28 protein-coding genes are annotated in these 41732 nt (G+C 69.2%); 17 read left to right on the top strand and 11 right to left on the bottom strand.

Going from position 1 to position 41732, the window contains the following annotated elements; genetic code table 11:
* Positions 1–290: integrase core domain-containing protein (locus YWM_RS25955; protein WP_156914872.1), on the top strand; the 290-nt coding region annotated here is incomplete at its 5' end.
* On the opposite strand, the gene hrpA is transcribed toward YWM_RS25955, so the two are convergent.
* Positions 181–4152 (bottom strand): ATP-dependent RNA helicase HrpA, encoded by a 3972-nt coding sequence (gene hrpA, locus YWM_RS24850; protein ID WP_084612575.1) that lies wholly within the window; start codon positions 4150–4152, stop codon positions 181–183. The genes YWM_RS25955 and hrpA overlap by 110 nt on opposite strands.
* A gap of 666 nt (positions 4153–4818) precedes the next feature.
* Here hrpA and YWM_RS0120585 point away from each other — a divergent pair.
* Genes YWM_RS0120585 through YWM_RS0120565 form a run of 5 tightly spaced genes read left to right on the top strand, consistent with a single transcriptional unit; the run spans position 4819 to position 9621 of the window.
* Positions 4819–5466 (top strand): ABC transporter permease, encoded by a 648-nt coding sequence (locus YWM_RS0120585; RefSeq protein WP_028852273.1) that lies wholly within the window; start codon positions 4819–4821, stop codon positions 5464–5466.
* Between the two features lies 1 nt (position 5467).
* Positions 5468–6673 (top strand): ABC transporter ATP-binding protein, encoded by a 1206-nt coding sequence (locus YWM_RS0120580; RefSeq protein WP_245566121.1) that lies wholly within the window; start codon positions 5468–5470, stop codon positions 6671–6673.
* Positions 6670–7443: an ABC transporter permease gene (locus YWM_RS0120575; protein WP_028852271.1), complete on the top strand. Its 774-nt coding sequence runs from the start codon at positions 6670–6672 to the stop codon at positions 7441–7443. Before YWM_RS0120580 ends, YWM_RS0120575 begins: the two co-directional genes overlap by 4 nt.
* On the top strand, positions 7440–8426 hold the full coding sequence (locus YWM_RS0120570; protein ID WP_043662069.1) for a glycine betaine ABC transporter substrate-binding protein: 987 nt from the start codon (positions 7440–7442) through the stop codon (positions 8424–8426). Before YWM_RS0120575 ends, YWM_RS0120570 begins: the two co-directional genes overlap by 4 nt.
* A 28-nt stretch (positions 8427–8454) precedes the next feature.
* The gene (locus tag YWM_RS0120565; RefSeq protein ID WP_028852269.1) at positions 8455–9621 is read left to right on the top strand and encodes an aldose epimerase family protein; all 1167 of its coding nucleotides are present in this window, start codon (positions 8455–8457) and stop codon (positions 9619–9621) included.
* Between the two features lie 99 nt (positions 9622–9720).
* Here YWM_RS0120565 and YWM_RS26325 read toward each other — a convergent pair whose 3' ends face one another.
* Positions 9721–11655, bottom strand: coding sequence for an Hsp70 family protein (locus YWM_RS26325; protein WP_169721021.1), 1935 nt, complete (start codon positions 11653–11655; stop codon positions 9721–9723).
* A gap of 365 nt (positions 11656–12020) precedes the next feature.
* Here YWM_RS26325 and YWM_RS0120555 point away from each other — a divergent pair, with 365 nt between their 5' ends.
* From YWM_RS0120555 to YWM_RS24840, 4 genes are all read left to right on the top strand, one after another.
* Positions 12021–12563 carry a histidine kinase gene (locus tag YWM_RS0120555; protein ID WP_028852268.1) on the top strand — a complete coding sequence of 181 codons (543 nt, stop codon included), beginning with the start codon at positions 12021–12023 and terminating at the stop codon, positions 12561–12563.
* Positions 12560–13225 carry a response regulator transcription factor gene (locus YWM_RS0120550; protein WP_028852267.1) on the top strand — a complete coding sequence of 222 codons (666 nt, stop codon included), beginning with the start codon at positions 12560–12562 and terminating at the stop codon, positions 13223–13225. The genes YWM_RS0120555 and YWM_RS0120550 overlap by 4 nt, the downstream gene beginning before the upstream one ends.
* Before the next feature lie 7 nt (positions 13226–13232).
* The gene (locus YWM_RS0120545) at positions 13233–14828 is read left to right on the top strand and encodes a hypothetical protein (protein WP_028852266.1); all 1596 of its coding nucleotides are present in this window, start codon (positions 13233–13235) and stop codon (positions 14826–14828) included.
* 126 nt (positions 14829–14954) lie between these two features.
* A complete protein-coding gene (locus tag YWM_RS24840; RefSeq protein ID WP_043662066.1) occupies positions 14955–15857 on the top strand; it encodes an alpha/beta fold hydrolase in 903 nt (300 codons plus the stop codon).
* 249 nt (positions 15858–16106) lie between these two features.
* Here the strand turns inward: YWM_RS24840 and YWM_RS0120535 are convergent, their stop codons facing one another.
* The 4 genes from YWM_RS0120535 to YWM_RS0120520 form a co-directional block, all read right to left on the bottom strand.
* Positions 16107–16766 (bottom strand): VanZ family protein, encoded by a 660-nt coding sequence (locus YWM_RS0120535; RefSeq protein WP_028852265.1) that lies wholly within the window; start codon positions 16764–16766, stop codon positions 16107–16109.
* A 345-nt stretch (positions 16767–17111) separates the two neighbouring features.
* Positions 17112–18062 carry a sensor histidine kinase gene (locus tag YWM_RS25445; protein ID WP_028852264.1) on the bottom strand — a complete coding sequence of 317 codons (951 nt, stop codon included), beginning with the start codon at positions 18060–18062 and terminating at the stop codon, positions 17112–17114.
* Positions 18063–18138: 76 nt separating this feature from the next.
* Positions 18139–20394, bottom strand: a complete 2256-nt coding sequence (locus tag YWM_RS24830; RefSeq protein ID WP_169721020.1) for an ATP-binding protein — start codon at positions 20392–20394, stop codon at positions 18139–18141.
* Positions 20395–20486: 92 nt separating this feature from the next.
* Positions 20487–22601 carry an ATP-binding protein gene (locus YWM_RS0120520; RefSeq protein ID WP_028852263.1) on the bottom strand — a complete coding sequence of 705 codons (2115 nt, stop codon included), beginning with the start codon at positions 22599–22601 and terminating at the stop codon, positions 20487–20489.
* 330 nt (positions 22602–22931) lie between these two features.
* On the opposite strand from YWM_RS0120520, the gene YWM_RS0120515 reads away from it, so the two are divergent.
* The 5 genes from YWM_RS0120515 to YWM_RS0120495 all read left to right on the top strand — a co-directional run bounded on the left by YWM_RS0120515 (position 22932) and on the right by YWM_RS0120495 (position 26801).
* The gene (locus YWM_RS0120515; protein ID WP_028852262.1) at positions 22932–23255 is read left to right on the top strand and encodes a hypothetical protein; all 324 of its coding nucleotides are present in this window, start codon (positions 22932–22934) and stop codon (positions 23253–23255) included.
* A 304-nt stretch (positions 23256–23559) separates the two neighbouring features.
* A complete protein-coding gene (locus YWM_RS26995) occupies positions 23560–24204 on the top strand; it encodes a helix-turn-helix transcriptional regulator (protein WP_043662065.1) in 645 nt (214 codons plus the stop codon).
* A 503-nt stretch (positions 24205–24707) separates the two neighbouring features.
* The gene (locus tag YWM_RS24825) at positions 24708–25220 is read left to right on the top strand and encodes a sigma-70 family RNA polymerase sigma factor (RefSeq protein WP_043662064.1); all 513 of its coding nucleotides are present in this window, start codon (positions 24708–24710) and stop codon (positions 25218–25220) included.
* Positions 25221–25626: 406 nt separating this feature from the next.
* Positions 25627–26412 (top strand): M23 family metallopeptidase, encoded by a 786-nt coding sequence (locus YWM_RS26990; RefSeq protein WP_052345339.1) that lies wholly within the window; start codon positions 25627–25629, stop codon positions 26410–26412.
* Positions 26413–26483: 71 nt separating this feature from the next.
* Positions 26484–26801 (top strand): hypothetical protein, encoded by a 318-nt coding sequence (locus YWM_RS0120495; RefSeq protein ID WP_156914871.1) that lies wholly within the window; start codon positions 26484–26486, stop codon positions 26799–26801.
* Between the two features lie 474 nt (positions 26802–27275).
* Here YWM_RS0120495 and YWM_RS0120490 read toward each other — a convergent pair whose 3' ends face one another.
* Positions 27276–27776 carry a hypothetical protein gene (locus tag YWM_RS0120490; protein ID WP_028852259.1) on the bottom strand — a complete coding sequence of 167 codons (501 nt, stop codon included), beginning with the start codon at positions 27774–27776 and terminating at the stop codon, positions 27276–27278.
* A gap of 336 nt (positions 27777–28112) precedes the next feature.
* On the opposite strand from YWM_RS0120490, the gene YWM_RS0120485 reads away from it, so the two are divergent.
* Positions 28113–28664 (top strand): histidine kinase, encoded by a 552-nt coding sequence (locus YWM_RS0120485; protein WP_028852258.1) that lies wholly within the window; start codon positions 28113–28115, stop codon positions 28662–28664.
* Between the two features lie 123 nt (positions 28665–28787).
* Positions 28788–29600 (top strand): LLM class flavin-dependent oxidoreductase, encoded by an 813-nt coding sequence (locus YWM_RS0120480; protein ID WP_028852257.1) that lies wholly within the window; start codon positions 28788–28790, stop codon positions 29598–29600.
* A gap of 10 nt (positions 29601–29610) precedes the next feature.
* On the opposite strand, the gene YWM_RS0120475 is transcribed toward YWM_RS0120480, so the two are convergent.
* The 4 genes from YWM_RS0120475 to YWM_RS26520 all read right to left on the bottom strand — a co-directional run bounded on the left by YWM_RS0120475 (position 29611) and on the right by YWM_RS26520 (position 41704).
* Positions 29611–32643, bottom strand: coding sequence for an AAA family ATPase (locus tag YWM_RS0120475; RefSeq protein WP_052345338.1), 3033 nt, complete (start codon positions 32641–32643; stop codon positions 29611–29613).
* Entirely contained in the window at positions 32640–33479 is an 840-nt protein-coding gene (locus YWM_RS25435; RefSeq protein WP_156914870.1) for a hypothetical protein, read from the bottom strand. Before YWM_RS25435 ends, YWM_RS0120475 begins: the two co-directional genes overlap by 4 nt.
* Before the next feature lie 11 nt (positions 33480–33490).
* Complete coding sequence (locus tag YWM_RS26320) at positions 33491–36619, bottom strand: hypothetical protein (protein WP_028852255.1); 3129 nt, start codon at positions 36617–36619, stop codon at positions 33491–33493.
* 108 nt (positions 36620–36727) lie between these two features.
* Complete coding sequence (locus YWM_RS26520; RefSeq protein WP_211232540.1) at positions 36728–41704, bottom strand: hypothetical protein; 4977 nt, start codon at positions 41702–41704, stop codon at positions 36728–36730.
* Positions 41705–41732 lie beyond the last annotated feature (28 nt).

The raw sequence follows: 41732 nt of genomic DNA, 5'->3' as shown, positions 1-41732 counted from the left end.
TCGCCGCGTTCATCGCCTCTCGCCCCGAGCTGCTCCACATCCGCACCCGGCGTCGCTCACCCGGCCAGAACGGCGTGCGGGAACGGGCATTCGGATCGCTGAAGTACGAGCACCTCTACCGGATGGAGATCGACGACGGGCAGACCCTCGCCGCCGAGGCCGAGCGCTACCGGCACGTGTTCAACCACATCCGCCCCCACGAGGCACTCGGCATGCAACGACCGATCGAGATCCACCAGCAAGATCAACAAGCACAACTTTCATCCAAGAAAACTGAGCCAGATTCTTGACGCGGGACACGTCCAGCGCCCGGATCACCCGCTTCTCCGACACCGGGTACGCCGTCCCCAGCGTCTGCGCGAAGAAGCTGACCCGCAGCTCCTCCAGCATCCAGCGAATGTTGTTCAGCTCGGCGGGCACGTCGTGACCCGGCGGCACCTCGGCCACCAGGGCGCGGTACTCCTCGGTCAGGTCACGCACGATGCGCATCCGCTGCGTGTCCCGCGCGCCGTCCCGCGGCAGCTTCTCCAGTCTGCGCTGCACCGCGCGCAGGTAGCGCTCGATGTCCGGCAGTCGCTCGAACCCGCTGTCCGCGATGAACCCGTCGTAGACCAGCCCACCCACCTGTTCGTCGATGTCCGCCATCGCCTCGTCGAAGCCACGCATGGCCTCGCGCCCGGTCCGCACGTCGTGCCAGGCGACGAGAACGCGGCGCACCCGCTCGACCGTCTCCAGCAGCGTCGGCCCGAGACCGGCGCGGACCGCGTCGGTGAGCTTGGCGAAGCCGTCGGCGTCCCAGGCCGGTCCCCCTGCCTCGGCCATCAAGTGATCAGCCGCGCAGGCGATGCAGTCCTCCAGCAGCCCGGCCACACTGCCGTGCGGGTTGTGCGCCAGCTGCAACTTCTCCTTGCTGGTCAACGCCTGGCGCAGCAGTTTCTTCGGCGACGGGACGTTGAGCAGGATCAGCTTGCGGGTGCCGCGCCACATCGCTGCCTTCTGCTCGCCCTCCGTGGGATAGACCCGCACGTCGACGGCCTCGCCGGCGTCGGTCAACGCCGGATACCCTTGCACGGTCGAGCCGCGAGTCCGGCTGCTGAACTCCCGCGGCAACTCGTCGAGCTCCCACGAGGTGAGCCCGCGTCGCTCGATCTTCTCGGCGGCCCGCGCGATCGCCGTCTGCACCTTGGGTGCCAGACGCTGCCGCAGCGCATCGAGATCCTTGCCTTCGCCGAGCGTGCGGCCCTTGCCGTCGACGACCCGGAAGGTCATCCGCAGGTGATCGGGCAACGCGGCCAGGTCCCACGCGTCGACCGGAACGTCGACGGCCTTCAGCCTGAGCAGTTCGTGGCTGAGCGCAGGCAGCAGCGGACCGTCGTGCTCCTCCAGGGGCCCGAGCACGGCCTTCGCGGTGTCGGGAGCGGGCACCAGTTCGCGGCGCAGCCGCTTCGGCAACGTCTTGATCAGTGCGGTGATCAGTTCCTCGCGCATGCCCGGCACCAGCCACTCGAAGCCGCGGTCCTCGACCTGGTTGAGCACCTCGAGCGGGATGTGCACCGTCACGCCGTCGGCGTCCGAACCCGGCTCGAACTGGTACGTCAGTGGCAGATCCAGCTCGCCCTGCGGCCAGTGCTGCGGGTAGTCCTCGTCGCTGATGTCCGCGGCGGCCTCGGTGACCAGCATCGTGGGGTCGAAGTCCAGCAGCGACGGACGCTTGCGACGTTCCTTCTTCCACCACGCGTCGAAGTGCCGCGCGGACACCACGTGGTCGGGGATGCGGGCGTCGTAGAACTCGAACAGCGCGTGGTCGTCGACCAGGATGTCGCGGCGACGGGCCCGGTGTTCCAGCTCCTCGACCTCACCGAGCCGTTTGCGGTTGGCGTGGAAGAACGCGTGGTGGGTGTCCCAGTCGCCCTCGACCAGCGCATGCCGGATGAACAGCTCGCGGCACAGCTCCGGTTCGATCCTGGCGTAGTCGACCTTGCGCCCGGACACCAGCGGAACGCCGTAGAGCGTCACCGTCTCGTAGGCCACGACCGCGCCCCGCTTGCGCTCCCAGTGCGGCTCGGCGTAGCGCCGTTTCACCAGGTGGCCGGCCAGCGACTCGACCCACTCCGGCTCGATCTTGGCGCAGATCCGACCCCACAACCTGGTGGTCTCCACCAGCTCGGCGGCCATCACCCAGCGCGGGGTCTTGCGGAACAAGGCCGACCCGGGAAACACGGCGAACCGGCCGTTGCGGGCGCCCAGGAAGTCTCGGGTCTCCGGATCCTTGAGCCCGACGTGGGACAGCAGGCCGGCCAGCAGGCTGGTGTGGATGCTCTGGTAGTCCGCACGCCCGGTGCGTTTGCCTGCGGTGATACCGACTTGCTTGGCGGTGTCCCGCAGCTGCGCGTACAAGTCCTGCCATTCGCGTACGCGCACGTAGTTGAGGTACTCCTGCTTGCACAGCCTGCGGAACCGGCTGGACGACAGCTCGCGCTGCTTCTCCCGCAGGTAGTCCCACAGGTTCAGGTAGCTGAGGAAGTCCGACGTCTGGTCGGCGAACCTGGCGTGCAGGGCGTCCGCCGCCTGCTGATGTTCGGCCGGTCGTTCGCGCGGATCCTGGATCGACAGCGCGGCGGCGATGACCAGGACTTCGCGCAGGCAGCCGTTGCGGTGGGCCTGCACGACCATGCGGGCCATCCGCGGGTCGACCGGGAGGCGGGCGAGCTGCCTGCCCACCGAGGTGAGTTTGTTGCCCTCGAGCGCCCCGAGCTCCCGCAGCAGGGCGAGGCCGTCGGCGACCTGCCGCCGGTCCGGCGGATCGATGAACGGGAAGTCGGCGATGTCACCCAGCTCTGCCGACGCCATCTGCAACAGGACCGACGCCAGGTTGGTGCGCAGGATCTCCGGGTCGGTGAACTCCGGCCGCGATGCGAAGTCTTCCTCGGAGTACAGCCGGATGCAGATGCCGTCCGACGTCCGGCCACAGCGGCCTTTGCGCTGGTTGGCCGACGCCTGGGAAATCGGTTCGATCGGCAGGCGCTGCACCTTGAGCCGGTGGCTGTAGCGCGAGATCCGCGCCGTGCCCGGGTCGATGACGTATTTGATGCCGGGAACGGTCAGCGACGTCTCCGCCACGTTGGTGGCGAGCACGATGCGTCGGCCGCGGTGCGGCTGGAAGACCCGATGCTGCTCGGCCGCCGCCAGCCGGGAGTACAACGGCAGCACCTCGGTGTCGCGCAACTCCATCGCGTTCAGCGCATCGGCGGTGTCCCTGATCTCCCGCTCACCGGACAGGAAGACCAGGATGTCGCCGGGCCCTTCGGCTTGCAGCTCACGCACCGCGTCGCAGATCGCCTGGATCTGGTCGCGATCCTGGGTCGCCGGGTCCTCCGGGTCGACCACCGGCCGGTAGCGGACCTCGACCGGGTACGTGCGGCCGGAGACCTCCACGATCGGCGCGGGCTTGCCGTCGGTGGCGAAATGCCGGGCGAACCGCTCCGGGTCGATCGTCGCCGAGGTGATGATCAGCTTCAGGTCCGGTCGCTTCGGCAGCAGCCGTTTGAGGTAGCCGAGCAGGAAGTCGATGTTCAGGCTGCGCTCGTGCGCCTCGTCGATGATGATCGTGTCGTACGAGCGCAGCATCCGGTCCCGCTGGATCTCGGCGAGCAGGATGCCGTCGGTCATGACCTTGACCAACGTCCGGTCGCTGACCTGGTCGGTGAACCGGACCTGCCAGCCGACCGCGTCGCCCACCTCGGTGTTCAGCTCGCTCGCGATGCGTTCGGCCACCGTGCGGGCGGCGATCCGCCGCGGCTGGGTGTGGCCGATCATGCCGTGCACGCCGCGCCCGATGTCCAGGCAGATCTTGGGCAGCTGGGTGGTCTTGCCCGAGCCGGTCTCCCCCGCGACGACCACCACCTGGTTCTCCGCGATGACCCGCGCCAGGTCGTCCACCCGCTGACTGACCGGCAGCTGCGGCGGGTAGGTCACCTTCGGCACGCTGTCCCGGCGGCTCTGCACCAGGCGTTCGGCGGCCTCCAGGTCGGCCGCGATCGCGCTCAGCGCTTGCTCGCTGCGCGCTTTGTCGAGCCGCCGGCGGAACCGAGGGCGATCGCGCAACATGAGCTCGCCGGTGCGCCGGCGCAGCGAAGAGGGGGTAAGTGACATCGAGTAACCAGCCTATCCGGCCCGGCTCGGCCGGCTCAGCCGAATATCGCGCACGCCGCATCGCGCGACCCCGGTGACTCGGCGTCGCGTCCGGCTGGATCCGGTCCGCTCGACCCCGGGACTCGGCGTCGCGTCCAGCTGGATCCGGTCCGCGGCTCGCGCGGCCGATGGCCGCTCCCACCCCACCCGGCAGCCATGACCGATCACGATACGCAACCGTTGCGCATATCGAATTCAGGAATTGCCACGGCCCGTCCCGCCGAGGGTGACCGAGCGGCCGCACACGTATTCCACCGCCTCGGGGCGCGCGTTCGTCGCACGCGCGCACATCCCGAAGATCACGTCGGCAAATCGCACAGGTTCTCACATCTCATCGGCTATGGCACACCGGGGCGACAGTTGGATCACATTCTCCGATCTTGAACCGGCTGGATCGCTCCCGCGATCACAACCCATTTCACCCACCTGGAGGCGAGCCGAATTCGAGCCCGATCAATGGTATTTCGGCTGGTCAGACGGCTACTACCGAGATTTGCCCGATTCGGGCATAACGCACACAAGTGCGCGATCTTCATCGCCGCGCCGCCGCGCCGAGAATTCCTTGAATACGTTGACCCGCTGGCTAGACTTGGCCACCACCCACCGGCTGAGAAAGGCGGAGCCGTTTTGAACCTGTGGGAATACGTCGTCGATCGCTGGGACAAACTGTCGTTGCAGGCCTGGCTGCACACCAGCGAGGTCGTCCAGGCAACGTTGTTGGCGACGCTGCTGGGTGTGGGCATCGGAATCGCGGTCTATCGCTCCCCCGCGGGGTCGGCGATCGCCACCGCGCTGGCCAGTGCGGTGCTGACGATTCCGTCGTTCGCGCTGCTCGGTCTGCTGATTCCGGTCCTCGGACTCGGCGTGGCGCCGTCGATGACCGTGCTGGTGCTGTACGGCCTGCTGCCCATCGTGCGTAACACCATCGTGGGGCTGTCCGGGGTCAATCCGGCCATCGTGGACGCCGCCCGCGGCATCGGGATGAGCCGGATCAGCGTGCTCACCAGGATCGAGCTCGCGTTGGCCTGGCCCGCGATCCTGGCGGGCATGCGGGTGGCGACCCAGATGCTGATGGGTATCGCCGTGGTGGTCGCCTACGCCAAGGGCCCGGGACTCGGCTCCGAGGTGTTCGCCGGCCTCACCCGCGCGGGCAGTGCCAACGCCACCAACCAAGCTCTGGCCGGAACCATCGGCGTGGTCATCCTCGCGCTGGTGCTGGACGGCATCTACCTGCTCATCAATCGTCTGACCACACCGAGGGGCATCCGTGACTGACGTGACCGAATCCCAGGAAAGTGTGCAGCCCGGCGGGGCCGCGGAGAGCACCACGACCGGCGCGGAGATCACCCTGACCAACGTCACCAAGCGCTACCCGGGCAGCAAGAACCCCGCGGTGGACGACGTGACGATGACGATCCCGGCGGGCAAGATCGTCATCTTGGTCGGGCCGTCCGGGTGTGGCAAGACCACCACGATGCGGATGATCAACCGGCTGATCGAGCCGACGTCGGGCACCATCCGCATCGACGGCGAGGACACCCAGTCGCTCAACCCGGACAAGCTGCGTCGCAAGATCGGCTACGCCATCCAGCAAGCCGGCCTGTTCCCGCACTTCACCGTGGCGCAGAACATCGGCGTCGTGCCCGGGCTGCTCGGCTGGGACAAGAAGAAGATCGCCGACCGGGTGGACGAACTGCTCGACCTCGTCGGCCTGGACGTCGACACGTTCCGCAACCGGTACCCGCGGCAACTGTCCGGCGGCCAGCAACAGCGCGTCGGCGTCGCGCGGGCGTTGGCGGCGGATCCGCCGGTGCTGCTGATGGACGAGCCGTTCGGCGCGGTGGACCCCATCACCAGGGGCAACCTGCAGGACGAGTTGCTGCGCCTGCAGGACGAGCTGCACAAGACGATCGTGTTCGTCACGCACGACTTCGACGAAGCGGTCAAGCTCGGCGACAAGATCGCGGTGCTGGGCAACTCGTCGAAGATCCTGCAGTACGACACCCCCGAGGCCATCCTGGCCAACCCGGCGGACGACACCGTCGCCGGCTTCGTCGGTGCGGGCGCCTCGCTCAAGCAGCTCACCCTGCTGCGCGTGCGGGACGTCGAGCTGCGCCAGGAAGCGGTGACGGTCAGCGTCGACGAGTCGCCCGCCGCGGTGCGGGAGAAGCTGGCCAATTCGCGTCACCTCTATGCGCTGGTGCTCGACCGCCGCAACCGGCCGAGCCGCTGGGTGCACGCGCGTGACCTGCCCAGGGCGACGTCGCTGGCGACGGCGGGCAAGCCGCTGCGCGACATGGTGAGCACACAGTCGACGTTGCAGGACGCCCTGGAGGCGATGCTGGCCGAGGGCGGGGCCGTACCGGTGACCGGTCCACAAGGCCAGTACGCGGGCACGATCCACCTGGAGACGGTCATCGACACCATCCAGACCTTGCGCGAAGAGCGCAACGACGACGGCGCCGCGCAGGAGGAGCAATGACCACCACCCTCGGGTTCTCCACCGAGTCGAGCTCGCGGCGGGCGGAACGGGTCCGGCTGCTTGCCCAGCCTGCGATCGTGCTCGTGCTGGTCGCCGCCGTGCTGATCTGGGCGTTCAGCCAGGACCTCGACGCCACCGACCGCGAGACACTCAACGGTCCGTCCCTGCTGACCATGCTGTACGAGCACATGCTCATCACCGTGCTGGTGTCCGCGCTGGTCGTGGTCATCGCCGTCCCGCTCGGCGTCCTGCTCACCCGGCCCGGATGGCGACGGCTGGCTCCGATCTTCATCGGATTCGCCAACATCGGCCAGGCAGCGCCGGCGCTCGGCGTGGTGGTGCTGTTCTTCCTGCTGACCGGGGCCGAAGGCGGGCTGTGGGTGGTCGTGCTGCCGCTGGCCTTCTATTCGTTGCTGCCGGTGTTGCGCAACACCATGGTCGGCCTGCAGGAGGTCGACCCGGCCCTCATCGACGCCGGGCGGGGCATCGGGATGTCCTCGGGCGCGGTGCTGGCCCGGATCGAGATGCCGCTCGCCGTGCCGTTGATCCTGGCCGGCCTGCGTACGTCGCTGGTGCTGGCCGTGGGCACCGCGACATTCGCCGCATTCGTGGACGCGGGCGGGTTCGGCGTGCTGATCGACACCGGCTACAAGCTGAACCGCCCGCCGTTGCTGATCACCGGCGCGGTGCTCGCGGTCGCGCTGGCACTGATGGTGGACTGGCTCGGCTCCGTGGCCGAGCAGTATCTCGGACCGAAAGGACTGCGATGAGGCGTGCGCGCAGGGCACTGACCGCACTGCTGGCCGCGGCGTCGGTGGTGCTGACGTCGGCAGGCTGCGGCTTGACCACCAACGCCGCCCTGCCGTTCGACGTCCAGCCGGGCAAGATCCCGCACGTTCCCGAGCTCGAAGGCGTCTCGATCACCGTCGGGTCGAAGGACTTCACCGAACAGATCCTGCTCGCCTACCTGGCGGAACTGGCGCTGTCGGCCGCAGGGGCAGACGTGCAAGACCTTTCGGACATCAAGGGTTCCAACACCTCCCGGCAGGCGTTGCTGAGCGGGCAGATTGACATCTCGTGGGAGTACACCGGCACGCTCTGGATCAACTACGAGGGCCACGAGCTTCCGGTGCCCGGCGGCGAAGAGGCCCAGTACAAGGCCAGCGCCGAGCTGGACGCCAAGAAGAACGGCGTGACGTGGTTGAAGTACTCCCCGCTGAACGACCAGTACGGTTTCGCCGTCACCGAGGAGTACGCCAAGAAGCACAATCTGCGCACCAACTCCGATCTGGCGGCGTTTCTGAAGAAGAATCCGGACGAAGCGGTCTTCTGCCTGGAGACCGAGTTCATCAGCCGGCGCGACGGATTCCCGGCGGCGGTGAAGAAGTACGGATTCTCCGACCCCGTGATCAAGCAGTTCGGCACCGGCGCGATCTATGCCGCGGTGGACAGCGGGACGTGCAACATCGGCGAGATCTTCACCACCGACGGCCGGATCGCCGGGCTCGGACTGCGCGTACTGGAGGACGACAAGAAGGCGTTCCCGCAGTACAACGCGGCGGTCACGCTGCGCACGTCGTTCTTGCGAGCTCACCCGAAGATTCGTGACGTGCTCGAGCCGATCTCCGATGCGATGACCAACGAGCAGATGATCGAGCTGTGCAAACGTGTCGACATCGACGGTGAGGATCCCGGGAAGGTGGCGCTGGACTGGTTGGTCGGCAAGGGATTCGTGACGGTGCCGGAAACCTGATAACCCGACACAAGGAAGTGAGGCGACGATGTCAGGTGTCGACCGGAGGAATGTGCTGCGCGCCGCGGGCGCGCTGGGCGTCGGGATTCCCGTGGCATCGGCGATGAGCGGCAGCGCGAGCGCCAAGCCGAGCCGAGGCAAGTTCACCATCCGCAAGGAGAAGTTCGGCACCACGCCGGACGGTGACCAGGTCGACGTGTACATCTTCAGCAACGGCCGGATGACCGTGTCGATGCTGACCTGGGGCGCCACGGTGCAGCGGCTGGAGGTACCGGACCGCCGCGGCCGGGTCACCAACATCAGCCTCGGCTTCGACAACATCGACGACTATCTCGAGCTCAGCCCGAGTTTCGGCGCGACCATCGGCCGGTATGCCAACCGGATCGCAGGTGGCACGTTCACGCTGGACGGCGAGACCTACCAGATCCCGACCAACGACGGCGACAACGCGCTGCACGGCGGCCCGGAGGGCTTCGAGAAGCGCATCTGGTCGACCAAGGTCGTGGAGAAGCCCGACGCGATCGGTGTGGAGTTCACCTACGTCAGCCCGGACGGTGAGATGGGCTTCCCCGGTGAGCTGACCACCACCGCGACATACCTGCTCAATCGCCGCGACGAGCTGCGCGTCGACTACCACGCCACGGTCTCCGGCAAGGCGACCGTGCTCAACCTGACCAACCACACCTACTTCAACCTGGCCGGGGAAGGCAGCGGCACGGTCGACGACCAGTACCTGTACCTCAACGCCGACAGGTTCACGCCGGTCGACGAGACGCTGATCCCCACCGGGGAGATCGTGCCGGTGGCCGGGACGCCGTTCGACTTCACCAAGCCGCACCGGTTCGGTGAGCGCAACCGGGACGACCACGAGCAGCTGGGCTTCGGCCGCGGCTACGACCACAACTGGGTGCTCAACGGCAAGGGTTTCCGGGTGGCCGCGAAGGCCTGGGACCCGCGCAGCGGCCGCAAGCTGACGGTGAAGACCGATCAGCCGGGCGTTCAGCTGTACCAGGGCAACTTCCTGGACGGCACGTTCACCGGCATCGGCGACCGGGCCTACCGACAGGGCGATGCGTTCTGCCTGGAGACCCAGCACTTCCCGGACTCGCCGAACCAACCGAACTTCCCGTCCACCGTGCTGCGGCCCGGTGAGGAGTTCCGCTCCACCACGGTGTTCGGCTTCTCCGCGTTCTGAGTCGGCCGACCACGAGGGCCCGGCGACTGCTCGGCCCTCGTCGAGGGTGACGAAAGCCCGGCGAGCGATTCGCCGGGCTTTCGTCGTGTCGTGCTCAGGTCACAGCAGGTCGTCGCACGAGACCGCGTCCTGACTGCCGCCTGCCTCGGCCTCCCACCGAATGTCGGAGAAGGTTGCCGACAACGCGCCCTCGGTGTAGACCAGCCACGCGGTGTTGACCCGCTTCGGGTTCCAGTCGTACTCCTGCTTGCGGGTGAAGCAGGACAACGGGATGGTGACCGTGGTCTTCTTCCCGGTGTCCAGCCGCTTGAGCACCTTGTCGATCGACACGGTGGACCGGCACGGGTGCACACAGTGCAGCTCCAGCGACGTCACCTTGGTCGGTCGCTTGTGCACCGCGACGTCGAACGTGATCGCGCCGTCGGAGCTGAAGTAGCGCGACAAGTCCCTCGCCTTGCTGGCATCCGGGGAGCTCTGGAAGTACAGCTGGGCGGGGCCACTGCCGTTCCAGCTGGCGTGCACCCCCTGGTCGTCCACCCGCGCGGTCAGCGAGCCGTCCCGGACGGTGCCGTTGGTCAGGTCGGTGCCGCTCCAGTTCGTCTCCAACGACCCGATGAAACCGGCCCACGGGGACACGGCCGCGCCGTCGAACACCTTCAGCGGGCCCGGTGAGTTGCTCGGCGCGCTGCCGGGCTTCATGTCGGCGCCGGCGGAGCCGGGAGCCGCGGCGCTGGACGGCAACGGCGCGCGCGTCTCGTCCGCGACACGTTCCGCTTCGGTGGATGCGCCTGCCGAGACCGTCCCCCCGGACGCGCCGGCCGCTTCGTTGTCGCCGTCCGGGCTCCGGGAAAGCAACACCACGGTTGTCACGAGCGCGACGACCGCCACGACCGCCGCCGCGACCAGCGCGATGCGGGTTCCGCGACGCTTCGGCTCCCCCACCCCGTTCGCCGGCTGCCCGAACGCGGCTGTGGCGGGCACTCCCGCTGGAGCAGCCCCGCCCGGAGCCGGTGCGTGCTGTGCCGCGGGCGGCACCGGCATCGGACCGGTCCCGGACGCGCGCGGCGGCTCGGACGCCATGCGGGCGGCGATCGAGGCCGCACCGAGCGCCACCGTGAACTTCGGATGCAGGCTCACCCGCACCGGCCTGCCGAACTCCTTGGAGATCAGCTGCGGAACCAGCGGGATGCGGGACGAGCCGCCTGCCAGCAGGATCCCGGACAGATCGTTCGGCTGCAGGCCCGCGTTGGTCACCGTGCGCTGCAACGTCTCGGCCGTCAGCTCCACCGACGGCCGGATCATGTCGTTGAACTCCAGCCGGGAGATGGTCAGCTCGCGCGGTCCGGACGGCAACGGCACCGACAGCGTCACGTCCGGTTCGATGGACAGGTCCTCCTTGGCCTTGACCACCATGGCGCGGATCTTGGCCAGCGCGGTGGCGTGCTCCGGATCCTCCTCGTCCAGCTCGGTGATGGCGCCGTCGAGCCGCTCGTCGATGTTGGCGAGCAGTGTCTCGTCGAAGTCGACGCCGCCCATGTGCTCGATGCCTTCCGGCGTGCCGAGGATCTCCATCCGCCCGCCACGCACGCGCAGGATCGTGGTGTCGAACGTGCCGCCGCCGAGGTCGTAGACCGCGACCACTTCACCTTCGCCGAGCCTGCGCTCGTTCGAGTAGTGGGTCGCGGCCGCTTCCGGCTCGGTCACCAGCCGGTAGCTCTTCACCCCGGCCAACTTCGGAACCTCGGCGAAATGCTCCCGCCGGTAGGGGCCCCAGATCGCCGGGCAGGTCAGCACGATTGACGTCGGCACACCGCCTTGATGGCGGTTCACCGCGGCGAGCACGTCGCGCAGCTGGGCCGCCATGAGCGCAGCCGGGGAGAACGACGCCCCACCCAGAACCAACCGGGACGGATCACCGAGCCTGCGTTTGAACCCCCTGGCCAGAGACGCGGGATCCGTCGCTGCCTGGAGGGCGTCCAGCCCGGTCAACACCGAACCGTTCGGTCCTGGACAGGCCACTGACGGCACGACCATGCTCGGCGACAGTGGCACCATCCGGGTACCGCCCGGACCTCCGACGGCAGCCGACGAGAATGAGGTCCCGAGGTCGATACCCACGCTGAACCACATGACGGCACCCTTCCAACCGCACGAAAGTGCAGACGAACGCAAGCAAACAATAAGCGTAGACCCCCATCCGGTCTACAGCACTGGACCTATCGAGTGAGCCGCACGCTCGGGCACGAAACTGGCCCCACAGAACAACACTCACGACACAACACCCACGAGGCGAATGTCGGATCACCCGACCCCCGCCACCACGCAAATGTCGGGTTATCCCCCAGGCCGGCAGGGATGGCCCCCTTGAGCCGCCCGGGGAAACTCGCCAATCTTGACCGGTGCCGGGTTACGCGCTGGTGTTCTCCGCGAGGGAAGGTCGTCTGCCGCGGCTGTTGCGCGTGCCCACATCCGAAACCACGACGTTTCGGTACGAACTCGAACGCAGGCTGCACGACGAGGTCGCGGTGGGCATGTCCGCGATCGCCGCGCAGCTCGACCTGGTCGCGGTCGCCTCGGCCGACCCGGATCTGGACGACAAGATCGGTTCGGTGCGCGCCACGTTGTGTCGCGTCGTGGAACACGTCCGCGATGTCGGCAAGAGCGTTTTTCCTCCCGTCCTGGGCGGCACGGATTTCAGCGCGGCGCTGACCGCGATCGCCGATCACCGCGACGTGAAACTCCAGCTCGATCTACCGTCGTACGAATTGCACGCGCAGGCCCGCGCCCGGGTGGGTCTGCTGGTGTGTGATCACTTGAATACGCTCAGCCCTGGCACCGTGGTGCGGGTGCGAGTCCGGGGCAGGAGGTTGGTACGGGTGCGCATCACCGAAAACCCTGATCATGTCGAGCACAAGGGCCGAGCGCGGGTGGCACGGCCATGAAGGTTGCCATCGCCGAAGACGGCGCATTGTTCCGTGAAGGACTGGTGTTGCTGCTGGAGGCCGCCGGTCACGAAGTCGTCGGGTGTGTCGGCGACGGCGATTCGTTGTTCGGCATCGTGTCGACCACCGATGTCGACGTCGCCATTCTCGACATCCGGATGCCGCCGGAGCCGGATGGTGGTCTGACCACCGCGGCCCGGATTCGCGCCGCCAAACCGGACGTCGGATTGTTGCTGCTGTCCCACTACGCCGAGACGCACTATCTGATGAAAACGCTGGAAATCGGTGCCGAGCGCATCGGATACCGGCTCAAGGAACGCGTCGCCGGTGTCCAGGTGCTGGCCGACACGCTGGACCGGATCGCCGCCGGGGAGATCGTGATCGAACCGGTGCTGGCCAAACGCCTGGTGCAGAACCCGTCCGAACGCACCGACAGCCCGCTGGCGAAACTGACCGAACGGGAACTGGACGTCCTGCGGCTCATGGCCGAAGGACGGTCGAACGCCGCGATCGCCAAAGAGCTGTTCGTCTCGGTCAAAGTGGTGGAAAAGCACATCGCGTCGGTGTTCGCCAAGCTCGGCCTGCCCGCGGATCAGACGATGCACCACCGGCGCGTGCTCGCCGTGCTGACCTACCTGCGGGCGTCGAAGATCGACGGCTGACGTCGCCATGCGTAGGTCCAGGCGCGCGGACAAGGTGTGGCCGAACGCGGCAGGCATCCTGCACCAGCTGCAGGAGCACCACCAGCGCGCCGCCGCACGGGCCCAGTTCCTGCGGTCGGAGCTGGCCGCCGCCCAGGTCCACCACGCCGAAGTCCGTGCGCTGGAGCGGCGCCGCCTCGTGCAGGCGGTGACCACGACGACCCTGCGTGACCTCGACGCGATCCGCACGCGCCTGTGGCGCCTGCGCGACCTGCTCGCCGAAGGGCTGCCACCGGAGCCGGCGATGCACGAGCTCGGCGAGGTGCGTGCTGCGCTCGACGAGATGATCGACCGGTTTCGCACCACGGTGCGGGGCGTCTATCCGGCCATGCTGCCCGATCGCGGTCCCCGGGCCGCGCTGGAGGAACTCGCCGCCACGCTGGCCAGGCCGGTGCGGTTCGACGGCGACCTGGGCAGGCGGGTCGAGTGGCAGATCGAGTCCGGCTTGTATCACGCCGTGGCGTCCGTGCTGAACCTCTACGCCGCCAAGCAGGAGACCGTGGGCAGGCACTTCATCGGCTCGCCCATCTCGGTCGTGTTCGGCCACGACGAGGCGTTGCAGGTGCGGATCAGCGCGGACAAGGAGGACATGTCGGCCGACGAGTTGCGTGCCGCGCTCGGCCACGACGCCGCCCGCCTTGCCGTGCTCGGAGGCACCATGCGGTGCTCCACCGTCGGCGGGCGCGCGGTCGTGGACATCACGCTGGCGAAGCAGGTCGTTCCGCCCGACCTGGACACCGTGCCGGCGCAGTACGCGCACAGCACGCTTTTCCATCAGGTGTGGGAGCTGGCCAGGCAGGGGCGGAGACACGTCGGCTACGGACCCGAGCGGGCGGCCTGGCTCGCGGTGGCGGAACGCATGATCAAGCCGCCCCGCATCGCGGTGGTGCACGGGCCGAACCGGGACGAGATCAACCTGCCGTCACTGTCCAACGTCAGCGTCATCCCGGTGCACGAGACGCCGGACGCCACGCTCGCCCGCGAATTCCTCGCCGACGACGGTCCGCGGGGCGCCATCGACGGCGTGGTCTGTCTTGCCGCACCGCAACAGGACTTCCGCACGACGCTGCGGTACGGGCGGCACCGGGTCATGCTGGTGGAGACGGACGACGCGTGCGCCGTCACCGAGGTCGCCGAACGCATCCGCGGGCAGGCGCCGATCATTGCCGCCCGCCGAGCACTGGTGTCGATGCGCGGGTTGATGGACGGCCTGCCGGTGGAGCACGAACTACGCCACACGATCGACCGGATCATCGCCGAGCGGCACGAGATCACCGAACTCGATCTGCTCGACGACATCGAACGTCCCGACACGCCGGTGCTGCGGATGGCCGGAGACCAGGTGCGCACCGCGGCGGCCCGGCTGCTCGGCGCGCACGGGTCGGAGCCATGGGCGCGCCTCGGGCTGAGCCCGAACGCCGATCTCGCGGTGGTGCAGGCGACCGCGCACCACTCGGCGCGCTACTGGCGTTCCCGCGCGCAACAACCGACCACCGGCGGCCGGGATCGGGAAGTGTACGAAGCACTGGCGGCCACCGCGGAACGACTCGTCGACGTCGGGTGAAGGACACGAAGTGATCAAAGTGCGGTGCCGGACCGCGGTGCGCATGAACTAGGCGACGTCAAGCGGCCGTGTGGGTGACAAGCCACTGCGTGCAGTGGGACCTCCACCCCAGAAAGGTTGAACACGTTGCGAATCGCCAAAGCCGCCGGCATCGCCGCACTCGGCTGTGTCGCCACCGCGGTCGCGCTGTCCGGTTGCAGCCCGTCCGAAGCGGATGGCGCCGACGCCGGCACGCCTGCCAAGTCCGCCGCCAAGCCCGCTGGTGCCGAGAAGATCACCGTCGACGGGCAGTCGGTGAACGTCTCGTGTGCGGGCACGTCGGATGCAGGCGAGCCGGTCGTCCTCCTGCTGGCCGGATTGGGTGACGACCTGACCAAGTTCGCGGACATCCAGAAGACGCTGAGCGAGGACCGCAAGGTGTGCTCGTTCGACCGACTCGGCCAGGGCGCCAGCGACAAGCCGAAGGGCCCGCAGGACTTCGCGGCCGTGGACAAGGTCGTCACCGGCGTCATCGACCACGTGGCCGCGGACAACCCGGTCGTGCTGGTCGGCCACTCGTTCGGCGGGCTGATCACCGGCCGGTACGCGCCGGACCACACGGACAAGGTCAAGGGCGTGATGCTGCTGGACGCCACCTCGCCGACGGTGGTCGCCGACACCCAGGCGGTGATTCCGGAGTCGGCAGAAGGGCCGGCCGCGCAGCTGCGGCAGCAGATCGTCGCCGTGGCCGAGGGGCAGAACCCGGAGATGCTGGCCACTCCGGACGGTGCGGTGAAGTCGGCGGGCGACATCCCGGTCCGGGTCATCCAGCACGGCAAGCCGTACCTGGAGCAGGCGACCCCGGAGTACGGCAAACAGCTGGAGAAGGCATGGCAGGCCGGGCAGAAGAAGTGGCTGAAGCTGTCCGGCAACAGCACGCTGCAGACGGCCGAGAACAGTGCCCACCACATCTATCTCGACGAGCCCGAGCTGGTCGTCGAGGCCATCGAGGATCTCGTCGAGGAGGTCGACGAGAAGGTGGCGGAGTAGCCGGCGGCCGTCTGCACACCGCGGCGGCGCTTCCCGGGTGGGAGGCGCCGCCGCTTGCCTGTCAGCAAGAAGTCACCAGCTTCGGCTCGGAGTGTGGCGCTCGGTTCCTTGCGAGCCGAGCGCTTTCGTTGTTCCGCTCGGGTGGCGGCCCGGCCCATGGTGTCCGTGCGTTGCCCCGCCCGGGCGAGCGCACTTTGCTGCCGCGTCCAGGCGAGCGCACTTCTCAGCAGATGGACTCGACGGTTCCGCTCAGCCGACCCTGGCCTCGGCGCGGTCGGTGATCGGACGGCGCGGGACGGGCACGTGCGGTGTGGCGACGCGCCGGGCCTGGCGCAACGCCAGCACGGCCGAGGCCACCACCCACCCCAGAAGCGCTCCGACGGTGTTGTTCATGATGTCGTCGACGTCGAAGATCCGGTAGACGAACGGCGCGGTGCCGAAGTTCGCGGTCAGCTGGGCGATCTCGATGGTCAACGAGACGACGGCTCCGATCGCGGTGGCGCCGATCGCTCCGCGCCGCCACGTGGCACGCAGGTACATGCCGAGCGGAACGAACAGCAGCACGTTCAGCGCGGCCTGCTGAAACGTCTGGGTGGCCAGCGCGTTGGCCACAGTCGGCGCCAGACCGTATTTGTGCATCTCGGCACCGATGTCGTCGATCCACTGCAGCGGCACCAACTGGACCGTTTGTTCCAGCCGCGGCGCCGACGGGTCCGGCAGCGGCAACATGACCGCCGCAACCGCGAGGCACGCATACAGGAGGAACGCGCCGAGAACGAACACCTGGCGACCGTCGATTCTTCCGTGCCGCGTGTGCTGCACGAGCGCATACGGCAGGAGAACGATCGAGCCGATGACAATGAATCCGATGAACCCGTAAATGAGGGCGATGACCTGCGCGTTCGTCATACCGGAAACGCTAGGAAATCGGCCCCGTAGACACTTCGGCCAGAAAGCCCGAGCGCCGCGTGAGCGCCTCGGTCGATCGGTCGAAACCGACCACAGTTCGCCTCGGCCGATCGGCTATCTCCGCAGGTCAGAAGCATGACCCGTATGCTTGGACACATTGTCCGAATCATCCACTCCGGCGCCGGGCTGACCGCGCGGGGAATTGCTCGAACGGCGTCAGTTGCGTCGCGAACAAATTCTTGCCCCAGGCTCGACGATTTCCTTTTTCTCGACTTTCCGTGATCGAGGGCCGCGGCCCGTCCTGGTGCGGCGGAGAAAGCCGATTCCTGGCCGAGCCGGAGCAGCTCAGAGCGGGATGCGACCGGAGATGATCGTGCCGTCCGACGACGAGTCGATCCGTACCTCGCCGCCGACCACACCGATGCGGGAACGCATGTTGTGCAGGCCGGACTTCAGCGCCGCCTCGTCGGTGAAGCCCGGACCGGTGTCGGCGACCACGAACTCCAGCGCATCGACCACGTCACGAACCGTCACCTGGATGCCGGCGCCCGGTGCGTGCTTGTGCGCGTTGTTGACCGCCTCCAGCACCGCGAAGTAGACCGCGGCTTCCACGGCCGACGAATACGTGCGACGCAACTGGCTGATGTCCAACGTGACGTCGGCGTGGTCGGCCAGTTCCGCCGTCAGCCCAGCCGCCAACCCGCCGGTGGCCAGCGCCAGCGGCAGCACCCCCGCGGCGGTGTCGACCAGGACCCGCTCGGCGGTGTCCAGCCTGGTCAACAGCGTCGGCAGGCGATCATGAATGGCGTCGTGCGAACTTTCGGCAAGCGACATCATCATGCGCAGCGCCACCAGATGATGCTGCGCCCCGTCGTGCAGATCGCGCTCGAGCGACCGACGTTCCTGCTCCATTTCCACCGTGACCCGCCACCGGTGGTCGAGCAGCTCCCGGGCCGCGGCATCGCCTTCCCGGCGCAGCCGCTCGGTCTCCAGCGACAGGCGGATCGCCAGCATCGGTGCCCCGAGCGCTTCCAGCACGGTGGGGAGCGGACCGATCGTCTCCGGGGCGACGGCGATCGACCCCTGTGGCACGCCACCGAAGTGGACCTCGTGCTGCGACCAGCGCGTCGCCCCTGCCCCCCAGTGGAACTGCTGGTCCGCGACGCTCACGACACACCCGGTCGCGCCCGTGGACGTACCGATCACCGCAGCGAGTTCCTCGGGTTTCGGCGCGCCGGACAGCTGCGACAAGTACGCGGACAGCGCTTCGAGCGCTTTCTTGTCCCGTGTCCGCATCGACCGATGGTAACCATTCGTGTGCGCCGACACACAAGCCGCGAACCACGGCGGGCCCCGCGGACGTCATCCGAGGTCAAACGCGCAATGCGCGCTGCCCCTTTGCCCGCGGCGAGCGCGTCAGCTCCGCCAGCAGCTTGCGCATGTCGGCTTGATCGACTTCGTCGGTGGCGACCTCGACCGCTCGCTCGGCCAACGCGACCGGAGTCTCGCCCAGCCACACCAGCAAACGGACCAACTCCGGCAACAGCACGGCGGTTTGCTCTCGCGTCAGAACCCCGCTGTCCGAGGCACGTCGCATCAGCGTGGCGGCGGTGACCGGGTCGCCTGCTGACAGCTCGCTGCGGTGCTCCACCAACCAGCCGACGCTCGAGGCGTCCAGGATTTCAGGCCCGTTCACCAGTTGCTGTCCCACCCGTTCGGCGGCACACCCGGCAGTGGCCAATGCCTCGGCCACCCGCCGGTGTGCCGCCGCCCGCGCCGACTCCGGGGTTCGGGCGTAGAGAGCTTCGTAGTGCAACGGATGCCGGAACGACAACGTGTCGTCCGACGCCTGCAGGATCTTCATGGCCATGGCCGCCTCGACGTGCTCGGCAACCTCCAGCGGCGGCGCATCGGCCACGGCCATCAGATGAGTCACCGCGAACTCCGGTCCGAGCAACGCGGCGGTGGACAGTACGCGCAGCGTTTCCGGCGGCACCGAACGCAAGCTGCGGTTGACCGTCGACAACAGTGTGCGCGACAGGACCGGCCCGCGCGGTTCGATGTCCGCAACGCCGTCGACGACATGGATCTCGTCGCGGCGGAGGAGGTCGTCGACCATCACGGTGGCGAACAGCGGGTTGTCCGCGGCATACCGCAGCTGGGAACGCAAGACGCCGCCCACTCGCGCCTTCAGTTTGTCCTCCACGATCCCGACGACGTCGTGTTCGGAAAGCGGGGACAACGCCACGACGGTCGCACCCCGAGCCGCGATGCACCGCTTCACCTTGGCCAGGTCCGACCGTCGAGTGCCGGAGGACACGGTGGCTACCAGCAGCAGGGGCAGCCGGCGCGTCGCGGTGGCCAGCCGCTGCCACAGCACGACGCTGGCCTCATCGGACCACTGCATGTCGTCGAGCACCACCACCAGCGGCCCAGCCGAGCACGTCTTGCCGACAAGCTCGACGAGGCGGTCCGCGGCGGCATCGACGGATTCGTCGTCACCGGAAGCCACCGTGGCCGCGGAGCCGAAACAGCGGGTCATGGAGCTGAGCGGCTCGCCCCGATCGGCCTCGCCGGCAGCGGCCCACGCGAGCTGCAGGCCACGCTGTTCGGCGTCGGCGAGCGCGGCGGCGAGCAATGCTGTCTTGCCTGACCCCGGCTCGCCTTCGACCAGCAGTGTGGCTCCCCTGCCGGCGGCGACGGCGGTCGTGAGTTCGCCGAGCAGCTCGAGTTCCTCCTCGCGCCCGCGCAGCCGCACCTGACCTCGTTCGGGCAGCGGGCCGGGAGTCACGAACAACCAGCGCTGCTCCGGCTCGGAGCCGGCAAGGATCTCCCGGTGCAGGTCGTGCAGTGCTCGCGACGGCTCGACACCAAGCTCCGTCCGCAGTAGACGCTGCGCGGTGTAGAAGACCTCGAGCGCCTCGCCGGACCGGCCCTCCCGATACAGCGCCCGCATGAGCACCGCATACAGCGATTCCCGCAGCGGATGGCGCTCGGTCAGTACGGTGAACTCGGGGATGAGTTCGCGTTGCCTGCCCAGCTGCAGCTGCACGTCGGCGCGCAGCTCGACGGCGTCGAGGCGAAGTTCTTCGAGCCGCGCGCGTTCCCGCTCGGCATACGGCCCGGGTATCCCGAGAAAAGCGTCGCCCGCCCACCGGGACAGCGCACGGTCCAGCACAGTCAGGGCCGCTTCCGGCCGTTCGGCGACGAGAGCGCGGGCCTGGGTGACCTCGCGATCGAATTCCGCCGCATCGACTTCTCCCGGCCCGAGGCGCAGCTGGTAACCGTTGCCGCTGAAGCTGAGCAGTTCCGTCGGGTTCGCCGACGTGCCGGTTGCCCGCAGGGCGCGCCGCAACCCCGAGATGTAGGTGTGCACGCTGCCGCGAGCGCTCGCCGGCGGTTCGCCGTCCCAGACACCGTCGAGCAGCTCGGTGACGGTGACGCGGTGACCGGAGTAGGTAGCTCCGCGGGTGGCGAGTATGGCGAAGACGGCCATCTGGCGCGCCTGCCCCAGGCCGATCTCGACCCCGTCCAGCCACGCTCTCGGCTGGCCGAGTAGTTGCACCCGCAGTCCGGCGCCGTCCGTGCGCACCTCGACTACCACCTCCGGACGAGCCCGGCTCGTCATGCATGCGGCCTGGACACCGCTCGTCATTCGTCAGGGCGCTCGATCCGAGACACCTCCTGACATCACGACCACGAGTGGGCGGTGGAAAAGGTTCACCGAGCGCGCATCGGAGACTCCGCGCCGTGGTCGCGGCGGCGCGAAGATCGCAGCATCGGCGGCTCCACCGATCCGTCCACTCCGACCGGACCAGGCCACGGCGGCAGCAGCAACCTGGCCAGGGCGGCGAGCATCGCGGCACGCTGAGCGGCGGTCACCAGCGGCTGTCGCACCGCTCGCCGCAACAGCTCGGTCGCCGTCGCGGGGGCCGCCTCGCTCAGCTGAGCGACCGAGGCGAGCACCCACTCCGGTACCCACTCCGCCTGCAACGCCCCGGACGTCTGCAGCAGGAGCTCACCGACCACCTCCACCGCGATGCCGGCCTCGGCGAGCCTCGCGGCCAGCTGCTGCCGCACCAGGGTGCGGATGCTCGACGGGGTCTTCTGCTCATAGGCTTCGCGAACCAGTGGGATCCGGAAGCCGATGCGCTCGCCGTCGCGGACGAGCACCCCGGACGTCGTTGCTTGGTCAATCGCCTCTCTGAGGCTGTCGCCGTGCTGGTCCATCGCAACCGCTACCGCGTCCACCGGCACCGATCCGCCGAGTAGGGCGACGGTCGTCAGCACCCGCTGAGTCCGCCGGGACAGCGACACGTGCTGGGCGGAGACCAATTCGCGCAGCTCGTCCTCCCTGAACTGGGGCAGGCAGTCCAGCAAGAAGCGGGCATAGGCCGGATTGCCACCGGATCGCTCGTCCAGCGACATCACGTGCTCACTTGTCGGTGCGTGGCCGAGCGTCGACTCCGCAAGCGCGCGCAGCTCGTCCGCGGTCAGCGGGGCGAGGGTCAGCACCTCGCCGTCGAGAGCGATGTCGTCCACCACGCGCTGAAACTCGTCACTGCGGGGGTGCGGCCGCGCGGCGACGATCAGCAACAGCGGCAGGTGTGCGGTGGCCCGGTGCAGGTCGCGCAGGATCGTCACGATGTGGTCGCGCGCGCAGTGGAAGTCGTCGGCCACGATCACGGTCGGCGACCTTGTCGCGAACGCGGTCAGGGCGGCCGTGCAGCGGTCGAGCTGGTTCACCCCGTCGACGCTTCCGGGCGGTTCATGGCCGAGGGGCGTACCGTGCACCAGCTCGACCGAGGTCATCGCCGCCAGCTCGTCGGTGGTCGACCACAGCACCGTGACGTCGGCGGCACGAGCAGCAGCGATCACTTCGAGGAGGAGAGCGGTCTTGCCCGCGCCAGATTCTCCCTCGATCAGCAGGCTGCCGCCGCGCCCGCCGGTCAGGTCCTTCAGTGCCCGGTCGACGACGTCGAGTTCGGTGCGGCGGCCGACGAACGGTACTGCCCGCGGGGGCAACTGCGGCGCATCCGCGCCCCACCGATGAGCCTGCCGCGGCGCGTCCGGCCGGCCCGACCGGATCCGCTCGTAGAGCAGAGTCAGGGCGGGGCCGGGCTCGATACCCGTCGCGTCGACGATCGCCTGGCGCGCCTGGTGATAGGCGTGCAGCGCCTCGTCCGTCCGACCGTCCTGCCACAACGCCTGCATCAACAACCGGTGCAGGTTCTCCCGCAGCGGGTATTCGCGGGCGCGTTCGGCCAGCTCGGCGGCCACCTCGGCGTGCTCGCCATCGGCCAGCCGGAGCTCGGCGAGCCGCTCGACGGCGTTGAGCCACTGCTCGATCAACCGTGCTCGATGGGTGGCCGCGGCGGGACCCGGCACGTCGGCCAGGGGCGCGTTCTGCCAGATCGCCAGCGCGTTTCGCAGGGCCTCGCGTTCGCCGGCGAGATCGTGTTCGTAGTGACAGCCTTCGGCCTCGCCGAGGAGGTCGGCGAAGCGGATGACGTCGATGCGGTCGGGTGGGATGTTCAGGCAGTAACCCGCTCGAGTCGCGGTCAGGATCGGTTCACCGGAGGGCGTGGACATTGCGCCGAGCACTCGACGCAAGGCCGAGATGTGCGTGTAGACGCTGCCTGCCACCTTCGCCGGTGGATCGTCGCCCCAGACCGCGGCGATGAGTTCATCACGGGGCACGAGGCGACCCGGATTCATGGCGAGGGCCGCGAACACCGCCCGTCGCCGCGCCGGACCCACCACGACGCCCTTGTCGTTCATCATCACGCGCGGCGTGCCGAAGAGCCTCACCTGGCATTCGTCGGCAGCGTCCATCGACAGTCATCCCCTAGCTCGGGTTCGCCGCCCCGGCGGCGCACACACCGTCTCGTCGGGCAGCCAGAAGTGCAGGTCAGAATATGCCGACTTCATGTGGACTGCAACCTACTTTGTATGTACTTGTTTGGGTTAGCGTGGGTTTGTCTCACGCGTCGAGATCTCCGGTGTCTTACGGGCAGCGCGTTCGCGTAGTCGGGCAGCCCTGCTACTCACGCGTAGCGGCCCCGGCGAACCGCCTGGTTGACTAGGCGGACAGCCCGCGAGACGCACTCGGAGACCACAGTGGATGAGGCAGCACAGGCATGGACCGGTGATGCTCTGCATCGGATGGCCGCCGACGGCAGGGTCGTCCTGACCGACCGGGAGCTCGCCACCGTGCTCGCCGGCATCGAGCGGACCCTGGCCACAGTGCACGGCTACCTCGACGATCTACACCATGCACGCACGATCGGCCCGCAAGCGTTCACTGAAGGACGGCTCGATCAGAAAATCATCGATCTGTGCGTCTCGGAGATGGCCCAGCCCGGCCAGCTCGCCCATGCGCTCGACGAGCTGGCCAAGTTCGCGGCCGCATTCCGGCTCATCGCGACGACGTCCACCGAGGGCAAGGGCCACTGTACGACTCACTGCGACACGTCGACCGAGGCGTGAGGGCTCGCTCTCGGCTGATCCCGACGGCGCCGGTCGAGACACGCGGCTCGCCGGCCCGGCTCGCACCGCCACTCGGCTCGCGCCCCGCCGACCCGGCCAAGCCTGGGCCCTCGCCCCCGATCGGACACGCCCCCACACACCACCAACGCTTTCACCAACACGCCCCCACACGCCACCAAACAGCCCCATATCGTGGGCGTTGAGATTTGCTGAAGCGGCGTCACTCATCCTGCTGAGGTCAACGGGTCTGTCGCATCACGCGGCGGACCGCGTCCACAGCCAGGCTTCGGACAGCGGAGGCACCGTGAACGACGAATCGACGGAAACCCCGGTCCGGGTGACCATCTGCGCACCCGACCCGATCACGGAAGCGGGACTGACCAACCAGGTCACCAGCCAGGACTCGTTGCGGCTGGTTCCGTGGTCCGGACGGGCAGGCGCCGACGTGCTGGTGTTCTGCGCGGGCGATCTGGCCGCCGAACGGGGTATTCCCACGCTGCGGCGGCTGGCGTCGGAAGTCGCCAAGCCCGTCGTTCTGGTGGTCGACAAGATCGAGGAAGCGGACCTGATGTCCGCGGTCGCCTGTCGAGTCGTCGCGGTCCTCCCCCGAGTGGCCACCACTGGGGAGCGACTTGCCCACGCGGTCCGCACGGCAGCGGCCGGCGGCGGGATGCTGCCGCCGCACATGCTCGGCGACCTGCTCAAGCACCTGGAGCACCTGCAGCGCGAAGTGCTCGACCCGATCGGCGCCAACAGCGCCGGGCTGACCACCCGGGAGATCGAAGTGCTCCGCCTGATGGCCGACGGCTACGACACCGCGCAGATCGCGGAGAAGATGTGCTACTCCGAGCGGAGCGTCAAGCACATCATCCAGGGCGTGACCCAGCGGCTGAACCTCCGCAATCGTCCGCACGCCGTGGCTTACGCGGTGCGCGCCGGCCTGATCTGAGCCACGGCCGCCACGGGCCTCCGTGGCCCGGGAACAAGCACGGATACCGCGCCCGCGCCGCCACTGACCCTGTCGACCGTCGGCGGACCAGGATCGCACCCCGCGGCTTGGTAAACGTGACACCAACCCCCGAAACAATGTCGGCCACGAAATTGTAACGGCCGAGAAACAAGTTCTGCCAATTCACCGTTCTCGCTCTTCCGAGGCGACGGCGGGCCGGGCGCATCCCCGGCCCGCCGTCGCCTTTTCGACATGATTTCACGTCCTCCCCGGCAGCCGTCCGCTCCACCCGGACGTGCAGGTAGACGGCACTTTTTTCAGTGACTGGCGAGTAATGGGGGCTACCCCTACCCACGACCTCGGGCCAGCCCCGGGAAATGGCGGGTCCGCACCCGACGAACGGAGGGACAGACCGCACGACGGCCCCCAAGAAATGGACCACCATCTATTTCCAGCTGGCGGAAACGTTCCCCTGCAAACGACATCCGAAAGGCTTTCAACAAATGACCGGCACCGATATCAACCAGGTGATCACCGAGCACGGCCCGGCCCTGCTCGCCTACGCCATCCGGCTCACCGGCGACCGGCATCTCGCCGAGGACGTGCTGCAGGAGACCTGGCTGCGCGCGTGGAAGAACGCCGACCGGCTCACCGAGGACCTCGGTTCCATCCGCGGCTGGCTGCGCCGCATCGCCCACAACGTGGCGGTCGACCTGCACCGCAGCCGCAAAGCGCGGCCGACCGAGGTCAACTTGTCCGACCCGATGCTGCACAATGCCGCGACGGTGGCCGACCCGACCGACTTGATCAACACCCGCATCGACCTGAACGAGGCACTCGAGACGTTGTCCCCGTCGCACCGCACCACCGTGCGCCAGGTGTACTTCGAGGACAACACGACCGCCACCACCGCCTCCGTGCTCGGCATTCCGGCAGGCACGGTCAAGAGTCGAATTCACAATGCCCTGAACAATTTGCGCACGGTACTGAGCCCCACTACTCAGCAGGCCGCCTGAGCATCAGGAATCAACCCTCCTCACCATCGCAACGCTGCACTTTTCTCCCGTTTCAGCAATCCAATCGCCGCAGGACCTGATCACCCCGGGTCACTGCGGCGGATTGCTTTACAGAGAAATGCATCATCCGTCGTCAGCAGCCGGCCCAGCACCACCATCTGCGCAATTCACCCACATCGGTGAGATTGGCCGCTGCAACCAACTCCGTGCGCTGCTCAGAAGCGTGCTGGCATCTCGGTGCCAGCCGGTTCCACGGCCCAAATGGGCCGCTTACTCTCGCTCATTCGTCGAGAACTGAACCGCGTCGCGAGCAGGCCTCGTGTTGTGCCCGAGGCACATTTGCCGCCACGGCAGGCACATCACGAGTCCGCCAGGGGCAGTGACAGTGGCTGGTGTCACGGAAAGGATGGCTGCCATTTCTCCGTTTCGCCGAACGTTCGTCACCACGCTCGTCGGTGCCGCGGTGATCTGCGCTCCACTGGCTTTCACCGACGACACCGACGACGGGAGCGAACTCGCATCCCCGGGGGCCCTCTCCCCTTTCGACACGGTCGACGACTTCGTGCCGGTGGGTGCCACCGCCTTGACCTCGATACCGAGCGAGCATTCGATCGGGCTCGCCACCGGCGCGTTGTGGACCGACGACGCTGCTGTGCCTCATGTCGCGCGCGGTAGTGCCTCGTCGATGTCTGCGACCGTTGGTTCGGACACCGGCAGGCCGGAGTGGCTGCCGGACACCAGTTCGGACGATCGCCCGACGGCCGTTCGCGGTAGCGCCGCGACGAAGGTGCGCCAAGCGCGTAGACCGAGATTCGTTCTGCCCGCCCATGGCACGCTGACCTCCGGCTTCGGCCCGCGGTGGGGCACCATGCACCGCGGCATCGACATCGCCAATGCGACCGGAACGCCGATCCGGGCGGTCGCCGACGGCACCGTCATCGAGGCCGGTCCGGCCGGCGGCTTCGGCCTCTGGGTTCGGATCCGGCACGACGACGGCACGGTCACGGTGTACGGCCACATGTGGGAGTACTCGGTGCATGCGGGTCAGCGCGTGCACGCGGGCCAGCAGATCGCCACCGTCGGCTCCAACGGCCACTCCACCGGGCCACACCTGCATTTCGAGGTCTGGATCAACGGCGCCGCGGTCGACCCGCTGGCCTGGTTGCGGGGCCGCGGGATCTCGATCGGGTGATCGATGAACTCCACGACCGATCGCATCCGTGCAGGTAACGAACGAGCCATCGAGCTACCGAGGTGATTGCCGTGGAAAACCGTGAACTGTGGGTCCTGTACCAGCACTCCCCTGTTTACGGCGCGCCCACGGCGCCGGTCGCCGTGGTCGGCATCGACGAGCACGACGACGGCGTGGACACTCACGTGGAGTGGCTGACCGAGGAGCCGACCGGTACCTGGCCGGAACGTCTGGCCAGGGTCGAGTCCGACGACCTGCCGATGCTGCTGGGAATCTGGCAGCACGACACCAAGGCGCTGGCCGTGCCCGTCACCGACATGATCAACGCGCCCGATCTGGCCAGCGCGGTGCGCGCGCACCGGGCCGAACTGGTCGCCACCGCGGCCTGAGCCGGCGACTCGGTCGGTTGGCTCACCGGCGACCAGCCGCCACCGCCGCAACACCCGCCACCGCTGTCCATCGGCCATCCACCGGACCCACCACCTCTGTCCACCGGCCGCCACCGATCCACCAGACCCACCACCGGTTTCCACCGCCACCAGACCCACCACCGGTTTCCACCGCCACCAGACCCACCACCGGTTTCCACCGCCCGGTCTTTCCCCGGTCGGGAAGTACGGCACCCACTTCCCCCGCACCACGGAAACAAGAGGCCTCCGATCGTGCCGGTCGGAGGCCTCTTGCTCTTCCTGCAAGATGGCGACTGTCCCGCGAACCTTCGTCGACGACGCCGCACGCTCGGTAGACAACCGTCGCGCCATCTCGGCGATCAAGCGCTGCCGTGCTCGCGTTCGACGCGGGATCGGCAAATGGCGTGATCATCTCTGCCGACGACCGTCCACGACGTAGTCGTTCACCGCCGCTCAGTCGTTCCAGACGTCGTCGAGCTCGTAATCCGCCACACCGGACGTCGTCCAGCCGGTCGGTGTCGCGGGGTACGCAACCGGGTCGACCGAAGGGGCAGCCTGGCTGATCGGCGCCAAGGCAGGGAACTCGTCAGCGTCCGAGCTGACGAGCGGCACCGCAGCGCACGTGTCCACGGATACGCCCGCCGATGCCGGCGCGCACGTCTGAGTGGGAGGCGACGCGGGGGACGACTGCGTCGACGTCGTCTGAGGCAGGGCGTCCGGGCCTTCCATGTAGTACCCGGCGGCGACCTCGTGGCCGTCCGGCCATCGCCGCACCGTCACTTCGGTGATCACGCCGTCCGGTCCGATGTCCGCGCGAACGTGCTCGACGAACTTGCGGGCCTCTGCCACATCCTCGGCGCTGTGGTGCCGCGCGAACTCCCGCAGGAGCTTCTCGTCCTCGGCCATGCGCCGCTGCATCTTCTCCCAGGCTTCCCAGCTCGAGTCGTTCGTCATGCCGCGCTCCCCGCATACTCTTCGTCACCCTCCCCACGGCGCGCGGATCCGATCCGGTTCACCGCCCACGGACGTGGGACAGGCCGGCGCCCGGGAGAAGAAACAGGACCCCGGCCCGGGGCCTGAGCTGCTGCGCCGCGCTCAGGTGCGCGGCGGGTCCGGTGGACGAGGCGCTACGACCGCGCAGGCTGACCAGGGCTCGCGAGAGGGCCCGTGCGCGGTACGCCGCCGGTCGAGCCAACTCCCCCGCCTCGCCCGTACGGACGCAGGGCTGCCCCCCAGGAACGCAGGGATGGCCCCCTTGAGTACGCGCACACAAGTCGCCAATCTTGTGCGGTGACGGGTTACGCACTCTTGTTCTCCACCAAGGACGGGCGCGGGCCACGGCTGCTGCGCGTGCCTGGGCCGGGCATGGCGGCGTTCCGGTACGACCTCGAGCGCACCCTGCACGACAGGGTCGCCGTCGGGGTGTCGGCGATGGCAGCGCAACTCGACCTGGTGTCGGTGGCGTCGAAGGACGCGGCGCTCGACGCGAAGATCGACGCGGTGCGGGAAACCCTGTGCCAGGTGGTCGACGATGTGCGCGAGGTCGGCAGGAGCATCTACCCACCCGTCCTCGGCGGCGCCTGCTTGGGTTCCGCGCTGGTCGCCGTCGCCGATCACCGCAATCTCCGGCTGCGGCTGGACCTCCCGTCACACGAGTTGAGCGCCGACATCCGAGCCCGGGTCGGTCTGCTCGTCAGTGATCACCTGAATTCGCTGCCTCCGGACACCGTGGTTCAGGTGCGCGTACGGGGCCGATCGGTGGTGCGCGTGCTGATCACCGAAAACCCCCATCGCGGCGTCTTGCGGCGGCGTCCATTGCTGGCGGCCCTGCTGTACGGGTAGCCGAAGATCGAACGTTGCTCCGCGCGCGGCTGGTGCGGGCCCGCCGGATCGCACGGCCAAGCCCACCCGGCACGAGATGCGCGGCCGCGGAATAGGCGGCCGCACGGGGAAGTTGTGCGACTCGTGAGTCTTGAGATCGGCGTCGTCCTTCCTACGTCCACCCCCGACCCTGCGCGTCCGATCCTCGGCGACGTGCGGGCGAGTGCCCGGTTCGCCGAAGAGCTGGAACTCGGCTCGGTGTGGTCGACCGACCATCTGATCGCAAGTGCCCCAATCCTGGACAGCACCGTGGTGCTGTCCACCGCCGCCGCGGTCACCGAGCGGATCACCGTCGGCTACGCCGTGATGCTGCTGGCACTACGACCCGTGGCATGGGCGGCGAAGCAGATCAGCACATTGCAGTACGTCTCGGGCGGGCGCGTCGTGCTCGGCGTCGGGACCGGCAACCCTGCCCACGGCGACATCGGCTGGCGGGCCGCCGGGGTTCCGTTCCGCGAGCGCGGGGCCCGCACCGATCGAGCGCTCGAGGTCCTGTCCGACCTGGTCGAAGGCAGAACCGCCCAGATCGACGACAGCGAAGTGACGCTCGCGCCCGGTGCGCCGATGCCGCCGGTGATCGTCGCAGGCGATGCGGCGGCCGCGCTGCGCCGTGCCGCGGCTTACGGCGACGGCTGGGCGTGCGTCGGACTGAGTCCCGACGCGGTCGCAGCGCGACTCGAAGAGCTTGCTGCGCTCGCGGCGGACCATCAGCGCCCCGCACCCGCAGTGACCGTGGTCGCACCCGCGTTGAGCGAAGACCTCGGCGAGGCCGTCGAGACCCTGGCGGCCTACCACGAGGCGGGCGCGGAACGGGTGATTCTGGCTCCCACCGAACATGGTTGGCAGCGGGACTACGAGCACGCCGCCGCCCTGCGCAGCGCGATGGCGGGCGGCTAACCGGCGAACGTCAGGACATCGACTCCTTCTTCGACCCGGCGACATGGCTCGGCGTGATCGGCGCCGGGATGTCCTGCGGCAGCAGCACGCACAAGTCGTCGATCGTGGGGTCCTTGATCTGTCGCGTGCGCCGGGCGTGCCGGGTGATCGCGGCGTCCAGCAGCTGCCTGGCGTACCGTCCGTTGCCGAACGACTCGCCGCGGTGCACCGACACCAGGTGCTTGCGCAACGCCGCCACGGTCGGTCCGGTGCACTCGTAGCCTGCCTTCGTGGCGTGCTGCGTGACGATGGTGACCAGCTCGTCCGGCGTGTAGTTGGCGAACCGGATGCGGTGCGAGAAGCGCGACGCCAGACCGGGGTTGGCGGCCAGGAACCCGGCCATCTCGCCCTCGTACCCGGCGGCGATGACCACGACCTCGTCGCGGTGGTCCTCCATCAGCTTCACCAGCGTGTCGATCGCCTCCCGGCCGAAGTCCGGTCCGCTGCCACCCTTGCCCGACGACAGCGTGTACGCCTCGTCGATGAACAGCACACCGCCGCGGGCCCGGTCGAACGCCTCGGTGGTCCGGCGCGCGGTGTGGCCCACGTACTCGCCGACCAGGTCGGCCCGCGCCACCTCGGTGACCTGCCCCTGTGCCAGCACCCCCATCGCGGCCAGCAACGAGCCGTAGAGCCGGGCCACCGTCGTCTTGCCGGTACCCGGCGGGCCGGCGAAGATCAGGTGCCTGCTCAGCGACGGCGCGGGCAGCCCCATCTCCTGCCGCCTGCGCGACGAAGCCAGCAGGTCGATCATGGCGGCGACCTCGGCCTTGACCTCCTCGAGGCCGACCAGCCCGCGCAGTGTCTCCAGCAGTTGCTCGACCCGCTCCTCGTCCATCCGGCCGGCACCCGCGCCGACCGACGAACCGGGCAGCGGCGCGATGTCCTCCGGCAGCAGTCTGGTGAGCGCCACCGCGTCGGCGTCGGGGTCCTCGGCCAGCCGGTAGGCCTGTCTGCCGAGCATCTCCTCGAAAACCTTCCTGGCCGTACGGCCGTTGCCGAACGACGCGTCGCGGGGCAACGCGGTGAAGTACGAGTGCAGCTCCGCCCTGGTCTCGTACTCCAGCCGGTAGTCGTGCTTGCGGCACATGCCTTCCACGATGGTCACCAGCTCGGACGAGGAGTAGTCGGGGAACTCGATGGTGCGGGAGAACCGCGACGACAATCCGGGGTTCGCGGCGAGGAACTGACGCATCTCGTTGGTGTAGCCGGCGACGATGACCACGACCTCGTCGCGGTGGTCCTCCATCAGCTTCACCAGCGTGTCGATCGCCTCTTGACCGAAGTCCGGCCCGCCGCCGCCGTTGTTGCCCGCCGACAGCGAGTAGGCCTCGTCGATGAACAGCACACCGCCGATGGCCTTGTTGAACGCCTCGGTGGTCTTGATGGCGGTGCCGCCGACCACCGCCGCGACCAGATCCGGCCGCGCGACCTCGACCAGCTGGCCGGTGCTCAGCACGCCGAGGGCAGCCAGGATGCGCCCGTACAGCCGCGCCACCGTCGTCTTCCCGGTACCCGGCGAACCCGCGAACACCAGATGCCTGCTCATCGGCGGCGACGGCAGGCCGGCGGCCGCTCGCCGCTCGGACATCTGGATGAGCCGGACCAGCGTCTCGACCTCGCGCTTCACGCTGTCCAGCCCGACAAGGGACGACAACTCCTCCAGCAGCGCCGACACCTCGTCGTTGTCCCAGTTGCCGCGCGAACCGGGCTTCGCTGAACCCGCGTCGTCCTTCGGCCGGGCCGGGCGCCGGGACGGGCCGGCGTCTTGGCGGACGCTCTCGTCGACGTCGACCTCACCGTCGGTCTCCACGACGATCCCGTCCTGCACGTTGTCCCGCACCCGGCAGGCGACGATGAACCCGCTGGACTGCTCGCGCCAGAGCACACCCGTCTGGCACTCGCGCACCTCGCCGCCCTCGATCTCCATGCGGGCCTGACCGGTCGCCGTCATCCCGGCGCCTGCGGTACCGATGACGAAGCAGTCGGACGCCGACAGCTTGGCGTGCCGGTCCACCACGATGCCGTTGCTCGCACCACCGGCGATCTCGCACCCAGCCATCTGCAGCAACCCGTTCGCCGAGGCCACCACGGCGTCGTGCTGGGTTCCGGTGATCACGCACTCGGCCATGTCCACCGACGAGCCGTCGAGCACCTGCACCGCATGGCCGCGCGCGTTGTCCACCGATACCCGGTTGAGTTCGGCCGACGCGCCCTTGACCACGACGATGGCCTGCGCCGTGGTGTCCCGGATCCGGCACTCGGTGAGCATCGGCCGGGACTTCTCCGCCACCAGCAGGGCGACACCGTCCACATTGGACACATCGGTGTCGGTGACGGTGAGTTCGCTGTTGTCCTCGACGACGATCGCCGACCCCTTGATGTCGGTGATCCGGCACCGGTGCACCTCGCCACGACCGTGGTCGGCGGCGAGGATCGCGCTCTGCGCGTCGCTGATCACGCAGTCCACCATCGTCGGCTGCCCACCGGAGCGCGTCACCAGCGCGGTCGTCGAAATGGACGTCACCGTGCAGCCGGACAGCTCCGCGCGCCCCGACTCGTACACCAGCACACCCGCGCCGCCCGCGTTGCGGATGGTGCAGCCGCGCGCGATCAGTGCGGCCTCCTTGCGCGCGATGATCGCCACCTCGGAGTCGGCCGAGATGACGCACTCCTCGAGGCTGAGCACACGGCCGCGCGGGTCGACCGCGATCTCACCCTGCGAGTGGATGAACTCGATTCCGGACACCTCGGCGTGCTCCACCGTGGAGGTCAGCACCGGTTTGCCCTTGGCCTCCACCCGGACCTCGCCGGGCGCCCCCGAACCGGACAACGAGATCTGCCGGTCGATGACGATCGACTCCTGGTACAGCCCCGGCCGGACCGCGACGATGTCGCCTTCCTGCGCGGCGCTGATGGCATCGCTGATGGTGCGGTAGCAATCGGGATCCGTCGGCGAGACACCCAGCACCGAACGAACGCCCGTGGGTCGGGTGGTGATCACGCGGCAACTCCTCCGATAGGTGACAGCGCGGCACGCACGTAGTACCGCGCGAGCGGGGTCAGGCGCCCGGCGGCCCTGTTCGCCTTGGCGTGTGCCTCCAGGGCCGGGTCGGGGGCGACCTGGTGACGGTCCAGGTAGTAGACGGTGGCGGCGGACCACACCCACGTGCCGTCGCTGAGCAGGTCGGCGGGAACGGCGTCGGGCACACCGGCGATGACGTCGGGCAGCCGATTCGTCGCGGTCAGCACGACCTCGCCCGCCTTCAGGTAGTCGAGCAGCTGTTGCCGCACCTCCGGGTCGACGACGAGCTCACGACCGGCGCCGAACCACGGGCCGCCGGGATCGGCGCCGTCGAAGCTGCGGGCGACGCTGATGCTCGGCACCGGGTCACGCGCCCACAGCAGGTCCGAGGCGAGCAAGGCGTCCTCGTGGTAGCGCGGCAGCGAGGCATCGGCGGCGAAGACCTCGACCCTGGGTGACTCCTCCACGTCGGACAGCACGCGTTGTGCGCGGTCGGTCACCGCGGCCGGGTCGGCGTTCGCACCGACCTGCACCAGATACACCCGGTCGGCGCCCATCCGCATGGTCGCCCAGCACGCCTCGGTGCCGGCCATCGCCGAGACCGCGCCGACCACCGCGTGGTCGGCGGCCTCGTGGCCGCGCAGCTCGGGGAAGAACCGGAACCGCCGCGGCGTGTCGGCGATCCGGGTGTCGATCGCTGCGCGTAACTCGGCCAACCGATCCAGGTCGCCCTCGGCCAGTACCTCGCGCGCTGTCGCGAGCCACCCGTCGGGAACCTGACCGGCGAGTGCCAGCAGCTCGTCATGGTGACTCATCGGCACCTCCATCACGCCCCGGAGACGATGTGGAACCACGGCCTGACCTCGGGCCCCTCGGGGGTGGCGGCCGCCACGGTGCGGGCCGTGGCGGCCGCCTGCAGCCGGGTCAGGGCCGCGTCGTGCGCGGCGCCTTCCTCGGCGAGCAACAACCGCTGGACCGGGGACGACTCGACGGCGAGGACCCGCAACCGGGTGTGCCCGGTCAGCACGACGTCGTCGGGGTGGGCGCCGTCGCCGTTCTTGGTCGAACGCACTTCGTCGAGCAGGCCGTCGAGGCGGCGCCCGGACGTCGTCCAGATCAGCGCCTCGGGACCGCCCGGCGGTGGCGCGACCGCCACCGGGGACGTCAGTACCGGGGCAGGCACCCGCACGATCATTTCGGGTTGCAGGTACAGGTTCGTGGGGATGCTGCGCACCACGACCGCCCGCGCGGTCGGCAGCCTGCGCAGGCCGCTGGCCAGGCACACGTAGAAGTCGTTGTCGTACGAACCCGCCGGGTTGTCGGCGAACACCCGCACCACGGACAGCTCCGCGAGCACCGCGGCGTCGTCCTTCGCGCCGAACCGCAGCCCGGGACGCTCGGACAGCAGCCGGGTGACCGACCTGCTCGCGGAGTCGAAGACCGAGCCGAGCTTCTTCCGCACGCCGCGACGCTGCTCGTCCGTGCTGCGGACGCCTTCCGGCACCTCGATGGCGGCCGCCGGAGCCGGTCGGGCGAGCGTCTGCGATCGAGGAGCCTGCTTCGCCGGCCGCTGGGTGACCGCCGTGTTCCCGGTCCCGGTCTGCTCGGCGCGCGGCTTCGCTTCGGTGACGACTTTCGCCCGCTGGTCGGTGTGGTTCTGTCGATCGGCCTGGTGGGCGGTGTGCTTCTGTCGGTCCGCCTGCGGCTGCTGCTCGGTGTGCTTCCGTCGATCCGCCTGCGGCTGCTGCTCGGTGTGCTTCCGTCGATCCGCCTGCGCCTGCTGCTCGGTGTGCTTCCGTCGATCAGCTTGCGGCTGCTGCTCGACGCGGGTCGCAGCCGGCGGGGGCCGCAGTTGGGACACCGTCGCGAGAGTGGTCGGCAGCAGATCGGCCTCGGAGCCACGAGCAGCCACCGGCGCCGGTTTCTGAGTGGCCTGCGCGGACGTCGTGGTCACTGCAGCGGCTGTGGTGTTCGCTCCGGCATTCGGCGCACCGGAGACCACATCCCCTGCCGGCTTCTCCGGTGCCCGTGGGGCAGAACGGGCGGCGTGGGACGTCGGCGCCGGTACCGACGGTGTTGGCCTCGCCGGTGCGGCGGTTGGTGACTCCTGCGTCGCGGTGGCGACGCCGAGTCCGCCGGAGTGCGGGAGCGGAGTCGCCGATGCTGTCCGGGTGGCGACGGGCCCTTCCTTCGACGAGGCTGCGGGCGCTTGCGAAGGCTGCACAGGCTGCTGCGGCGTGGGTTCGGGCTGGGGTGCGGTGGCCGGGCCGGAGGGCGGAAGCTCGGCCACCGCGGCCGCGGGCCCGCTGTGCACCGGCGCCACGCCTGCAGGGGTGCGGTCGTCCCCACGTCGAAAGGACTGCGTGTCCGGGTGTCGCGGGGCACCTGCCCCTGGGTCCTGCCGTGGCCGGGGGGCGGGCGGCAGCATGCTGCCGGTCAGCACCGACCGCCGCACGATCGGCTGGGCGGGGAGGATCCGCCCGTCCACCGCCACGTAGACGGCACCCGTCGGCGTTTCGGGCCGGTCGGCGACCGAGGCAGACCTGGACGGCGTGGCCGAAGCGTCCGGCTGTGTTGTCGATGCGGGCCGGGACTGTGCGCCGTCGTCCGGAGTCACCTGCTGCGCCGGCTGCGGCACGGACGCGAGTGCCACCATCGGGGGCGGTGTCGTCGCCGGCATAGGTGCGCGCGTCGGCACAGGCCCGGGTTCTCCCGGCGGCGCGGGCTCGCGGTCAGCCGGCGGCACAGGCTCAGGTCCGCCCGACAACGCAGACTCGGGGTCGGCCGACAACGCGGGCTCAAGGTCGCCCGACAACGCAGACTCAAGTTCGCCCGACAACACAGGTTCGGGTTCGGCCGACCGCGCGGGCTCAAGTTCGCCCGACCGCGCAGGCTCAAGTTCGCCCGACGGCGCAGGCTCCCGATCCCCCGTCGGCGCGCCGGCTGGTGTCGGTGGTACCAGCCGCCACTGTGTGGCCGGGGACTGCGGCTGCGGCGCCGAGGTCTGCGGGCTCGCCGGTTGCGGCGCAACCGGCTGGGTCGGGTTCGCGGTGGGAAGAACGACACCCGACTCACCGCGGACGACGGCACCGGCGTGCTCACTCGCCGCGAGCGCGTCGGCGGCGATGTCGTCCACGGGGAGCAGGCGCAAGCACTGTCTCGTTCCTTCCGGCAGCTCGCGCAGCACGTCATCCAGGGCGATGACGACCTCGATGGGCACCCCGACGTCCTCGGCGGGCACGACGACGACGTCCGCGGTCGGGCCGGTCCCACCACCCCACGCGGGCATGGCGCGCACCGACTCCGGCCGCACCAGCAGCCCACGCGGCACCACGTCGACCCGCCAGCCGTCGAAGAGCCCGAACGACCCCGGCTCGACCTGCAGCAGCCCGGGCGGCGACGACCACCGCGTCAACCGGGGAGGACCGGCAGGCCGGTACACGCTCTCCTGGACGAAGGGCCGCCAACACTCCACACCGTCCTGGTCCACGAACACCAGCACGCCGTCGCTGGGGACACCGTGCACCGCTCGTACCGGGGCGGACAATGCCTCGGCAACCGCTCCAGCCGCCTGCGATCCCCCGTACCAGCACAGCACGGCGTCGTCCCGCACCCCGTCCGGCAACGCGCGCAGGACGTCGGCCACCGACCGCGGATCGGGTGGCTGTTCCCCCGGCGCGCCCAGCACGACGTACATCCGCTCCTTGTCCGGCGGCTCCTCGCACAGCTCGTCGTCGGACAGGTCCACTCCCCCGGGCTGTCGCAGCCACAGTCCGGCCGGGATCCGGAGAATCTGCAGCCCGGAGGCGTCCAGGTCGGGGATGTCGCTGTGCCAGTCCGGCTCGGGTCGGCCACCGGTCGGCGGCGCGGCGAGCTGGACCGACGTGCCGCCGGCTGCCGGCCGGCTCGGCGCCGGCGCCTGCCCTGTCCGGTTCGTGCTGCTCGTCTCGTCCACCGCGCCTCCTTCACCACCGCACACGGTGCTCGAGGCGGCAACGGTTCACGCTCGGACGGACCAGATCGAAAGCCCTGGTCACCCGGCCTGCGGCCCCGTGTACGACGGCTACGACGACGGCTCCGCCTGCGGACCGGGTATGACGAACACCGCCTCGGCGCCCTCCCCCGAGATCTTGCGCAGCAGCCCGGCGGCGGCGAGCGCGTTCAGCACCTCGGCGAGCACCTCGGCCGAGACGAACGGCATGCTGCCCACGACGTCCGCCACCCGGACGACGTCCCCGGGCTCGAACCCGGTTTCCAGCTGGGACCGGATCCTGGCGAACAGCTGGGCGGCCTGCGGTGACAACGGCGGCGCCAGCCCCATCTCGACCAGACCCGGTCCATCGGTGTAGACGTACACGGTGTCCCGCGCGGTCCTGGGCACGTTCCAAGTCGCGGGTGTCTCGCCCTGGTACTCCGGCGTCACCGTCCAGGTGGCCACCGCGACGACCAGGTACGGCAATGCCGCCCGTTCGTCCTCGCGGGCTGCCCGGTCGACCTTCGTGCTCACCACCGACGTGCGCTGCCAGCTGAGGCTGGGGCCGCTGAACCGGGCGTAGGCCGATCCTCGGTGGTGCACTCCGGCGATGTCCGGCACGAGCCGCGGGAACTCCGTGAGCGCCCCGGCCTCCAACCGTACGTCGCCCCGCAGCGACGGACCCGCCTTGACCTTGTCCTTGCCGGAAACGGTGGTCGACCCCTCGGTGGCGAACTCGCCCGGTTCGTCGCCCAGGGCCAGCACGGTGACGCTCTCCAGTGACGCGCGCAGTACCAGCGCCGACAGTGGGTTGGGTACGCCGTAGCCTGCGCTGTTGAAGCTGTCCAGGGCGAGACCGTCGATGCGATAGCCCCGCTCACTCATCGCCTCCGGCAGGTGCGCGGCGAGCGAGGTGGGCCGCGTGCCGATGTTGATCGCGTCCAGCGTCATGGTGGCCGCCTCAGGCACTGGCGTGGGCGTCCGCCCGGACGACTCGCCCGGCACCGTCCCCGCGACGATGTCCTGGACGACGAAGTGCACGTTGATCGAGTTCGCACGTACGTCCCGGTGGGTGGGCAGTGCTGCGACGGGCTCTCGTTGCGGTTGCCCGGGGCCGAGTTCACCGCTCGGCACCGTCGTCCGCACCGCGTTCGGGATGACGTCGAGTGCGAGGCGCTTGCTCGTAGCCGCGGGAGTGAGCCAGTCGACGGCGCCCAGGCTCAACACCCGCAGCACCCGCCTGGCGTGCGCGGTCTTCACGACCGTCAGCTCAAGGCCCAGTCCGTGCGAATAGACCACCTGCTCGCTCTCCGGGGTTTGGTACGACGTCGTGTCGCTGTCCTCGACCGACACCGACGCGTCATGCGACGCCTTGAGCTTGCCGACACCGCGGAGGATGGCACGGACCGATCCGACCGGACCGTCCGATGCGACACGGAGCGCGGTGCGGGAGACCACGCTCCTGGTGCGCGAGTCGCCGGAACCGGTGGTGGAGGTCTTGGTCGCGGTGATCTCGCGCGTGCTCGTCCATCCTTTCGTGGTGGTCAGGTACTGGCCCAGTTCCTGGGTGGCGCGCAACGTCAGCGCGACGGTGTACGCGCCAAGCGGCCCGACGACACGGGTGGACCACCTGATGCCCGGCCCGCCGAGCAGGTCCTCGTAGAACGACTCGAGCTCCCGCGGACCCAGCTCGGGGACGACACTGCGGTGCAACTCCTCCCCTGCCCGGCGTACGGAGTCGCTCTCGATCCAGCCGAGCAACGCCCGGCCGGTGAGGTAGTCGGCGAACCGCGACAGCACCGAACGCGGCACCGACTCCTCGGGCACCAGGCCGAGGAGGGACGGCAACGCGTCCAGCACGGCCGCCGCAACCTCGGGCCGGATCGACGGTGGCGTGTGTCCGTCGCGGTCGTGTGCGGGGACCGACCGCGCAGCGTGCCGCTCGTTGCGCTCTCCTGCGCTGGTCGGGACAGCCCCTTCGGCCAGCACCTGGCCGATGTCGGTGGCCGGGACGAGGATCCGCAGCGCGTTCTTGCGGTGCGACTCCCGGTTGTGCCAGCCGTCGTCACCCTGCCTGGTCACCGTCTGGTCCCTCGCCGCGTCTCGACCGCCACTGAGCACGGTGAGGTCGTAGGCGACCGGGTACACCAAGCCCTCGTAGGTGACCGTCACCGAGCGTTCGTGCTCGGCATCCTCCGAGCCCTCCTCCGTCACGGTCCAGCCGTCGGTATAGCCCAGGATCTGCCGATCGGTGTTCTGGGCCTGTGCGGCAGACGCCGCGTGGCTGAGACGTGTTCGCACGCCGTAGGTATCGCCCGTGCTCTTCTCGCTCCCGTGGCTGACGCGGCCACTGACCTGGTACGTCCAGGAAAGCTCCATCTTCTGTGCCTCACCGGCCAGCCGCGGGTTGCTCAGCGCGATGTGTGTCTTCACGTCGCCGATCCGTTCGCCCCCGCCGTCCGCGCCGGCGCGCTGGTAGACCGGTGTGCGGTGGGCGCCCGTCGTCGCCTTGGCGAGATTGACCGCGATCTCTTTCGCGCTGGCGTGCTCGTGGACCACGTGCCGGACGAACGGGCGTCCGGCCGCGGTCTCCCCGAGCCCGGCAAGCGCTGCGGCGGCCGTGCCGAGCGGCAGGTCGAGGCCGTGGACGACGAAGTGGTCCGGAAGGGATCCCGGGGTCCAGCCCTCCGGCCGTTTCGGGACGGTGCGGTGCACGGCTTCGAACGCTTCGTCAGCCTCCCGCGGGACGGGCGTCGGCGTGAAGTCGCCACCGGTGAACGTGGCGGCGCGGCCACCGTCCACGGTGCGGACGACAGGTCGGTCGGTGCCGTCGTACACGGTGATCTTGTAGTAGCTGACGACCCCGTCGTGTGCGCTGCTTCGGGACGCCTTCCAACCTTGTTCGTGTCCGGTTCCGCTGCCCGTTCCGATGCTGGTGGCCGTCTTGTCGATCTGGCCGGACATCTGAACGCGGACCATCCCGGCGAGCGACTCCGGCTCCCCGCCACGGACGCCGCCACCGCCGGTGACCGTGTAACCGCTCTTGACCTTGTCCTTGTGCTCGATCGACCGTTCGACGCCGAGCGAGCCCTTCAGCGTGACTCCCGGCAGCGCGGTGCCGGTGCCGGCACCGGCCTGCGCCGGCCGGTCGAACGTCCCGTACCGGTCGTTTCGCCGTCCCTCACCGCCGGGTTCGCGTACGGCTCGCACGACGACCTGCACGTACTCGGTGTTCTCGGCGGCTCGACTGTGCGTTTTCGACACGAGCAGCACAGACATGCCTGCGCCGTCGATGTCCGAGCTGCTCTTGGCCGCCGCCTGCGCCGAGAACAGCCTGCTGATCTTGGCTTCGTTGGCGGCTGCGTGCGGCGCGAACGGCTCGCCGTCCTCCGGCAGCACCCCCGCGGGCAGCGCTTCCCGGATCGCGGCCACGACACCGTTCAGGTTCGGGTACCGGGTCTGCCCGGTGAGAATCTTCGCCGGCGAGAACGTGTCGGCCGCCGCGGCATCGCCGCCGACCGGCTCGCCCTCCCCCACCCGGGCGCGCCAGCTGACGGCGCCCCCGCTCTGCCGGAACTCGCCACGCTCTTGCACACCGTCGTCGAACCGGATGCGCAGACCGTAGGTGAGGTCAGCGACCTCGCCCGCCAACTCACCCTTCGCCACCCAGGTCAGCTCGTTGGTCACTTCGCTGGTGCGCGTGCTGACCCGTTTACCCTGATCGATCCGCTTGCCCTGCACCGCCCCTGCGCCGCCGACCACGATCGGCACCACGTCGGCGTCGCCCCGGACACCTCCCGTGATGGTGGCCGGCTCGACATCCGTGGTGTCCACGGCGCGCCCCGTCGTGCGGCTTGCCTTGCTGGTGACCTTGCCCGCGGCCGGTGGGGTGTCCTCCGGTCTGCGCAGCTCGCGCGCTGCACCCTTGTCCACCCAGATGTCCACGATCGCGGTTCGGCTGCGACCCCACTGGTCGTGGAGCTCCACCACGTCGCTGACCGTGTGCCCGTCCAGGAGCTCGAGGCCGCGCTGCGACAGGGCATCCCCGCTGGTCATGGTGCGCAGGGCCGAGCGCACCGGGGAGCCGATCTCGTCGGCGATGCCACGGAAGTGCGGGTGCCGGTGCAGCAGCGCCTTGGCCCTGTCGAACAGTCCGTTGCCCGCGGTCAGCCGCACGGATGGCTGGCTGATCCCCGCCGTCTGCTCCGGCTCCGCGTCGTAGGCGCGAACGTCGCCCAGCTCGTCCGCGGTGCTCAGCACGGCACCGCCGGGCACGGTGCCGGACAGCTGGACAGGTTCGGCGTCGTTGCGCAGGAACGTCACTCGGTAGCGCAGGTCGTGGCGCGACGTCGTCCGGGCACCGTCCGGTTCGATCGACGTGGCGGCCGATTCCTTGCCGGTGCTGGAGATCTCCCAGCTCGTGCGCGGTGGCCGAAGGCCCTTGAACGCGACACGGGCGTACGCGCCGGCATTCTCGGTCGACAGCAGCTGCCGCCTGACGCCGATGCCGCTGTCACTTGCTTTGACGCCGGCGTACTTGTCGCTGTCCTTGCCGAACTTCCCCGAGCTGTTCTCGACCTTGTTGTCGGCATCGTCCGCTCTGGCTTTGCCCTTGCGGTCGCCGACCATGCCGTGCCTCGGGGTCGAGTCGTCCTCCACCCACAGCTGCACACTCAGCTCGACCGCTTCCTGACCACGGCCCGCAGCGACCGTCAACCGCTCCGGACCGGTCGCCGGGGTGAAGCTCGTTCGCAGTGCCGCGTCGGAGATTCCTGCCAGGATCTGCGCGCGGATGGGCTGCGGCGTACCTGCCGCCTCCATCGCCTGTTCGACCTCGGACCGCATCCCTGATGCGTCGATCTCGTCGACTCGGACGAGGTTCAGCGGCAGCAGTCGTCGCACCTGTTCGGTGCGGTCGCTCACCGGGGCGGGCCCGGGCTGTTCGCCGACGGACTCCGCAGCCTGCGGGACTGCTGCGTCGACGTCATCCGCCGCCGGGACGGTCTGCTCCGCCTCGCCCCACACCGGGCCGTCCACCTCGACCTCGCCCTGAGCAGAGGTAGCCACCTCGACGTCATCCGCGGCCGGGACGGTC

The organism is Thermocrispum municipale DSM 44069, from assembly GCF_000427825.1.
In the GTDB taxonomy this organism is placed as follows: Bacteria; Actinomycetota; Actinomycetes; order Mycobacteriales; family Pseudonocardiaceae; genus Thermocrispum; species Thermocrispum municipale.
This window is presented reverse-complemented; position numbering and strand designations above follow the sequence as displayed.

Bases quoted from the DNA above. Each gene is read 5' to 3' on its own strand.
- hrpA (WP_084612575.1), bottom strand. From the start codon at position 4,152: ATGTCACTTACCCCCTCTTCGCTGCGCCGGCGCACCGGCGAGCTCATG.
- YWM_RS0120575 (WP_028852271.1), top strand. From the start codon at position 6,670: ATGACCACCACCCTCGGGTTCTCCACCGAGTCGAGCTCGCGGCGGGCG.
- YWM_RS0120570 (WP_043662069.1), top strand. From the start codon at position 7,440: ATGAGGCGTGCGCGCAGGGCACTGACCGCACTGCTGGCCGCGGCGTCG.
- YWM_RS0120565 (WP_028852269.1), top strand. From the start codon at position 8,455: ATGTCAGGTGTCGACCGGAGGAATGTGCTGCGCGCCGCGGGCGCGCTG.
- YWM_RS26325 (WP_169721021.1), bottom strand. From the start codon at position 11,655: ATGGTCGTGCCGTCAGTGGCCTGTCCAGGACCGAACGGTTCGGTGTTG.
- YWM_RS0120550 (WP_028852267.1), top strand. From the start codon at position 12,560: ATGAAGGTTGCCATCGCCGAAGACGGCGCATTGTTCCGTGAAGGACTG.
- YWM_RS0120545 (WP_028852266.1), top strand. From the start codon at position 13,233: ATGCGTAGGTCCAGGCGCGCGGACAAGGTGTGGCCGAACGCGGCAGGC.
- YWM_RS0120535 (WP_028852265.1), bottom strand. From the start codon at position 16,766: ATGACGAACGCGCAGGTCATCGCCCTCATTTACGGGTTCATCGGATTC.
- YWM_RS25445 (WP_028852264.1), bottom strand. From the start codon at position 18,062: ATGCGGACACGGGACAAGAAAGCGCTCGAAGCGCTGTCCGCGTACTTG.
- YWM_RS24830 (WP_169721020.1), bottom strand. From the start codon at position 20,394: ATGACGAGCCGGGCTCGTCCGGAGGTGGTAGTCGAGGTGCGCACGGAC.
- YWM_RS0120520 (WP_028852263.1), bottom strand. From the start codon at position 22,601: ATGGACGCTGCCGACGAATGCCAGGTGAGGCTCTTCGGCACGCCGCGC.
- YWM_RS0120515 (WP_028852262.1), top strand. From the start codon at position 22,932: ATGGCCGCCGACGGCAGGGTCGTCCTGACCGACCGGGAGCTCGCCACC.
- YWM_RS24825 (WP_043662064.1), top strand. From the start codon at position 24,708: ATGACCGGCACCGATATCAACCAGGTGATCACCGAGCACGGCCCGGCC.
- YWM_RS26990 (WP_052345339.1), top strand. From the start codon at position 25,627: ATGGCTGCCATTTCTCCGTTTCGCCGAACGTTCGTCACCACGCTCGTC.
- YWM_RS0120490 (WP_028852259.1), bottom strand. From the start codon at position 27,776: ATGACGAACGACTCGAGCTGGGAAGCCTGGGAGAAGATGCAGCGGCGC.
- YWM_RS25435 (WP_156914870.1), bottom strand. From the start codon at position 33,479: ATGAGTCACCATGACGAGCTGCTGGCACTCGCCGGTCAGGTTCCCGAC.